Source organism: Lactiplantibacillus nangangensis, from assembly GCF_005405065.1.
In the GTDB taxonomy this organism is placed as follows: Bacteria; Bacillota; Bacilli; order Lactobacillales; family Lactobacillaceae; genus Lactiplantibacillus; species Lactiplantibacillus nangangensis.
This window is the reverse complement of record NZ_BJDI01000011.1, coordinates 1-57,671: the sequence shown is the minus strand read 5'-3', so window position 1 is coordinate 57,671 and position 57,671 is coordinate 1. Positions and strand designations below refer to the sequence as shown.

51 protein-coding genes and 1 tRNA gene (1 of these 52 running past the window's edge) are annotated in these 57,671 nt (G+C 44.8%); 23 read left to right on the top strand and 29 right to left on the bottom strand.

Annotation, left to right across the window (positions count from 1 at the left end):
- Both FFM70_RS10080 and FFM70_RS10075 read right to left on the bottom strand, forming a co-directional pair.
- Positions 1–796 carry the 5' portion of a PTS transporter subunit EIIC gene (locus FFM70_RS10080; protein WP_137616732.1) on the bottom strand. The gene continues 584 nt to the left of window position 1, outside the view, so only the first 796 of its 1,380 coding nucleotides appear in the window; its start codon is at positions 794–796; its stop codon lies off the left edge, out of view.
- Between the two features lie 10 nt (positions 797–806).
- The gene (locus FFM70_RS10075) at positions 807–2,147 is read right to left on the bottom strand and encodes a glycoside hydrolase family 32 protein (protein ID WP_137616731.1); all 1,341 of its coding nucleotides are present in this window, start codon (positions 2,145–2,147) and stop codon (positions 807–809) included.
- Positions 2,148–2,330: 183 nt separating this feature from the next.
- Between FFM70_RS10075 and FFM70_RS10070 the strand changes: the two genes are divergently transcribed.
- The 3 genes from FFM70_RS10070 to FFM70_RS10060 are packed head-to-tail and all read left to right on the top strand — an operon-like array spanning position 2,331 to position 5,809.
- On the top strand, positions 2,331–3,158 hold the full coding sequence (locus FFM70_RS10070) for an AraC family transcriptional regulator (RefSeq protein WP_223877474.1): 828 nt from the start codon (positions 2,331–2,333) through the stop codon (positions 3,156–3,158).
- A gap of 1 nt (position 3,159) precedes the next feature.
- Positions 3,160–5,352 (top strand): alpha-galactosidase, encoded by a 2,193-nt coding sequence (locus FFM70_RS10065; protein ID WP_223877473.1) that lies wholly within the window; start codon positions 3,160–3,162, stop codon positions 5,350–5,352.
- A gap of 1 nt (position 5,353) precedes the next feature.
- On the top strand, positions 5,354–5,809 hold the full coding sequence (locus tag FFM70_RS10060) for a PTS sugar transporter subunit IIA (protein WP_137616729.1): 456 nt from the start codon (positions 5,354–5,356) through the stop codon (positions 5,807–5,809).
- Between the two features lie 560 nt (positions 5,810–6,369).
- Here FFM70_RS10060 and FFM70_RS10055 read toward each other — a convergent pair.
- The 4 genes from FFM70_RS10055 to FFM70_RS10040 form a co-directional block, all read right to left on the bottom strand.
- Entirely contained in the window at positions 6,370–7,188 is an 819-nt protein-coding gene (locus tag FFM70_RS10055) for a DUF6681 family protein (RefSeq protein WP_137616728.1), read from the bottom strand.
- 2 nt (positions 7,189–7,190) lie between these two features.
- Positions 7,191–7,670: a hypothetical protein gene (locus tag FFM70_RS10050; protein ID WP_137616727.1), complete on the bottom strand. Its 480-nt coding sequence runs from the start codon at positions 7,668–7,670 to the stop codon at positions 7,191–7,193.
- A 166-nt stretch (positions 7,671–7,836) separates the two neighbouring features.
- Positions 7,837–8,280: a Fur family transcriptional regulator gene (locus FFM70_RS10045; protein ID WP_137616726.1), complete on the bottom strand. Its 444-nt coding sequence runs from the start codon at positions 8,278–8,280 to the stop codon at positions 7,837–7,839.
- Positions 8,281–8,351: 71 nt separating this feature from the next.
- A complete protein-coding gene (locus FFM70_RS10040) occupies positions 8,352–8,930 on the bottom strand; it encodes a guanylate kinase (RefSeq protein WP_137616725.1) in 579 nt (192 codons plus the stop codon).
- Between the two features lie 150 nt (positions 8,931–9,080).
- Between FFM70_RS10040 and FFM70_RS10035 the strand changes: the two genes are divergently transcribed.
- Positions 9,081–9,230, top strand: coding sequence for a hypothetical protein (locus FFM70_RS10035; protein WP_137616724.1), 150 nt, complete (start codon positions 9,081–9,083; stop codon positions 9,228–9,230).
- Between the two features lie 774 nt (positions 9,231–10,004).
- On the opposite strand, the gene FFM70_RS10030 is transcribed toward FFM70_RS10035, so the two are convergent.
- Both FFM70_RS10030 and FFM70_RS10025 read right to left on the bottom strand, forming a co-directional pair.
- A complete protein-coding gene (locus tag FFM70_RS10030; RefSeq protein ID WP_137616723.1) occupies positions 10,005–10,424 on the bottom strand; it encodes a bis(5'-nucleosyl)-tetraphosphatase in 420 nt (139 codons plus the stop codon).
- A 63-nt stretch (positions 10,425–10,487) separates the two neighbouring features.
- A complete protein-coding gene (locus FFM70_RS10025) occupies positions 10,488–11,303 on the bottom strand; it encodes a PfkB family carbohydrate kinase (protein WP_137616722.1) in 816 nt (271 codons plus the stop codon).
- Positions 11,304–11,542: 239 nt separating this feature from the next.
- Here FFM70_RS10025 and FFM70_RS10020 point away from each other — a divergent pair, with 239 nt between their 5' ends.
- On the top strand, positions 11,543–12,940 hold the full coding sequence (locus FFM70_RS10020; protein ID WP_137616721.1) for an amino acid permease: 1,398 nt from the start codon (positions 11,543–11,545) through the stop codon (positions 12,938–12,940).
- A gap of 86 nt (positions 12,941–13,026) precedes the next feature.
- On the opposite strand, the gene FFM70_RS10015 is transcribed toward FFM70_RS10020, so the two are convergent.
- Positions 13,027–13,896 (bottom strand): DegV family protein, encoded by an 870-nt coding sequence (locus FFM70_RS10015; RefSeq protein ID WP_137616720.1) that lies wholly within the window; start codon positions 13,894–13,896, stop codon positions 13,027–13,029.
- 324 nt (positions 13,897–14,220) lie between these two features.
- On the opposite strand from FFM70_RS10015, the gene FFM70_RS10010 reads away from it, so the two are divergent.
- Positions 14,221–14,502 (top strand): transposase, encoded by a 282-nt coding sequence (locus FFM70_RS10010; RefSeq protein ID WP_137616719.1) that lies wholly within the window; start codon positions 14,221–14,223, stop codon positions 14,500–14,502.
- A gap of 267 nt (positions 14,503–14,769) precedes the next feature.
- Here FFM70_RS10010 and FFM70_RS10005 read toward each other — a convergent pair whose 3' ends face one another.
- On the bottom strand, positions 14,770–15,171 hold the full coding sequence (locus tag FFM70_RS10005) for an OsmC family protein (RefSeq protein WP_137616718.1): 402 nt from the start codon (positions 15,169–15,171) through the stop codon (positions 14,770–14,772).
- 134 nt (positions 15,172–15,305) lie between these two features.
- On the opposite strand from FFM70_RS10005, the gene FFM70_RS10000 reads away from it, so the two are divergent.
- Positions 15,306–17,750 carry a Xaa-Pro dipeptidyl-peptidase gene (locus FFM70_RS10000; RefSeq protein WP_137616717.1) on the top strand — a complete coding sequence of 815 codons (2,445 nt, stop codon included), beginning with the start codon at positions 15,306–15,308 and terminating at the stop codon, positions 17,748–17,750.
- 538 nt (positions 17,751–18,288) lie between these two features.
- Here the strand turns inward: FFM70_RS10000 and FFM70_RS09995 are convergent.
- From FFM70_RS09995 to FFM70_RS09985, 3 genes are all read right to left on the bottom strand, one after another.
- Complete coding sequence (locus FFM70_RS09995; protein ID WP_137616716.1) at positions 18,289–20,271, bottom strand: acyltransferase family protein; 1,983 nt, start codon at positions 20,269–20,271, stop codon at positions 18,289–18,291.
- A gap of 180 nt (positions 20,272–20,451) precedes the next feature.
- Positions 20,452–20,997 (bottom strand): biotin transporter BioY, encoded by a 546-nt coding sequence (locus FFM70_RS09990; protein WP_137616715.1) that lies wholly within the window; start codon positions 20,995–20,997, stop codon positions 20,452–20,454.
- Positions 20,990–21,976: a biotin--[acetyl-CoA-carboxylase] ligase gene (locus FFM70_RS09985; protein ID WP_137616714.1), complete on the bottom strand. Its 987-nt coding sequence runs from the start codon at positions 21,974–21,976 to the stop codon at positions 20,990–20,992. The genes FFM70_RS09990 and FFM70_RS09985 overlap by 8 nt, the downstream gene beginning before the upstream one ends.
- Before the next feature lie 252 nt (positions 21,977–22,228).
- Between FFM70_RS09985 and FFM70_RS09980 the strand changes: the two genes are divergently transcribed.
- The 3 genes from FFM70_RS09980 (at position 22,229) to FFM70_RS09970 (ending at position 24,351) form a co-directional block, all read left to right on the top strand.
- Positions 22,229–22,450, top strand: a complete 222-nt coding sequence (locus tag FFM70_RS09980; RefSeq protein ID WP_137616713.1) for an antitoxin of toxin-antitoxin stability system — start codon at positions 22,229–22,231, stop codon at positions 22,448–22,450.
- A gap of 78 nt (positions 22,451–22,528) precedes the next feature.
- Positions 22,529–23,434 (top strand): proline-specific peptidase family protein, encoded by a 906-nt coding sequence (locus FFM70_RS09975; protein ID WP_137616712.1) that lies wholly within the window; start codon positions 22,529–22,531, stop codon positions 23,432–23,434.
- Between the two features lie 143 nt (positions 23,435–23,577).
- On the top strand, positions 23,578–24,351 hold the full coding sequence (locus tag FFM70_RS09970; RefSeq protein WP_137616711.1) for a CPBP family intramembrane glutamic endopeptidase: 774 nt from the start codon (positions 23,578–23,580) through the stop codon (positions 24,349–24,351).
- Between the two features lie 49 nt (positions 24,352–24,400).
- Here FFM70_RS09970 and FFM70_RS09965 read toward each other — a convergent pair whose 3' ends face one another.
- Entirely contained in the window at positions 24,401–24,736 is a 336-nt protein-coding gene (locus FFM70_RS09965; protein WP_137616710.1) for a winged helix-turn-helix transcriptional regulator, read from the bottom strand.
- Positions 24,737–24,855: 119 nt separating this feature from the next.
- Between FFM70_RS09965 and FFM70_RS09960 the strand changes: the two genes are divergently transcribed.
- Positions 24,856–25,581 (top strand): SDR family oxidoreductase, encoded by a 726-nt coding sequence (locus FFM70_RS09960; RefSeq protein ID WP_137616709.1) that lies wholly within the window; start codon positions 24,856–24,858, stop codon positions 25,579–25,581.
- Positions 25,582–25,669: 88 nt separating this feature from the next.
- Here the strand turns inward: FFM70_RS09960 and FFM70_RS09955 are convergent, their stop codons facing one another.
- Complete coding sequence (locus tag FFM70_RS09955) at positions 25,670–26,233, bottom strand: Crp/Fnr family transcriptional regulator (RefSeq protein ID WP_137616708.1); 564 nt, start codon at positions 26,231–26,233, stop codon at positions 25,670–25,672.
- A 99-nt stretch (positions 26,234–26,332) separates the two neighbouring features.
- Here FFM70_RS09955 and FFM70_RS09950 point away from each other — a divergent pair, with 99 nt between their 5' ends.
- The gene (locus FFM70_RS09950; RefSeq protein WP_137616707.1) at positions 26,333–26,923 is read left to right on the top strand and encodes an NAD(P)H-dependent oxidoreductase; all 591 of its coding nucleotides are present in this window, start codon (positions 26,333–26,335) and stop codon (positions 26,921–26,923) included.
- Positions 26,924–27,012: 89 nt separating this feature from the next.
- On the top strand, positions 27,013–27,282 hold the full coding sequence (locus FFM70_RS09945) for an AbrB family toxin-antitoxin system antitoxin (RefSeq protein ID WP_137616706.1): 270 nt from the start codon (positions 27,013–27,015) through the stop codon (positions 27,280–27,282).
- Between the two features lie 387 nt (positions 27,283–27,669).
- Here the strand turns inward: FFM70_RS09945 and FFM70_RS09940 are convergent, their stop codons facing one another.
- The gene (locus tag FFM70_RS09940; RefSeq protein WP_137616705.1) at positions 27,670–28,977 is read right to left on the bottom strand and encodes an NCS2 family permease; all 1,308 of its coding nucleotides are present in this window, start codon (positions 28,975–28,977) and stop codon (positions 27,670–27,672) included.
- Positions 28,978–29,203: 226 nt separating this feature from the next.
- Here FFM70_RS09940 and FFM70_RS09935 point away from each other — a divergent pair, with 226 nt between their 5' ends.
- The 3 genes from FFM70_RS09935 to FFM70_RS09925 all read left to right on the top strand — a co-directional run bounded on the left by FFM70_RS09935 (position 29,204) and on the right by FFM70_RS09925 (position 31,877).
- Positions 29,204–29,365, top strand: coding sequence for a hypothetical protein (locus FFM70_RS09935; RefSeq protein WP_137616704.1), 162 nt, complete (start codon positions 29,204–29,206; stop codon positions 29,363–29,365).
- Between the two features lie 98 nt (positions 29,366–29,463).
- Positions 29,464–30,207: a MurR/RpiR family transcriptional regulator gene (locus FFM70_RS09930; RefSeq protein ID WP_137616703.1), complete on the top strand. Its 744-nt coding sequence runs from the start codon at positions 29,464–29,466 to the stop codon at positions 30,205–30,207.
- A 182-nt stretch (positions 30,208–30,389) separates the two neighbouring features.
- On the top strand, positions 30,390–31,877 hold the full coding sequence (locus FFM70_RS09925) for a glycoside hydrolase family 1 protein (protein WP_137616702.1): 1,488 nt from the start codon (positions 30,390–30,392) through the stop codon (positions 31,875–31,877).
- A 745-nt stretch (positions 31,878–32,622) separates the two neighbouring features.
- Here FFM70_RS09925 and FFM70_RS09920 read toward each other — a convergent pair.
- The gene (locus FFM70_RS09920) at positions 32,623–33,099 is read right to left on the bottom strand and encodes a MarR family winged helix-turn-helix transcriptional regulator (protein WP_137616701.1); all 477 of its coding nucleotides are present in this window, start codon (positions 33,097–33,099) and stop codon (positions 32,623–32,625) included.
- A gap of 188 nt (positions 33,100–33,287) precedes the next feature.
- On the opposite strand from FFM70_RS09920, the gene FFM70_RS09915 reads away from it, so the two are divergent.
- The 4 genes from FFM70_RS09915 (at position 33,288) to ppx (ending at position 38,951) form a co-directional block, all read left to right on the top strand.
- Entirely contained in the window at positions 33,288–34,097 is an 810-nt protein-coding gene (locus FFM70_RS09915) for a LicD family protein (protein WP_137616700.1), read from the top strand.
- Between the two features lie 210 nt (positions 34,098–34,307).
- Positions 34,308–35,837: a Ppx/GppA phosphatase family protein gene (locus FFM70_RS09910; protein WP_137616699.1), complete on the top strand. Its 1,530-nt coding sequence runs from the start codon at positions 34,308–34,310 to the stop codon at positions 35,835–35,837.
- Positions 35,838–35,839: 2 nt separating this feature from the next.
- Complete coding sequence (locus FFM70_RS09905; protein WP_137616698.1) at positions 35,840–37,996, top strand: RNA degradosome polyphosphate kinase; 2,157 nt, start codon at positions 35,840–35,842, stop codon at positions 37,994–37,996.
- Between the two features lies 1 nt (position 37,997).
- A complete protein-coding gene (gene ppx / locus FFM70_RS09900; protein WP_137616801.1) occupies positions 37,998–38,951 on the top strand; it encodes an exopolyphosphatase in 954 nt (317 codons plus the stop codon).
- 793 nt (positions 38,952–39,744) lie between these two features.
- Here the strand turns inward: ppx and FFM70_RS09895 are convergent.
- The 6 genes from FFM70_RS09895 to FFM70_RS09870 form a co-directional block, all read right to left on the bottom strand.
- Positions 39,745–40,176: a universal stress protein gene (locus FFM70_RS09895; RefSeq protein WP_137616697.1), complete on the bottom strand. Its 432-nt coding sequence runs from the start codon at positions 40,174–40,176 to the stop codon at positions 39,745–39,747.
- Position 40,177: 1 nt separating this feature from the next.
- On the bottom strand, positions 40,178–41,764 hold the full coding sequence (locus tag FFM70_RS09890) for an Nramp family divalent metal transporter (RefSeq protein ID WP_137616696.1): 1,587 nt from the start codon (positions 41,762–41,764) through the stop codon (positions 40,178–40,180).
- A 383-nt stretch (positions 41,765–42,147) separates the two neighbouring features.
- Positions 42,148–42,351 (bottom strand): hypothetical protein, encoded by a 204-nt coding sequence (locus FFM70_RS09885; RefSeq protein ID WP_137616695.1) that lies wholly within the window; start codon positions 42,349–42,351, stop codon positions 42,148–42,150.
- Between the two features lie 140 nt (positions 42,352–42,491).
- Entirely contained in the window at positions 42,492–42,914 is a 423-nt protein-coding gene (locus tag FFM70_RS09880) for a Spx/MgsR family RNA polymerase-binding regulatory protein (RefSeq protein WP_137616694.1), read from the bottom strand.
- Positions 42,915–43,125: 211 nt separating this feature from the next.
- Positions 43,126–43,197 (bottom strand) — tRNA-Asn (locus FFM70_RS09875).
- A 99-nt stretch (positions 43,198–43,296) separates the two neighbouring features.
- A complete protein-coding gene (locus tag FFM70_RS09870) occupies positions 43,297–44,079 on the bottom strand; it encodes a hypothetical protein (protein ID WP_137616693.1) in 783 nt (260 codons plus the stop codon).
- 328 nt (positions 44,080–44,407) lie between these two features.
- Between FFM70_RS09870 and glpK the strand changes: the two genes are divergently transcribed.
- A complete protein-coding gene (gene glpK, locus FFM70_RS09865) occupies positions 44,408–45,919 on the top strand; it encodes a glycerol kinase GlpK (RefSeq protein ID WP_137616692.1) in 1,512 nt (503 codons plus the stop codon).
- Positions 45,920–46,402: 483 nt separating this feature from the next.
- Complete coding sequence (locus FFM70_RS09860) at positions 46,403–48,310, top strand: hypothetical protein (RefSeq protein ID WP_137616691.1); 1,908 nt, start codon at positions 46,403–46,405, stop codon at positions 48,308–48,310.
- A gap of 66 nt (positions 48,311–48,376) precedes the next feature.
- On the opposite strand, the gene FFM70_RS09855 is transcribed toward FFM70_RS09860, so the two are convergent.
- Positions 48,377–49,435: a WxLIP family cell surface protein gene (locus tag FFM70_RS09855; RefSeq protein ID WP_137616690.1), complete on the bottom strand. Its 1,059-nt coding sequence runs from the start codon at positions 49,433–49,435 to the stop codon at positions 48,377–48,379.
- 561 nt (positions 49,436–49,996) lie between these two features.
- Between FFM70_RS09855 and FFM70_RS09850 the strand changes: the two genes are divergently transcribed.
- Positions 49,997–51,898 (top strand): hypothetical protein, encoded by a 1,902-nt coding sequence (locus FFM70_RS09850; RefSeq protein WP_137616689.1) that lies wholly within the window; start codon positions 49,997–49,999, stop codon positions 51,896–51,898.
- Between the two features lie 94 nt (positions 51,899–51,992).
- Here FFM70_RS09850 and FFM70_RS09845 read toward each other — a convergent pair whose 3' ends face one another.
- The 5 genes from FFM70_RS09845 to FFM70_RS09825 all read right to left on the bottom strand — a co-directional run bounded on the left by FFM70_RS09845 (position 51,993) and on the right by FFM70_RS09825 (position 57,311).
- The gene (locus FFM70_RS09845) at positions 51,993–52,745 is read right to left on the bottom strand and encodes a nitroreductase family protein (RefSeq protein ID WP_137616688.1); all 753 of its coding nucleotides are present in this window, start codon (positions 52,743–52,745) and stop codon (positions 51,993–51,995) included.
- Between the two features lie 9 nt (positions 52,746–52,754).
- Positions 52,755–53,165 carry a hypothetical protein gene (locus tag FFM70_RS09840; RefSeq protein ID WP_137616687.1) on the bottom strand — a complete coding sequence of 137 codons (411 nt, stop codon included), beginning with the start codon at positions 53,163–53,165 and terminating at the stop codon, positions 52,755–52,757.
- A 96-nt stretch (positions 53,166–53,261) separates the two neighbouring features.
- On the bottom strand, positions 53,262–53,570 hold the full coding sequence (locus FFM70_RS09835; RefSeq protein ID WP_137616686.1) for a hypothetical protein: 309 nt from the start codon (positions 53,568–53,570) through the stop codon (positions 53,262–53,264).
- Positions 53,571–53,707: 137 nt separating this feature from the next.
- The gene (locus FFM70_RS09830; protein ID WP_137616685.1) at positions 53,708–53,986 is read right to left on the bottom strand and encodes a type II toxin-antitoxin system RelB/DinJ family antitoxin; all 279 of its coding nucleotides are present in this window, start codon (positions 53,984–53,986) and stop codon (positions 53,708–53,710) included.
- Between the two features lie 169 nt (positions 53,987–54,155).
- Complete coding sequence (locus tag FFM70_RS09825; RefSeq protein WP_137616684.1) at positions 54,156–57,311, bottom strand: SEC10/PgrA surface exclusion domain-containing protein; 3,156 nt, start codon at positions 57,309–57,311, stop codon at positions 54,156–54,158.
- Positions 57,312–57,671: the final 360 nt, after the last annotated feature.

Genomic DNA, 57,671 nt, shown 5'->3' with positions numbered 1-57,671 from the left:
CCAATAACAGTCCAGATAATAACGTCAAGAATGGCGTTAAAATCAAATCTAAGGAATCTGGAATATACTTTTTAAGAAAGATTTCAATTTTAGAACCGACAATCCCAGTGACAAAGGCTGGTAGAACCGAGCCTTGATACCCGACAACTTTGAGAAAGCCGAAGAAAATCAGCGGTTTAGCAGTTCCCTCACCCACAGCATACGCATTCGGCAGCACCGAGCTGACCAACATCAGCCCCAAAACGATGCCAAGAATCGGCGTCCCACCAAAAATCTTAAAGGTTGACCAAGCAACCAAAGCCGGCAAGAAGGCAAAAGCGGTATCAGTCAAGACTTGGGTAAAAACTAAAAGCTCTTTAGGAATTTGGCTTGGTGTCAACCCAATCATACCAAGCACTGCTTGTTGGGTTAATAACCCTCGTAATCCCATAAATAACCCCGTCGCCACTAACACTGGAATAATGGGCACGAAGACATCACCGAAAATCCGAATTGCACGCTTAAACGTCATTTTTTCTTTTTTAGGCGCAGCCTGATCTGCCGGACTAGCACTCAGTAATGGCACAAATTCAGAATAAACTTTATCCACTAAACCAGTACCCAAAATCACCTGATACTGACCGGAGTTAAAGAAGGTCCCTTTAACTTTGTCAACTGCTTCAACTGCTTTGCTATCAATTTGAGCTTTATCGTTGGTGATGATCCGTAAACGGGTCGCACAATGCGTCACTGACTGCACATTACCAGCACCACCCACAAATTTTAATATTTCGCCCGCAATTTTTTTATTATTCATTGTATTCTCCTTAGTAATGATAAAACGTTAACTTTCCAGCTGAAGGTAGCCCCTGATAATTGCCATCGTGCTTACAACCGTCATTAAAGGTTCGCATTGAGAAAACTGACTGACCATCATTGATGAATATTTCCATCGTTGAATGATCATTGAAAATCTGAAGCTTATCTAGTGAAGTCAACGGTATTTTTTTAATCTCCTGTTTTCCCGAAGCCCAATTGATTCGGCTAATAGCTAGTTGTCCCTTATCAAAATTGATCCTGTTTGCCCCGCCATTTAAGGCAAGTGAAAACGTTTCCGGGATGGCTTTAAATTTAACAATAACCTCATAAGCTGGACTATCATTTTCAAGATGACCTGACTTGGCTATATACGTCTGACGAGCTTCCCTCAATTGTTGATAGTCGACTAACGGTTGTTGATAGAGTTGTTGATGTTGCCATTTTAGTTCTCGAGGCATTGTCAAGCAGTGCACATAGCCTGCAGCAATCGTCGGGCAGGCCTGTTCCTCAGCCGCCGTCATCCGTGACATCCACGCTGTCATTATTCGGCGGCCATGATCATCTACAAATGTCTGCGGCGCATAGAAGTCAAAACCAAGATCTAGTTTAGCTAACTCCTGTTTAACAATGAATTTTTTCTGTTGATAGTCAATTTTACCAACCAAATAACCTGCAAAACTAGAAATTGCAGTATCCGTACCACTGGCTGCTGTCCGTTTTTGTGGACAAACTGTCAAGATATCGGCTTCTGGACTTAATGAGAACACGTCTGGACACTCACACATCTGATCAAGATCTGAGCCTGCATATAAAATACCTTGATAGCGCCAGCGTTTTAAATCGGTTGATTCAAATAGTGCAACAGCCCCACCATCAGTCTCTGTTTGGGCTCCTGTCACCATCCACCACTTACCAGCATGTTGCCAAACCTTAGGATCACGATGATTCTCCGTTAAGCCAGTCGGCGTGCAGACTGCCATGTCCTGCTTGATAAACGTCTGACCATCCGTGGACCATGCCATCTTTTGGTGACTCTGCCGCTTACCCTGAATCCGACTATTACCAGTATAAAAAAGATACAACTTATCATTAGCCGCCACGGCACTGCCTGAATAGACCCCATCTTTATCATCAGCTTGGTCTGGTAGCAATGCCGCGCCTTGATCCTGCCAATGGACTAAATCTTCAGACGTAAATAATCCCCAGGCCTTATAAGTATGATTGGTTGCAAATCGATTCCATTGATAGAAAAAATAATATTTGCCTTTAAATTGGGCTAAGCCATTGGGGTCATTCATCAATCCCTTGACCGGCTCAATATGGAAAGAATTCCTGTATTGGTTATCCAACTTTTCTAATACCTCCCGATAGCTCACAACGCTAATAATGCGCTTTCATAATCTTGATTGATGAAAGCTTACCATTCCGTGACTGATAAGGAGTATGGAAAAAGTTAACGAACATATGGAAATTTCTAAGATGACCATCTAAATTAAAGCGCTGCCATGTATAATGACAACATGAACAACAATATGCGAGAATATACAGATAAATTTACCGATTTTTCAAAGAAGAGTATCTCAGACTTCATCCTATATAATAGTGGGATTGAAGCGTGTCAGCCGCGGTATAGCTACGGTCCCAAACGACGCGACTATCACTTCATTCACTTTGTAACGGAGGGCAAAGGCCAACTAGAAATCGAAGGACAAACACTTGAAGTTCATGAGAATCAACTCTTTATTGTACCAGCCAATACCGTTTCTACCTATACCGCAGACGAAAAGGCACCATGGAAATATGCCTGGATTGGTTTCACAGGGATTGAGTCACTGAACCTGGTTCAAACTTTGCGGCAAGCCAGCCCTAACAACTATGTCATGGATTGTGCAGACAGCAACTTCTACGAAGAACGGATCGAACGTATTCTTGAGTTGAGTCAAAATACATTGGCAGCCTATTTTAAAATCAATGGCATTATGTATGACATCGTTGGCAACTTGTTAGGTGAACACGGCATTAACGTTGCGGCCAATTATGACGGCTCAGTGTCTGCTCAAGCCATGCGTTATATGGAACATCATTATCACGATGATATTCAAATCTCAGATATTGCCTACTCTTTAGGCATTCATCCGAACTATCTATCAGCGATGTTTAAACAGGAAATTGGGGTCTCACCTAAAACGTACTTAACGAGTTTAAAACTTAACAAGGCCAAAAAATTATTAACTGAAAGTGATGATCCAATCAATGTTATCGCTGGTTCGGTTGGGTTCACAGATGCCCTTTCATTTTCCAAATTCTTCAAAAAAGGCTTGGGCTGCGCACCAACAGCATATCGAAAGGAGCACCCTTAATATGGCACAACTTATTCACTTTGATCAGCTCAATCACACATTTACACTAAGTAATCCACAAGTTACTTATATTATGGAAATCGTCGCCAATCATGATTTAATTCATCGTTACTGGGGCCATCCGCTGACGAGTTATCACTTTAGTAACCGACCGCAACTCAAAAAAAGAACCTTTGCCGCAACACCTGATCCAAAGCAACCGGAGCTATCACCCGATTTTTTACCGTTTGAATGTCCGATTGCCTTTCAAGGTGATTACCGCAGTAGTACGGTTCAAATTCAACCGCTCAACGCTGAATCACCCACCAGATATCATTATCAAAGTTATCAGATTAAAACTGGTGCCGTGGATTTGCCAACACTTCCGCACGCACGTGAAAGCCAAGCGCATTCAGAAACCTTAATTATTACACTATATGATGATGTGGCTAAGGTTCAATTGAATCTATACTACACAATCTTTGCTGACTCAGCGGTGATTGTCCGCTCCGTGAGCGTCAAAAATGAAGGTAATCAAACCATTCAAATTCAGCGCTTACTAAGTGCTTCAATTGATACCCCTTATGATCACCAACAACTGACAACTTTTCATGGCACGCACCAAAAAGAATTTCAGCTTGACCGGACAGAAATCGAACATGGAACCTTTAGGATTGGTAGTTCCAGAGGTGCCAGCGGACCGCAGCATCCACCTTACTTGGCATTGTCGCAAAATGCTACCGAATTTACGGGTGACGTGCACGCTCTCAGCCTGATTTACAGCGGTAATCATGAAGCCAGTATTGAAAGAGATCAATACGATCAGCTCCGACTACAAATTGGCTTAAACAGTGATACTTTTACTTGGAACCTAGCTCCCGGTGAAGCTTTTCAGAGTCCTCAAGCTTTGCTCAATTACAGTTCAAACGGTTTCAACGGCAACTCCCAAAATTTCCATCACTTTTTGACCGCTCATCTGTTACCACCATTTTGGCGTCAGCGAAAACGACCACTGCTCATTAACAGTTGGGAAATGAGTGGCTTTCAAGTCAACGACTCCCTTATTCGGCAATTAATCGACGCTGCTAGTGAGTTAGGCTTCGAGATGGTCGTACTTGATGATGGTTGGTACCATGGCCGCAACAATAGTCAAACCTCACTAGGTGATTGGGCTCCTGATCAGCAGAAGTTTCCGAATGGGCTCAAACCACTAGTGACGTACGCCAAACAAAAAGGTCTCCAGTTTGGATTATGGTTTGAGCCAGAAATGATTTCACCAAAAACAGCTTTAATTAAAGCTCATCCAGATTGGGTCATGCGGAGTCAAAGTTACGCGCCAATCTTAGGACGCGGCCAATACTGCCTTGATCTGACAAACCCGGCCGTTCAAGCTTTCATCATTGACACACTGTCAAAAACGATTGACGACTTAGGCCTCGCTTATATTAAATGGGACATGAATCGTCATATGACCGACCCATTTTCCCAAAGCCAGCACTTTATGGCTTCGGAATATACCCACCGCTATTGGCTAGGGCTGTACCACGTCATTGACCAATTGACGACCAAGTACCCGCAAGTCCTCTTTGAAAACTGTTCCAGTGGCGGTGGCCGCCTCGATCCTGGCATGGCTTATTATTTTCCACAAACCTGGCTCAGCGACAATACGGACGGTTTCGATCGGCAACAGATTCAATACGGAGCCAGTTACCTTTTTCCACCCAGCACGATCACTGGTCACATTTCGGCGATTCCAAATCTTCAAACAGGCCGCAGCGTGCCCTTTACTACTCGGACAGCACTGGCTGCCTCGACCAATCTAGGCTATGAGATGCCGATTCTAGACTTAACTGCTGACCAAAAAAAGGCGATTCAAAACCAGCTAAAGGTTGCCAAACAAGAGCGGTCTTTACTGACGACTAGTCGCTTTTACCGATTACAATCACCGTTCACTTCAGACAACTGTGCCTGGATGTTTGTCACGCCAACGACCGTGCTGATTTATGCTTTTAATAATCGCTACCACGTTGATGCCCTGACCAATTTGATTAAATTACCCGGACTGGAACCCAATGCGTTATATCAAGACTGCACGACTCAACAAATCTATTCTGGCTCAGAACTGATTAACTGTGGTTTAGCATTACCAATTATCAAAGGTGATTTTACCGTTCAAAAAATTAAATTAACTAAACTAGAAATGGAGTCTGATTAAGATGTTTTTTAATAAGAAAAAAGAAGAAATATTTGCCCCAGTAACTGGAACCATGATGCCGATTGAAACAGTTAATGACCCGGTTTTTGCTTCTAAAGCAATGGGGACTGGTTTCGGGATTGAACCAAGTGCCACAGAAATCTATAGTCCAATCATTGGTAAAGTGGTCAGCGTTTTTCCAACAAAACACGCCGTCCTCTTGAAAACTAAAAAAGGACAATCAACCTTAGTCCATATTGGCATCGACACTGTCGAACTGAACGGTCAAGGGATTGAAGTCCATGTTACTGAAGGCCAGCCCGTGGACCAAACCACAAAATTAGCAACAGCTGATTTTTCAGCAATCGCCAAGCAAGGCAAACAAACAACCGTCATCGTCGCCTTTGAAGGTGTTTCACAACTAAAACTGGCTGATAATGATCAGGTCACCGCCAATCAAAATCTGGGTACCTTTTAAGCCTTAAAAATAATAGTAACTAAAGGTTGAAAACAACAAGGTACGCATAAATTCAGTAATGCAATTGTTGGCTATGTCTAAAATGTCTTTATATTGCGTATCGCTCTGTCAGTCAGAATTGGTGTGCTATGAGGGACGGCTAATCCTGCCGGCACAGCACACCAACTTTGGCTGACTTTGCTATCCAAACTAAACAACTAGCTAATCATTCAAAACAGTTTACTAGCTGGAGGTTGTTGTTGATAGCATCGGGCGTGTGGGTGGCGTGTGGCCGGTGATTTTCCGGTCTTACACCACGGACCGTCTGGGAGATTTGCGGGTTTGGCAGCCCTTCCAGTCAGGGGGGCAAGACGTTCCTGAGGCTTGCCCCGGTCCCTCGTCCGCATGTTATCAGCAATAACCGGAAGCGACAATTATCAACTATCCTTCATAGCCTGATTAGGAATCACTGCGGGATGGTTCAGTACTTTTTAACTTTCAACCTTCAGTAGTAATCTAAAAAAAGTCGTTGTGGTTAAACCTAACAGGTCAACTACAACGACTTTTCTTTAGTCAATTTCTTAATTTTCTCGATTTTCAAAGGCGACTTGTGCCGTCACTTGGTAATCACCAGGTTGCTCAATTGTTGCTGAACGCCCAGCAATCTTTGACATGCCACCGGTAATCACGGTCGAAGCCAGATATAGCTTGTAATCTTCATGCGCATCGTGCACATCCGTCAAACCGACACGGGTGATGTGGCCTACTGGCAACTGATCAATCTGATTGATACCCGCATAAATCGTCATGCGATGATTTTCCAACCGCAATTCTGAATAAGGCACCTGAATGCCTTGACCAATCGCGGCCACCGGTTCACCAGTCGTCTTCACTTGTTGCATAATCGCATTGTCACTCATCCCACCGTAATCCAAACGGACAATATTCGCCGCTTGCAACTGATCGACGATTTGATGAACGTTACGTTGTTCTTCGTGCGACGTTTTGACGGCCGCGGGTAACAGTTCCTGACCATCAAAGATCCCATTAGCTGGAATATACGGTTGTTGGGCGCCTTGTTGTGCTTGCTTTTCTGCGGCAATGGCTTCTTTCGGCTTACCACCTAATAATTTTTCGATTTTTGGTGATAAATCGTACTTAGCCTTTTTGTTCGTAAAGTAATAGATCACGTTCAACGTAATGAAGTAAATCAGTACTAGGAAGACGAGCATGTAGAGCAGGCCCCGCATCCAAGCACCGTTACGCATCAATTGAATGGCGACATAGCCGAGGTATAAGTCGCCGGCAATCCCAATCCCAATATAAATCTGATTTTTAATCTTTAAGTTAACATTGACGTAACCTAAGGCGTGGTTAATCATATCTAAAACACTAAACATTCCTATTCGCCCCCGTCATCCGATGACTCAGTCGTCGATTCAGTCGTCGCGGCCGCCGAACTAGACTCGGTCGAACTGGACGATGACGACGCTTTGCTCTCTTCGGTAGATGAACTCTCAGTTGAGCTTGAACTTGACTCAGTCGACTCACTTGACGAGTCATTGTCCGTCGTTGAAGAACTGCTATTGGTCGAGTTATCAGTCGTCGAACTACTACTGTCCGTTGATGACGACTGTGAGTCAGTGCTGCTTGATGACTCATCGCTGGAACTATCTTTATTTTTATCGCTAGCGTTCTTGTCGCTAGCCTTATCATTATCATCAGTGGTACTGCTTGAAGATTTCACAACTCTACTGCTAGTTGCCTTGGCACCATTGACCGTATGCGTCGTCTTATTCACGACCACGTTGGTTGCGCCGAGCGCTAAAACGATCGAAACAATCGCAAATGGTGTAATAAATGGTGGTGTTCGATAAGCCATCAAGGTCATTCCCTTCTAATCTTGCCGTTCTACAATCTCTAATGTTCAATTAAACCATGCTTACCCGGTGAATGCATCAAAAGTGGTCGAAATTAATAAAGTCTTTAGGACAAGTTTACCACGGCAACCAATTCTGCGGGCATGAAAAAAGCCGACGAACTGTCGACTAATTTGCTTGCGCCTGTTTGGCTGTGCAAGTCTCACACAAACCATAGATTTCCATTCGATGACCGGTAATTGTGCAGCCGGGGAGCTGGGCTTCATAGGCATCCAGCGGACACGCTTGTAGCTCGATCACCCGCCCACAATTCGAACAGACAAAGTGATGATGGTGCTGATGCTCAAAGTCACATTGATATTTGACCAACGTTTGATTGTCAGCGGATTTCACTTCCAACAACCCGAGGGTCTCAAATTCCTTGATATTGCGGTAAATCGTATTATGACTCATGCCTGCAAACAAGGTCCGCATATGGTCATCCACCGCCGAAATTGCCACGTAATGATCTTGGTACGTCACTAAATAGTCCAACAGCGCGTGCCGTTGCTTCGTAATTTTTAATTGGTTACGGCGTAAAATCGTGACCGCCTGCTCAAGAGTCGCTTCCATCCGGCTGACCTCCATTCAACTAAATCATAATCATTACTATTTAGTTTAGCATATCGCCGACCGAAAGTGAATTAATTGGCCGACTGGGAGTCCGTCTGATACTGCGCGATTAAAGCGTCCAATTCCTGTTGCGTTTGTGACCAATCGTCATTGACGATAACTTGCGCATGGCCGACTAAGCCAGCGGGCAATTGCTGGTCGCGTAAATATTCTTTGCTAGCGACCCGGCGTTCAATGCGTACTTGTTGGTCGCCCCGTTTCGTCAACCGGTCGATCAAAGCTTGCTGATTGCTAACTTCTAAATAGATGATTACGGCTTGGTCGCCGAGCTCACGGGCATAGGTTACCGCGCCAGCCGTATCAAGCACGATACTGATATATGGTGACCTCTCCCAACCAGCGGCAAGGCCTTCGCGCGACGAACCGTATTGGTTACCACTATAAGTCACATGTTCCAAGTAATGCTTGGTTGGAAAACTCGTGGGCGTTTCAAAATAATAATCCACACCATCTTGTTCGCCAGCGCGTGGCGAGCGAGTTGTGTGCGTAATCACTTGTGGCATGTTATAGTGTTCTTTCAAATACTGGCTGACGGTCGTTTTACCACTCCCAGTCGGACCGGTAATCACAAAAACTTTGTTATGGGTCATTGGGTCATTCTCCTAAATTTATGTTTTCTGTAAGGCTTTTCATTTGCATTATACCGCGGAACAGCGTATAGTAAATGAATTGTAAGGTTCACAGATGATGTAAGCATCTCGTAGCAAAACCAAACAATTTTCAGAAGGAGGTTTTGTCACATGAAATTTCAACCGACAAACAGCTGGTTCAGTATCGTTTTGGATACCCAGCGTCAATTATTCGTTGCAACTGACAAACTTCATCCAGAATTGCGCGCTGAAGGCGTTACAATCGAAGATGCAGTTGCTAACTTGAAAACTCAAGCCTAAAAATCGTTCATTATAATTCAAAAATTGATGTACTTTTTAAGTTCTAACGTAGTTTAATAGTTTAAAAATTACTGGTACCCGTTTATGCGACGGTGCCAGTAATTTTTTTGTCCTTAGACCCGTTTGGATTGGCGAAACTTGCCGCTCCGGTTGGCCTGGATCGACGCTGGAACGTGGTGGCCACGGTTGGAAGCCACAGTGCGGTCTCCCAAGCCGGGCTTTCACTAGGTCGAGACAACCCCCTCGACCTAGTGAAATTTCACCACTGAGCGTCATCCAGCCCAACCTCCGCTACATAACCACGTTATTCTTAGTTAATTCTGGATTCTAGTTCCCACTAACCAATCTTTAAAACTGGCACATTTAATCGTGAAAGGACATGCTAGTCAGTTTCAAAAGTAAATTTCTTAGATAGCCGCTTTTCATTCTGTATGAGCAATTTACATGGCCTATTTTGTTCCTTTAAATGAACCTGTTCGACACTTTCATTTAAGTCATGGCTTAAATCAACATCCGTAAACCGTCAGAATAGTCACCTAGCCAATAAATCAAACTGGAAATACTAGTCACGGTTAGTCTCCCACTCTGCTAACACAATTCAAACACAATATTAGCGCAGGGTGGGCTGGCTGAGGCTCAGCGGTGAAATTCTTCTTAGTTGGGTGGGTTTCCCGACTTAGAAGAAGCCCGGCTTTCGAGACCGCCTTTTGGCTCGAAACCGTGGCCACCGCGTTCCAGCCTCAGCCAGCCCACCCGAAGCGAGAACCGACAGAACTAGCTTAGCTTCTTTTCAATATAGTCGTTGGCCTGATCTAATAAGGTTTTCAAATTATCGTAGGACAGCCGTTCGCGGGCCGTTGCATAGTCAAACCAGCCATTAGCACTGATCTCAACTTTTTGCCGCGTCACTGCCACACCGGTTGGCACTTCGCTGACAAATAACGTCATCTGTTTGCGATTACCATTTGGTAAATCATATTCCGTGTAACCTTTAAACTTAGTATCTAACGTCACTTCCAACTGAGTCTCTTCACGAATTTCTCGTAAAGCCGCTTCGGCTAACGTTTCTTCGCCTTCAACGTGCCCCTTTGGAAAGCCCCAAAAGTCACTGGTCGCACTTTGTAATAAGAGATAAGCGGGATGCCCATCCTTTTGTTGATAAACTACGGCACCGCTTGTAACTTCAATACTCATCTCGAATAACTCCTTCTAAATTCGATTTCAAAACACTACTTAGTAGTATAACATCTTCCAACACTAGCCTAACGTTAAAATTGCGCGCAACAAGCCACCCAATGCCACGCCTTGGCGCTCATCCGCCCGCTTGTCGGCTAACGTCTCGGCAACCGCAATATGTAGCCACTGATTAGCTAATTCTAACGTTCTAGTCAATGAAAAGCCACGCCCCAATAAGCCAGCAATCACGGCCGCTAACGTATCACCCGTGCCATTATAATGACCGGCCAAACGTGGCTCACCGATAAATTGCACCCCATCGGCCGTTAGCCAAGCACAGCCAATCTGGTCATTCTGCGTCACATCGGTAATTACAGCATGTGCACCAGGTTTCAACAGCTTTTGTAGCGCCGTCAAAATTGTTGGCAAATCTGGTTGCGTCGTATATGGCAAGCCTGCCAACAAACTTGCTTCGGTCACATTGGGCAAAATGACATCCGCCAATTGGATCAGTTGCCGCATCGCTGTCACATACTGGTCATCGAAGCCCGAATACAACTGCCCGAGATCGCCCATGACCGGATCTACCACGAGCAAGTCTAACTTTTGTTGCGCTAAGTAATCATGTAATAACTGGCAAAGTTCCACCGTGCCAACGTAGCCAATCAGCCCCTGCTGGAAATCTAACTGGGCCGTTGTCCAGTGTTCAAAGACTTTGGGCAACCAGTCGGCTAAATTAACGACAGCCGGGCGCCCATAACCACTCGTATGGGTCGACAACAAACTGGTCGGTAACGCCGCCACTTGGTAATCCATCGCCGTCAATACTGGTACGGCAGCACTCAATGAAATCCCACCCACCGCTGACAGATCTTCCGCCACTAACATCGATGACATGTTTTAAACCCTCCTAAAAAATCATTTTTCACTAATCATCTTATCAGAATTCAAGTCGCTTGTAACGACCCAACCTTCCGTTAAGCGCGCTAACAAACCGGTTAAACTGGTCACTTTTTAAATTAGCACCCAATTCTAATTGACTTTTAATAATCAGTCACGGTATCATGTGAGCATAGTAAATTGTCGAATAGTTACAATGAGCTGTTAATAATAACTAAAAAGGGAGACAAATATTTATGGGGATTCGTCAGCGCATCTTTCAGAAAGAAAATCTGTCGCGCTATTTACAAAAAGACAGTCAATTCGAGCGGACCCTATCCGCCATTGACTTAATTGCATTAGGCATTGGGGCCGTTATCGGGACTGGAATTTTTATCTTACCAGGGACCGTGGCCGCCACCAAAGCTGGTCCAGGGATCATTTTATCCTTCGTCATTGCCGCAATCGTCTGTGCGCTCGCCGCAATGTGTTACGCCGAGTTCGCCTCCGTGCTACCTGTCGCCGGTTCCGCCTATTCATACGGCAACATCGTTTACGGGGAAATGGTCGGTTGGATCATCGGTTGGGCGTTAGTGCTCGAATACGTTTTAGCCGTTGCCGCGGTTGCGGTCGGTTGGGCCGCCTACTTTAATTCATTTATCGCTGGCTTCGGACTGAAATTGCCAAAAGCCATTACGGGTTCCTTTGACCCAGCGCACGGGACTTACGTGAATATCGTGGCAATTTTAATTGTTTGTTTAATTGCCTGGATCATCGACGAAGGCTTGAAAACCTCAGTCCGGTTAAACAATATTATTGTTGCCGTAAAATTAGCTATTATTGTTATTTTCTTATTAGTTGGGTCATTTTATGTGAAGCCAGCCAACTGGACGCCATTTGCCCCATTCGGTGTCAGCGGCATCTTCAAGGGTGCGGCCGTCGTCTTCTTCGCCTACTTAGGCTTTGACGCGGTTTCAAGTTCCGCCGCCGAAGTTAAGAATGCCAAAAAGAACATGCCTATCGGGATCATTGGGACGCTAATTGTTTGTACCGTCTTCTACATTATGGTTTCCGGCGTCTTAACTGGGATGGTTTCCTACAAACTCTTGAACGTCGATGATGCGGTTACTTTCGCATTACAACTTGTTCATCAAAACTTTGTCGCTGGGATTGTCTCAATTGGTGCCTTAGCAGGGATGTTTACAATGATGGTCACTATGATCTACAGTAGTTCACGCTTACTCTACTCGATTGGCCGTGATGGCTTGTTACCAAGTTTCTTAGGCAAAATCGACAAGCACCATGCGCCAAAACACGCGATGATCACTGTGACAGTTGTGATTTCAGTCCTCGCTGGCTTCATTCCGCTCGATCAATTAGCAAACTTAGTTAATATCGGGACCTTGATTGCCTTTGCTTTCGTTTCATTTGGAATTCTGTTACTACGTCAGAACCCAACTTTAAATAAAATCAAAGGTTTCCGAGTCCCATTTTATCCCGTACTGCCAATCGTTTCAGGACTATTGTGTCTCTTCATGATGACCCAGCTTTCGATTGAAACTTGGGCAGCCTCACTCGCTTGGTTTGTCTTCGGACTCGTGATTTACTTTAGCTACGGGATTCGCCATAGTAAAATGAATCAAAAGTTAGACTAAAATTGAACTAAATAAGTGGTGTCAATTGCCGTTTTTTCGACAATTGACACCACTTTTCTTTGGTCTTATTTTTAAATAATAATGACTTAACTTCTTGGCCCATCACCCATTGCAAAGGCTGCGACACAGCCAAAGCCGGTATGACTAGCAATCGTCATCCCAATCGGATAGATCTGCACATCCGCCGTACTGATCTTTTCGATAATCCGAGTCTTAACCACTTTCGCCGCTGCATAGTCCCCGCTGGTCGTTACGATTATCGGCTGAGCGGGATCATGTTGCATCGCTGCTAACGTTTTATCGGCAAGTTCAACTAAAGATTTCTTCCGCGTTCTAGTTTTAAAAACTTGGCGTAACTTGCCGGCTGGATCAACGTCCAAGATTGGCTTAACTTTTAGTAACGTGCCTAAAGCAGCCGATGTTCTGGAGATGCGGCCACCATGATAAAGATAATTTAAATTATCGACCGTAAACCATGATTGCAGACACAACTTGTTCTCATCAAACCAGTTGACGAATTCGTCTAAGGTTGCCCCGGCTTGTTGTAACTTGATTGCTTGCAACACCAATAAGCCTTCACCGCCACTAGCAGCCAAGCTGTCCACAATGCGGATATCAGCGTTGGGATGTGATTCCAACAACATCGCACGCGCCTGATGCGCACTCGACATTGACCCGCTCAGACCACCCGAAAAACCAACGTACACAATCGGCTGTTGCTGCTCAACATATGGTTTGAAGAACTCAACGTACTCGCCAACATTAACTTGGGTCGTTGTCGGCATCGTTCCCGCTTGAATTTTTTGATAAAAGTCATTGATATCATAACTTTTCCCAAAATCATTGATTAAATCTTGATCACCAAGCTTGGTATGAAAACTAATGGCAGTCACGTTGCCTGCCGTTAAAACCGCTAGCGGTAAATCACATTCCGAATCAGTCAGTATCTGATACATGCTCCAGTTCCCCCAATGGTTTAAATTAATGCGTTCCTAGTAATCCATACTTTGCCACCAAATAATCATAACATTGTTTCAATTTTCAAACCGGCTTATTAAGGCGTTTTTAAAACTCAGCCTAGTTGCACCAAACCTAAGACTGAGTGCTAATAAATGACTAATCACTACTGCAATTAAAATCATCAGTGTTATCCCATCTAACCAGCATGCTGATTTAAGCGTGTTCGTTTGAAATAGCAGATGGGGTCGTTTCTCATTAGTGACAGCGGTTACAATAACCGTTATACTGGAGGCAACAATTTAAAGGAGCGTGATCTTAGTATGCTACCACCAAAAGAAATGCACGAAGCTTGGAAGTTACATCACGAACGCGTCTACAACATGGCGCACGACTATCCTTGGTTGATTCCAGCTTTGACCTTATTACACACGGTTCCGTTAGCCATTGCCATTCATGGCTTTTACAAGACCCATCGCAAGTATTTAGAACTCAAAATTGAACGCGAAAAGACTAAGCGCCAAGCACTTGATCAAGTGGACAAAGTAGAAGACGTCGTTAAGGCCGCCCATCCACATTGCCCATTCCATCATGGCTGCAAATAGAATCCATTAAAAAAGGCTGACTGATTACACTAAATTGTAGTCAATCAGTCTTTTTTTCAACATCATATTAGCTATTTAGCTGTAGATTGTTATTGATAGCATCGGGCGTGTGGATGGCGTTTGACCGGTGTTTTTCCGGTCTTACGCCACGGACCGTCTGGGAGATTTGCGATTTTAAGCAAAGCTTCCGGGCGAGGGTCAAGACGTTTTTCAGGCTTGAACCGGTCCCTCGCCCGCATGTTATCAACAACAACCGGAGACGGAACTTTACAGGTGAATCTTAACATTCACGTTGTCTCCCAACAATTTGGCAACGGGACAGCGCGTCTCCGCAATCGCTAACCAGTGCGAGCCAGTTGCGAGATCAACCTCTGGAATCGTGACTTGCGCATCTAAAAAGAATTGATAGCCAAACCGGTCGCGTGACATCTTGACCGTCGTGACCACCTTACTTTGATGCGGCACATCATGTTCTTTTTCAATGGCTTCCAGCGTGGCATTCAAACAGGTACTCAACGCTAAACCAATCAATTGTTCTGGATTCGACCCCGGATCAGATTTCATCGGACTGGCCAACGGCACCCGCAGCCCATCTTCGATATAAGCTTCACCATGAATGCCATCTTCATTGATTGCTTTAGTCGTATACAAAATCGGAAATTTAGCCATGTCTTTTCAACTCCAAATTTAAATTTACTTTAATGTAGCACAGCCTGTTAGCGCTGTCAGGTTTAAATTTGGTCTAAGCCTAAATAGCGGTATAATGTTAATTAAAACTAATCATAATTATGAAGGATAACGCTATGAAAAATAATCAATTTGCAATCGTCCCTACTGATTCTGAAGCAGCGATTGCCGAACTCACCAAAACTCATTTTATTACCGCTGACATGGACACGTTAACAACCGTTCCAGCCGTTTACCGGGCCCTTTTAGCCAAAAGCTTCCCCGAGGTTCATTCCGAAGCCGGCTTAAAGCACAAATTTGCCAACTTAATGGCCACTAGCCAACAAACACTCGCTGAATGGCTAGACACGGCCCACATCGTGAACAACCAAGTCTTCTACAACGTCGGCTTACAATTGCTCGGCTTCTTGCCCGGCCAAGATTTCGACCTCGCTGATCCGCTGTTGGCGATGCGCGACATTCACTTACCCATGGTCGGTGAATCCGCCTTCGATCGCGAATCACTTTACTACGCCTGGTATTTATTATTAAATACCCGTGGCGTCCAAGGACAAACGTTGATTGAACTCTTGACTACGCGCGGCTTTTTTGCGCCATTCTATCAAGCTGATTCGGCGCAAAAGCCCCTCTTCTTCAATGGTAAAGCGCAAGCCGTCTTTGATACTGACAAACTCATCCGTGAAGTCGTTTACGTCGAAGCCCCACTAGACACCGACGATGACGGCCAACGCGACTTATTAAAAGTTGAAATTTTGCGGCCCGCTGAAACAAACCATGGCCTAAAAGTACCGGTCTTATATACCGCGAGTCCTTACAACCAAGGTATCGACGACCAAGCCGGCAAGGCGCAGATGCATAATGTCGACGTCCCATTGACTGCCAAGACACCGGACGACAACACTTACGCAGACGTTGAATTCAAAGCAACGACACCAAAATTGCCAGCCGCCCGTTCCGTTGACGAGACCACGACTGAGGCCGAAGAAAGCTTTGGTCGGGAACGCTCTTACACGCTAAATGATTACTTCTTAGCACGGGGCTTTGCGGTTGTTTACGCCGCCGGAATCGGTTCCGTCGACTCTGATGGCCTCGCACCCACTGGGGATGAAGATGAAACGACGTCAACTATCGCCATCATTGAATGGCTAACTGGCAAACGTCACGCCTTCACCACTCGTGACGGCGACGTTGCTATCAAAGCTTGGTGGACAAACGGCTCAGTTGCGATGACTGGTCGCTCTTACCTCGGCACGTTAGCGACGGCTGCCGCAACAACCGGGGTTGATGGGTTGAAGACCATTATTTCTGAAGCCGCTATTTCCAGTTGGTACGACTACTACCGCGACAACGGTCTCGTGGTCGCACCAGACACGTTCCAAGGGGAAGATACCGACGTGCTGGCCGCTGAAGTCTTTTCACGGAGTCTTAAAGCCGGTGACGCCCACCATATCCAAGGAAAATTCAATCAAAAATTAGCTGAATTGACTGCCGACCAAGATCGCGAAACGGGGAGCTATAACCGTTTCTGGGACGAACGCAATTACTTGAAGAACGTAGACAAAATCAAGGCGGACATCGTGATGGTTCACGGGCTCAACGACTGGAACGTTAAACCACGCAACGTGGCCAATCTTTGGGACAAGCTCCAAGACGTGCCGGTTGCCAAAAAGTTGATCTTGCATCAAGGTCAACACATTTACATCAACAACTTACAGTCGCTCGATTTCACTGACATGATGAATCTCTGGCTCAGCCACGAACTCTATGACTTAGACAACCATGCTGAAGCCCTCTTGCCGAACGTGCTCGTGCAAGATAACACGGCCGCTGAAACTTGGACGGCTCATGATAATTGGTGGGAGGATGCCGACAAGTCACTCGACTTCAAGGTTCAATATAAGGAACTTGTCCCGGCTGACCATCCCGTTGATCAACGGGCGGCCCACTTCACAGACAAATTGCCAGACAAGTTATTTGCGCATTATCAGCAACATCTCAATGATTGGCAAAACGATTTGCTTAGCGAAGATAAGACGAATCCGTTGTATAATCACCGGCTATTGTTTAAATCTTGGCAAGCACCTGCGGATCAATTACTTGTTGGACGACCACAAGTGAGTGGGACGGTCGCCGTTAACCAAAACTTTGGGATGCTGAGTTTCATGTTGATTGACTTTGGTCTAGCACAACGGCTAACCGTTAGTCCTCAACTAATTGCCTCTAAAGCCCTCGACCTTGGCTACCACTGGCGTGAAGATGATTTGAAAGACTTCAAGTTAGCCCCAGCGACGCCATTCAAGATGATCACAAAAGGTCATTTGAATTTACAAAACCGGCACGAGCCTTGGCATGCTGAAGCCATTCAGCCAAACCAGTTCAATGACTTCAGTGTTGAACTCCAGCCAATCTTCCATCGTTTACTCGCTGGTCATCAACTGGGCCTCGTGATTTACGCAACCGATATGAAGATGACGGTTCGTGGCAACCAAGACTTACAGTACTCACTGAATTTAAACGATATTAAGTTACGAATTCCATTGAAAACATTGAAAGCTAAATAATTGACTAAAGGTTGAAAGTGCCCAAACTGTTGTGAACCCACTGATACTGGCGTTGGTTATGCCTAAACTGTTCTCATACGTGGATTATCGCTCAGGCAGAATCCGATTTTTCGCCTCAACGCCATGCCAGCTAACCTTGCTGACACAGCATATTGATTCTGACTGATTCCGCTAAATCTAAATATCTAAATGACTGACTAATCATTCGAAACAGTTGACTAGCTGGAGGTTGTTGTTGATGGCATCGGCCGTGTGGGTGGCGTTTGACCGGTGCTTTTCCGGTCTTACACCACGGACCAGCCGGGAGATTTGCGGTTTAGGCAAAGCTTCCGGGCGAGGGTCAAGACGTCCCTGAGGCTTGACCCGGTCCCTCGGCCGCATGTTATCAACAACAACCGGAAGCGGCGGTTATCAACTATCTTTCATAGCCTGGTTACTAATCACAGTGGGATAGATTAGCGGTTTTCATCTTTCAACCTTTACTAATTGAACCATAAAAGCGCCAACCACGATATCTTTCGCGGTTGGCGCTTTAACTTTAGTTGTTATTCACTTTTGCAATTTGATTAGCAATCAGAGCAGTTAATTTCTTATTCCCAGTTGGGTTAGGATGAACATTATCACTTGCAAACCAAGTCCCCTGATTCAACGCTTCCGTATACCAATCCACCACATGCACATTGTTATACTTCTTAGCAGTCGCATTGATCTGCCGGTTAACTTGATTTTGCCAGCTTTGCGTTGGGACGTGCGCGGTGACCCAGAAAATCTGATGGTCACTCCCAATGGCATTGACCACTTGATCCGCTTGGGCACCGGTAATCGTCCCGTTCGTCCCAATGTTGACTAACACATTATGGGCTAACTGACCTTGGTTCTTCAACGCGCCGACAATACCCGGCACTTCTGTCACTTGACGACCAACTTTTCCTTGAACCGTGGTTCCTGGAATGACCTGTTGTAAGTCGCTAGAAACATCCAGCAAAACTGAATCCCCGATTGCCGATAGTGCCGTACCATTCATGGCCAAGACCACTTGTGGTTTCAAGCTATAGTCGTTGGCAACTTTCTTCTGGGCATCCGTCAACTTATCGTAAGCTTGTTTCGTCTTCAACTTTTCAGTTGCGACTTGCTTCGACTCAGCCGACGCCTTAGCCGCTTCTTTTTGACGTTTCAAAGCGGCCGCATTCTGCTTCTTAACGGATTTGGTATTCTTTGTAATCGTATTCTGAATCGCAGTCTTCTTATTGCTGGACGCTTTGCTTGGTTGTTGCACGAAGCCCACCGCTGTAATCACGAACAGGATGGTCGCAAAGCTCGCAATCGTCCCGGTGACTCGGTTAAAGTGTGGTGCCCGCATAAAGTTGCGAATATCCGAGAATAATTGACCGTAATCGTAGCGCCGCATTGGATTTTCGATGAAACGATAGCTTAGTTCCGTGACTAACATAATTAACGCCACTTCAATCAAGCTATTAATCAATGGATGATCACCAATGTTATGCACTTTCGTTTCGTAAAAAATCATGACCGGGAACTGGTACAAATAAATCCCGTAGCTTCGTTGCCCAATATAGGTAAAGACTGGATTCGTTAAGATGCGGTTCATGTGGCTGGCCGGATGGGCGACCGTTGCCACTAACACCCCTGACAAAATGGTGAAGATCAACATTCCACCACGATATGTGAACGCTGATTGACCGGACATCTGGAAGAACATGACGATCAAAGCAAGTAGTGACCCGCCACCCAAAACGTCCAGCGTGACCTGATTACCAAAGTTAACGTCCTCCGGCAACTCACGAGACGGCCAGATAAAGGCGAGCCCCGACCCAATCAAAATCGCGAACATCCGCGTATCAGTCCCATAATACACCCGGTTAGTATTAGCCGGATCATACAATAAGGCCATCGCTAAAGCTGAAAGCAATGCCGCAACCATCATAATTGCGAAAATTCGGCTTCGTTTTTTAAAGACTAACATTAAAAAGATGACCACTAACGGCCAAAAAAAGTAATACTGTCCTTCGATCGACAGCGACCACAAATGTGTAAAAGGTGACTCGCCATTAAAGCGATCAAAGTAACTCTGACCGTGACCAATTTCGAACCAATTGTAGACATACATTAAGTTCGTCATGACCGTTGCCCGAATATTCGTCAATAACGACCGCTGAAACAGCGTGATATACGCCGTCGTTGCCAGCAGCATCGCCACCAATGCCGGATAGAGTCGTCGCAAGCGTCGCCCATAAAAGTTCCACAAGCGGATTGAATCGTGGGTCTCCCACTCTTGCAACAAAATATCCGTAATTAAATAGCCGGAAACAACGAAGAAAATTGGTACTCCTAAGTATCCACCTTGTAGTGACGCTGGCATTAAGTGATAGATGATGACTCCCAGCACCGCTAAAGTCCGGATGCCATCAAAGCCGGTGATGTATCGACGCGGATGCATCTTATGCCGATTCATCCGAGCCATCGTGCGGCTGATGTTCACGCCCTGCAATTTTTCGTTCATTTCCCATTACCCCTTGATTTGTTTCTGTCAGTAACTACTAACTCTTCATCTAGTAGCGCTAATACCCTAACTATAATATGTTTGGGTACCACTTGACTAGTATTAGTTTGCCTTCTTTAGTTATTTTTATTAACCACTTTATTTATTCATCGGTATAAGTACTATTTTTAAGTTTCCGGTTTATCCCTTTAAACGCAGCTTTTGTGGCAAACGTTTTAGAATCGCCTTAGCCACTACAACCACAAGGACTACCTTAATAATTGCTGGTAACAAGAATGGGGTCACACCGCTACTAATCGCAGCTGTCCATGATAAGTGGGCTGATATTACTAGCCAGTATGCACCTGCAAATAATTGTATCGTGGCACCAACTATATTGCCAATAATCAAAGCTGGTGTTTGTTTGGTGAGATTACTAAAAGCACCGACAAGCCAGATATATAGGAAGAAACCCCATAAATAACCACCAGTTGGCCCAAATAAGGCGGCTAAACCGGCCGTGCTCCCCGCAAAGACCGGTAACCCAATTAACCCTAATAACAAATAGATGCCAATAGCCCAAGTTCCGACCAGTGGTGGCACAATACTCGCAATCAATCCCACGGCTAAAGTTTGCCCCGTCAGCGGAACCAACCCCAGTGGGATCGTTATCTTAGAACAAATTGCCAAGCCAACCGCAAGCTCTGCGGCAATGATCAGGCGACTTAACTGCGTGTGCTTAACCATGATACGCCCCCGTTAATAAATTAACTTTGGTAATTTCACCAGAGTTTAACCGTTGGATCTGACCCGACGGCAATTGTACAACCAATGCCCCTGTCGAATCAATGTCTTTCACGATACCAGTAACGGTTTTGGTGCCACTTTTCAATTCAACTTGTTGATTGATGACCATCGACAGCCGCCGATAATCGGCCATAAAGTCGCCCGTGGTATAAGTTTGATAGCTGGTAAAGAATTCAGTTAATAAGGTGCTGATGACTTCATTGCGCGTCACATCCATCTTAGCAGTGACGGCTCCAGCTTTCGTCGCCAAGGCTTTCGGAAAATCAGTCGTCATTAAATTGATACCAATTCCCACAATGACCGTCGAAAGCTGCCCCGCTTCGAGATCAGCGACCGCTTCCGACAGGATACCGACGACTTTATGATGGTTAACTAACACATCGTTGACCCACTTTAATTCAACTTGCACTTCGAACAATTCCGTCAACGTTTTTGCCACCGCAACGGCCGTCCCCGTCGTGAGCAAGCCTGGATCAAACGACTGCTGCGGATGCATCGGTAAACCAATGCTGAGATAAATTCCCGTCGCTTCTGGCGAATAAAATGCGCGACCAGAACGCCCATAACCCGCTGTTTGTGTGTCCGAAATAACGACCGTGGGCTGACTTAACGGCGTTTGACTGACCAACCGTTTTAAGTAGGCATTGGTCGAATCAACCGTTGGCAAGACCACCAATTGAGGCGCAATCTTTGATGGTAGCGCTGCTTGAATGACCGTCGCACTCAATTGGTTATTCGGCACGTAGCGGTAACCGCGACCGTGGCGGCTTTCAATGGTATAACCAGCCCCCTGTAAACTTTGAATCGTTTTCCAAATGGCGGTTCGGCTAATGCCAAATAGTTGCGCCAGCTCATCACCAGAGCAATAGGCTGGTGCCGTTTGCATCAATTGTGTTAAGACTTCCGTCTGCGTTGCCATCCGCAACCCACCTCTCCTATCGATTTGTTAACCCATTATTTCATATCGGTTAACAAACCGCAATCGGTTCCATTGTTTTGTAATATTACATTTTTCATTTAAGGAGATTAGTGGTGACATTTTGGTAAATGTCGTTAATTTTGGCTCGGGCTACCACTGCCTAATGATCATCTAAGACAACTATTTAAGTCACATTCTTCGTTCAAATTGCAACTGCACCGTATACTTAAGTCAACCTAGGAGGTCAGAAATATGACTGTCAAGCCTTACAAAATCGGCTCAACCACCGTCTTGCCAATCCCAGCATCATTTAAATTAAGTGCACAGGACTATGATGCCTATCAAGGACGTGATGGCGTCATCACTTTCACGCCGCAACACTTGAACCCTTTTTTAAATGCCCATTTTGTTGCTACTCATGACTTTTCACAGTTGGAAGACATCCACCTGACTCCCGCCGACAGTCCCTTTTGACCCTCACTCGTTAACAGTGGTAAGATAATGACAATCATATGCCATAACGGTATAAATAATTGGAAATTAGGTGATCATTTGAAACAAGGTACAACGATCCTCACACTCGATAATGGCTACCATTTATGGACCAACACCCAAGGCGAAGGCGATATTCATTTGCTCTGCTTGCATGGTGGACCTGGTGGCAATCATGAATACTGGGAAAACTTTGGTGAAAAGCTAGCTGACCTCGGCGTCCAAGTGACAATGTATGATCAACTTGGCTCATTCTATTCTGACCAACCTGACTATTCCGACCCTGAAATTGCTAAGAAATACCTCACTTATGACTATTTCTTGGATGAAGTCGAAGAAGTTCGTCAAAAGCTTGGTTTGGAAAACTTCTATTTAATCGGCCAATCATGGGGCGGCGCGCTCGTCATGATGTACGCTTTGAAATACGGCAAACACCTCAAGGGTGCCATCATTTCAAGTATGGTCGACAACATTGAAGAATACGTGGTTAACGTCAACAAATGTCGTGAAGAATGCTTACCTGCCGATGCTGTTGCTTATATGAAGCAAAAAGAAGCTGAAGGCAACTGGAATGATCCACAATACCAAAAATATGTGGATGTGTTGAACGCCAACTATGTTGACCGCAAACAACCTAAAGCAATTTCACATTTGATCGATACGACCGCTACTCCCGTTTACAACGCTTTCCAAGGTGACAATGAATTCGTGATCACTGGTAAGTTGAAGGAATGGGACGTTCGTGACCAAATCCATAACATTAAAGTTCCAACGTTATTGACTTTTGGCGAACACGAAACCATGCCACTGGCTTCAGCTCGGCGGATGGCGCGTGATATTCCTAACTCACGCTTAGTGACGACGCCAAACGGTGGTCATCATCATATGATCGATAATGCTCCCGTTTACTTCGACCACTTGGAACAATTTATCAAAGACGTCGAAAACGACACCTTTAACAAATAAGCACTTAAATCCTGTCAGCTTGCTGGCGGGATTTTTTTGGCCTAAAAAGTTTGTACATAATTCACAAACGAGCTGTAAACAGTGTCAAAGCAGTGCTAGACTTAACTTAAGATTAACTCAAATTAGTCTAGGGGGATGTTATCATGTCACAATCGCGCCATTATCCATGGTTCGCTATTTTGTTAATTGTTTTAGTTCCGGGGTTATTTCTACTAGTTCCTTCACTCACAAGTCGTTTCGTGCCTGGGCTTTATTCTGGAATCGTGCAAGATGCAGTTATTCTAGTCGCCACTTGGGGGCTGAACCACTATTTGTTCAAGATACCAATCAAGTGGTGGCACTCAACGCATGGCTGGCAACAATTTTTAGCTTGCCTACCCGCTTTAGTGCTATTGCTGATTCCAAAACTGCCTGCTTGGATTGCACTAGGCAAGTTGTCTTTCAGTCCGATGATTTTCTTTTATGCTGGCTATATTTTACTCATTGGGCTGACAGAAGAATATATCTATCGTGGTGTCTTACTGCCACTATTAGCCAAGGCGCTACCAGGAAAAACACTATTGGTTATCATCATCGACAGTCTTGCCTTCGGAAGCGTGCACCTGATTAACCTCACCGGTCTAAATTGGAGCTATGTTTTGCCACAACTATTTCTGGCTGCTGTAACTGGCGTCTTACTCTGCGGCGTCTATCTCAAAACCAAAAACTTAATTTTACCCATTTTGTTACATGCAGCTAGTGACCTAAACATGATTAACACCTTTATGAGTCATACTCATAATCGGGCCGGTTTAAACACGCCGTGGACAATTTCATTGTTAATAGTCCTCGTCGCTGCGATCCTCTTTCTGCTCGTCGTCGGCTTCGTCTACTGGCAGACCCGGCATATTAATATCGAAAAACAATTATTCAATTAAAAATATGGCGTCATCAACCCTAAATTGGATTGATGACGCCATATTAGTTTTACTCAGTTTCATCGCAGAGCACGTTTGTTAGCTGATCACGATCCACATGGGCTAAGCCCCAATCACAAATTGTATCCAGCACCGGAATCATTGATTGCCCCCTGGCCGTCAATTGATATTCGATATGTAACGGTTGTTCATGAAAATCGTGCCGTTGCACCAAGCCATCCGCCATTAACTGTTGCAGTTGTTCAGCCAGTATTTTATGCGTCACGTTCAGCGTACGTTGGAGCTGGTTAAATCGGCCATCACCATCGTCCAGTTCATACAAGATCAAGATTTTCCATTTACCACGAATCATTTGCATCGTGGCATCAAATTCATTTGCATACATATTTTCCTCCCATTGCCGGTTACCAAAAAGTGCGTACTAGGCAAATTGCCAATTCAGACTATACTAATATTTCGTAGTCGTCAAATCAGAAAATTAATTAAAAGGAAGTTTTATCTAAAATGAAATCATTAATCGTTATTACCGGTGCAAGTTCCGGCTTTGGAGCCGAAATGGCCAAAATTTTCAACGCCGACCAACATCCACTATTGTTGCTTGGCCGCAATACCGACAAAATCGCCGCACTTAATCTGGCCGGTGACGTCATGATTAAGCATGCTGATGTCACTGATCAAGCTGAATTACGGGACGCCATCGCAGCTGCCGAAGCGGTCTATGGCCCAACCGACCTGTTGATCAACAATGCTGGCGTCATGTTATTAGGTAACGTTTGGCAACAATCCCCAACTGAATGGCAAACAATGCTCGACACTAACGTCATGGGCGTATTAAATGGCATTCAACTCGTCTTACCTCAAATGACTGAACGTGAACATGGCACGATTATCAACGTGTCTTCGATTGCCGGTTTCAAAGCCTTTCAAAATCATGCCGCCTACGTTGCTAGCAAATTTGGCGTCCACGGTTTGACTGAAACGATTCGCCAAGAAGTCGCCGCTAAAAACGTCCGTATCATGCTGGTTGCCCCCGGTGCCGCCGAAACTAATTTATTGACGCACGTCACCGATGAGCACGCATTGACTGAATACGAATCTTGGAAGCAAACCATGGGCGGTATCACGCTCGATCCAAAACATGTCGCTGAAACCGTGAAGTTCATGTATGACATGCCACAAGAAGTTAACATTCGTGAAGTCGACATCGCAGCGACCCGTCAAGATAGCTAACCACAAGACAATTATCACAAAAATAACGATTCAGAAATCCGTTTAGAATTTCTGAGTCGCTATTTTTGTGACGACACAATTTATAAATTTATTTTAACCGTGCCCGAATACGACTTAACGAAACGGGAGTAATCCCTAAATAAGAGGCCACCAAATGTAATGGCACTCGATCCAAAATTTCAGGCTCATTTTCAACCAAATTTTGATACCGTTCCACGGGCGATTGTTCCAGCTGATTGAAAAGAATCTTGCGATACGTGATAAAACGTTCGCAGACAAAACGCGTCACTTCAGGTTCGATCTCCGGATAAGTCTGGCGCAACCAATCAAAGTCAGTTTTGCTGAGTACCAACAAATCGCTCGCTTCAAAACAAGTTAAGGCAAAGCCACTCGGTTGATTAAGATAGAAGCTTTCAAACGAAGCCACAATCTGATTTTCAAAAAAGAATTGTAGCGTAATTTCACGGTCAGCGCTGCTATGACTCAATCGCGCGGCGCCACTTAAAATGAAATACAAGTTGGTCGCCACGTCACCTTCCGTCAACAACGTTGTTCCAGCGGGTACCTTTTTTGCCGTGAACCGACTTTGAACCTCATCCCAATGCGCATTGATCACCGGAAATTGTTGCGCTAAATAGTCCGTTAACCCCATCGTCAACCACCTTCCGCGAACCACTTAACATATGTTAAGGCCGCGTTCCTTATTTGCCACTATACTACCATTATTAACTCATGAAAGAAGTTTTGACTAATGAAAACTGTTATTATTTTTGACCACCCTTATACCGCGACTGCCGGTGAAAATGTCCCGCACCATCGCTCCTTTTTGGCCGCTTTATTGAAAACGACCATGGCAAAATTAACCCAGGCTGGAGAGACGATTGATTTAATCGACCTGCATGCCGATCACTTCAATCCTGTTATGACCGCCGACGACCTCACAAACTGGCGACGCGGTTTACCAACTGATTCACAAGTAGCCAATTATCAGCAGCGACTACGAGACGCCGACCGAATTATCTTCATGTTCCCCGTTTGGTGGGAAGTGGTGCCCGCAATGACCAAAGGCTTTTTAGATAAAGTTTATGCCAAGGGCCAACTCTACGATGCCAAATCCATGCGCACGACCTTGGTCAAGCAACCTAAGATCGAGCTAATCACAACCATGAGCACCCCCAACTGGGCCTATCGCCTGATTTTCGGCGCCCCACTCGCAAAGGCGCTTTTCCGCGGCACGTTTCTCAAGACCCGCCTTTGGCATTTCCACTGGCACAACTTTGCCCAAGTAGAAAAGAAATCCTTAGCAGAACGAGAAACCATTTTGCGTAACTTTAAGCTATGACCAAAAAATAATCTAAAACGAGTTCAATTAAACACTCAAATTTTGATTACCAGGTATACTAAGGCCAACTTTCAAAGGAGGATTAGTCCATGATTGTAAAAACACGTCGTCACGGCCATTCAACAGTTCTATCGATTCCTAAATCCATCAAAGTACCTGCAAACACTGAGTTTAATGTGTCCCAAGATAACGACGGCACTATCATCTTTAGACCAATCCACAAGGCTGAATCTGATTTATGGTCAGACTCAAGTTTGGACAACCTTGACTACCTTAAATTACGTCATGAAGAACAAACAGATTTAGGCTACAATCCACGCAGCCTATTCCCAATCGGCAAAGAAAAGCCTAACGCCTAAAGCAGACAACACACCAATTCTGACAGTCGGAGCTAAATCCGAATAACTGACTAATCAGTCGAAACAGTGGACTAGCTGGAGGTTGTTGTTGATGGCATCGGCCGTGTGGGTGGCGTTTGACCGGTGATTTTCCGGTCTTACACCACGGACCGTCCGGGAGATTTGCGGGTTGTGCAAGGCTTCCAGGCGAGGGGCAAGACGTTCCTCAGGCTTGACCCGGTCCCTCGGCCGCATGTTATCAATAACAACCGGAAGCGGCTATTATCAACTATCTTGATTAGGAATCACAGTGAGCTGGATTAGCGGTTTTCAAGCTCCCACAACAATCTAAAGCGGCTCAACATTAGTCATAAAACCTAATGTTGAGCCGCTATTTTTATCGTTAAGTTAAATATTCAAGATCCAGAGGAAGATAATAAAGATGAAGAATAACACATACATTAATGGATGAACTTCTTTGGCATGCTTCGTCGCAACCATCGTCACCACATAAGAGATGAAGCCCAAGGCGATCCCATCAGAAATACTGTAAGTCAATGGCATCCCAATGACCGTCAAAAAGGCTGGCACGGCAATTTCAAAGCGTTCCCAGTGAATTTCTTTCAAGGATTCGGCCATCAAGACCCCGACGATAATTAACGCTGGCGCCGTGACTTGATCCGTCACCACGTTCAATAATGGTGAGAAGAATAAACCTAAGATGAACAATAAGCCCGTAACAACGGCACTAAATCCTGAGCGACCCCCAACGGCGATCCCGGCAGAAGATTCCACGTAAGCTGAAGTTGGTGACGTTCCTAAGACAGAACCCACTAACATCGAAGTGGAGTCGGCCATCAAGGCTTTCCCAACCCGTGGCATTTTGTTATTTTTCATAAAACCAGCTTGTTCAGCCAAACCAACTAACGTGCCGGCCGTATCAAAGAAGGTAACTAATAGGAAGGTTAAAACAACAATAATCAATTGGACACTGTTGATATCGCCAACGTGCGCAATCGCAACCCCGAATGTTGGCTTCAATGATGGCGCAGCTGAAACCCAATGTGTTGGCATTTTAATCAAGCCAGTCGCTAACCCTAAAATCGACGTTAAGACCATCCCGATAAAAATCCCACCGGGCACTTTACGACTCATTAAAATTAACGTGACTAACAAACCAAAGATGGTCAACCAAGTCGTCCCAACACTCAATGAGCCCAAACCAACGACCGTTGATTTATTGGCAACAATCAAGCCCCCACCATGCAACCCGATAAAGGCGATGAAAAACCCGATTCCGGCAGAAATAGCTAATTTCATGTCACGTGGAATCGCATCAATAATCATTTCACGTAATTTGAAAAGTGTGATGATCATGAAAATCACGGAAGCAACGAACACTCCGGCTAACGCAGTCTCCCACTTCACACCCATCCCGATAACAACTGAATAAGTAAAGAAGGCGTTGACCCCTAAACCTGGCGCAATCGCAATTGGGTACTTGGCAACAAGCCCCATCAATAAACACCCTAACGCTGAAGCTAAGGCCGTGGCCGTAAAGACCGCCCCTTGGCTCATCCCCGAAGCCCCTAAGACACTCGGGTTAACAAAAAGAATGTAAGCCATGGAAACGAACGTGGTCAAACCGGCTAACGTTTCCGTCCGCACATTGGTCTTTAATTCTGAAAAATTAAAATATGCCGCGATTTTGTTCATGATTTCCTCCAGATAATTGAAATAACAGAAAATGCACAATTGTAAATGTTCGTGTTTTATTTATTTATGATAGTTATTATAATATCATCTGTCGTGATTGAAAGCAATACCCGAACACTATTCATTTAAATATAAATTTATTTCTATTTTTAAAGTGAAACCATTAGCGCTAAACTGTAAGTGGTTACAATTGTTCAAGTTTCAAGCAGTCTTTGGGGGTGGCAAAATGGCAAGTTCCAAATTTAGTGCAATTTTCTTTCTAATTCTGTACGCGGTCTTACTTTACTTAGTGTTCGCTGACCATAACATGGCGGCCATGTATCTGATGGCCATTGGCATGTTCTTGGAAGCGTGCGAAGGTGTCTACTGCAACTTTTTCAAACATTAACCGACAAACGAGCGTGAGAATCAATGATTCTCACGCTCGTTTGTGTTCGAACACTGTCGTATAATTAATGTAATCGCTTTACTAAAGGAGTTTTTTACATGGCATTTTTCGGCTATAATGACGCCAAGACCCTCGTGGGCGTTGACGTTGCAATCTATGAATATATTTTGGCACATGAGACCGGTGTGCCTTTCATGCACGTTCGGGATCTCGCAGCGGGCGCGCACGTCTCCAATTCATCCGTGATGCGGTTCATTCGTAAAATGGGTTACAGTAGTTTTCCTGAATTTAAAGTCGCTTTTCACAAGCAATCTTTGGAAGCCTCACCGGACCTCGAGACTGGTGTCCAACTGTTGACCGCAGAAACGTTTCCGAGCACCTTACAACGGACACTTGATCTCGTCGCGCAAACTATTTTGACCGCCAACAATGTGGTCTTCACTGGCACGGGCTCTTCCGCAAACGTGGCCGAATATGCGAGCCGCCTAACGTCAACCTTAGGGATCAATAGTTTCCCCGTAACCGATCCCTACTACCCACTGATTCCACAGCTGAAACAAACGACCAAAAACGTCCTCATTACCTTGTCCGTTTCAGGTCAGGCTGCCGAAGTCCTTGGCATGTTACGCCAATTTCAAAATGATCCGGCCACCACTTTGATCAGTATTACCGGGCATCGTGACAGTCCCATTGCCATGATCAGTACTTATGCACTCACGTACCATACCACGGAACATCGGATTCATGGCCACTATGATCTGACGAGTCAACTGCCAGCGATGACCATCGTTGAGGCGCTGGCCCGCACGATTCGCCGGCAAGCCCAACTGCCACATCACTAATCATGGTACAATCCGTACCATTAACGGTACAATGTTTCAACCTGATGGTACAACTTATCAGGAAGTGCTAAAGCCCTAGGCAGCAAGTTTGGCAGCGCTTATAATTAAGCTATTAATTAACTTAACAACCTCACTTTGACAGGAACAACAATCATTCAAGTGACTGAAAGGCGGATATCAGCATGGCATTTAGCAAAGATTTTCTCTGGGGCGGCGCAACCGCTGCGAACCAATTCGAAGGGGCCTATTTAACCGATGGCAAAGGACTGAGCACGGCAGACGTCATTACGGCCGGTGCTTACGACCATCCTCGGCAAGTGACTTGGCAAAAACCAACCACTGGCGAAACTGGATCAACGGACTTCGGCTTCTTCACCGACAAACGGCAGGTTCCTGAAGGCACCGTACCAGCGGTTATCGACGGCGAATACTATCCAAGTCACACGGCGACTGATTTTTACCATCATTACCAAGGCGACATCAAATTGATGGCCGAAATGGGTTTCAAGACGTTCCGGTTAAGCATCAACTGGTCACGGATTTTTCCAAACGGTGACGACGCCGAACCGAACGAAGCTGGTTTAGCTTTCTACGATCACGTTTTCGACGCTTGCCAAAAGTATCACATCGAACCATTAGTCACACTGTCACATTATGAAACACCTCTCAACCTTGCCATCAAATACAACGGCTGGGCTGACCGGAAAGTGATTGACTTTTTCGTTAAATACGCAACCTTAGTGATGAAACGATACCAAGGTAAAGTTAAGTATTGGCTCACCTTTAACGAGATCAACTTTATGGACAACGCGCCTTTCTTAGCTGGCGGTGTCATCGATGGCTCCCCACAAAACCGGGCGCAAGCTGCGCATAATCAATTTGTCGCAAGCGCCCTCACCGTTAAGGCGGCGCGTGAAATCAATCCGCAGATTCAAGTTGGGCAAATGCTCGCTTACGGCCCACTTTACGCCTATACGGCTGACCCAGCTGACCAATTGAAGGTTCAGTTACAGCAGCAAAATACGTTCTTCTATAGTGACGTTCAAACTGGTGGTCACTATCCAAACTACCGGCTCAAGCAATACGCGCGTGACGGGATCAAGTTGGATGACCGTCCCGAAGATTACGAGCTGTTAGCTAACTATCCAGCCGACTTCTTGAGCTTTTCTTGTTACGGTTCTAATACCGTCACGACGCATCAAGATAAAGGTGACGCGGCTGGCAACTTTATGACCGGCGTGAAAAATCCTTACTTGGAAACGAACGCTTGGGGTTGGGCCACTGACCCTGACGTTTTACGCATCGCCCTCAATACCTTGTTCGACCGTTACCATAAACCCTTATGGATCGTTGAAAATGGGATTGGCTGGGCCGATGAACTCACCGCGGACAACCAAGTACATGATGATTACCGCATTAAATACTTGCAAGCAAACTTAAGCTCAATGCGTGATGCTGTCACAATCGATGGTGTCGACTTGCTCGGCTACACCATGTGGGGTTGTATCGACTTAGTTTCTGCCGGAACCGGCGAAATGAAGAAACGCTACGGCTTCGTTTACGTTGACCGCGACGATTTAGGGAATGGCAGCTTGAAACGGATTCCTAAAGATTCCTTCTATTGGTACAAAAAAGTCATCGCCAACAACGGCGCTGACCTCAGTAATTAAAAACGCTTAACTTGGTGTTGATTGACTGCAGTTTGTCAAACCATGACCCACTAGAAAGCAAACCCCACCACGTGATACCTAGCCAGTAGCGCAAGGTGGTCCAGTAATGAACACCAATCCTAAATAGTTAAACCGCCCATTTCAATTCAGCCATTGAAATGGGCGGGTTTTTTGGTTTTCGATTTCCGCTCCGGTCAGGCCGGTTGACGCTGAAACGTGGTGGGCACGGTTACGAGCCAAAAAGCGGTCTCGTAAGCCGGCCTTTTACTAAGTCGCGCCAAACCCACGCGGCTAAGTAAAATTTCACCACTGAGCATCAACCAGCCTGACCTGCGCTAACTAACTGTGACAAATTTTGAAGTACGCCCTACTATTTAGGAATCAGCCAATAATTGAACTTGGTATGAGCACAATGGGATTGGAAAAAGCTGTCATGAAATCGAGCTACATTTTCGGCAAGTCATTAAATAAGATTTCCACCCTATATGGCAATATCTAAAAACATTGAATAACCAATAGCCATCACATTAATATTCCATCAATGGTATAGGCACAATAGTACTTATTAACATTGTCATATTGATTTTATCCAGTATTACCACTGGCTTAATAAATTCGACAATATGAACGGCGGGCGGTCCGCAATTGGCTCAGTGGTGAAATTTATCTTAGACGGTGACTTTCCGTCTTAGATAAAGCCAGGCTTACGAGACCGCCCAGAGTGAGAAGTACCCACCACCTCAAACTACCGATAATGTAGGTCATCATCGCCGGTTTGCCCAATTGCCATCACTTGATTACTAATCGTTTCCATCATCTTTAAGGCTTCGTTGATTTGTGACTCGCCTAATTTATCGACCCACTTGTCGAAGTGCGTCGTAATGGCGTCACTCACTAAAACTTCTACCCGTTGGCCCGCTTCCGTCAAATGTAAATATAATCGACGGCGATCTTGGGGATCAGGCACTTGAAAAACATAGTGTTGCGCCAATAGCGCTTTAATTTGGCGTGAGATTGCACTGCGCGTCACTTGGCGTTGAATCGCGATATCATTTAATGTCACCGCATCCGTCGTCGCAATGCGGCGTAAAATCAAAAATTGCTCAAACGACAGCTTATTTTGACTCAATGGCCAGGCAACCAAATCCGCCATAATTTTGGTTGTATTTTGATAGGCTTCAAAATAGTTGTTTAATAATTTGCTTAAATCAGCATTTGTCATTGCACTCACCATCATTTCAAATTTGCATTCATAGCATTTTTTAGAATATAACACGCCTTTAACCACTTTGCACAGAATGACTTGCAGTTTCCCCGGATTTGCCTATGTAAAGCATCCTGCCTAACAATTCAGGCTTACAAAGTGTATGATAGAGAGTGAGGAAACGCTTACGAAAAGGAGCTGAGAAAATGTCTCTTTCACCCCTGCATCAGGTCGAATTAAATCTCATGCAAACCGTGATTCACATTTGTGACACGGAAAAAATCGACTACTTTCTGATTGGTGGGTCGCTACTCGGCGCCATCCGTCACCATGGCTTTATTCCGTGGGATGATGATATTGACCTCGGCATGCGTCGTAGTGAGTATCAACGCTTCATCACCGTCGCCAACCGTTATTTGGACCCTAATCAATATTTTCTCCAAACTGGCGCGAGTGACCCAGATTATGGGTTGAGTTACATGAAACTGCTCGATGTGAATACTTATATCGAGGAAAAAAATAACGTCAATAACGCGTTTAAGGGCGTCTTTGTCGACATCTTTCCATTCGACAAGATTCCTGACGACGAAGCGCTACGCCGATCTCAACTCATGCATTATCGGTTGGAAGATGCCGCTATCTTATTGCGGTTAAACTATAATTTCGTTAAAACACCATTACGCAACATTTTAAAAAAGAAGACGGCGCAACAACTGGCAGAAGTGAATGCGCAGAAACAAGATCGTGAAGGCTACATGCGTCTCTATGAACAGTCAGACTCACGGACCTACAAAAATCTGGCTTCGCAATACGACTATGACAAAGAAATCTTGTCATACGCCGAACTCACCGAGCTGGAAATGGCCCCATTTGAGACGATGCAAGTCAAGATTCCTAAGGCTTACGACCACATCTTGACGCGCATGTATGGCGACTACCAACAATTACCACCAGTTGAGCAACGAGTTGAAAAGCATCTGAACAAACTAATTATTAATAATCAAGAAATTTTGTAAGCCCCACTAGTGCGGTTCAGGAACGACTCGTTTGCTGCTGAACTGCGCTTTTTTTAGCGTTAACCGAATCTTTACACGAATAAAAAAATTTTTACATTATTTTGGTGGAAATCTACAGCCTTTTGCGTATGTTAAACTGAAGAGTACCCAGTTTAACCAGTTAAATACATATGCAAGCGTCGCACCAAAATACTTCAACGGGGGATTAACATGGCAGCAAAATTATTCGGTATTATGATGATCAATGTCCAAAGCATTGAGCTTTCCATCGTCAATTTACGCACCTTACGCCAGATCGAAAGGGTTCGTTCTGACGTCTCTTTAGGTGAGGATATTTACGACCAACATACAATTGACTACGATTCCGTCGAACAAGCCACGCAAGCGCTAACTGGCTTTATTCAGATCATGCACGATTATGGCGTCCACGACTATCATCTGTGGGGGTCATGGTCACTATCGACCGCGAATAATGCGGACTACATTCAAGACCAACTGTTCGTGCGCACTGGTCTCAAAATCGACTGGCTCTCTAGCAGTCAGGAAACTTATTTACGTTCAGCCGCCGTGGCGGTCCATTTTCCAAAATTCAAACAAATTATCGCCGACCCGACTTACCTCTTAGGCATTAACTCTGGTAGCGTCGGCATCTCTCATTACGATCAAGGCGCCTTCGCCTTTTCACGCAGCTTGCGGCTCGGACCGGTCCGTATCGCTGAAGTTTTGGAAGACTTACAATCAAGTGTGCCAAACTACGTCGAAGTCTTAGATGACTACATTTCCAGCCAAATTGCTGACTTTGGCCGCTTCTTACCAGCGACGCGGCAACAACCGAGCAATGTTGTGATGCTCGGGGTCGCGCCGTTCTCCAACCTATTCCGCCAGCAACAATCCAAAGTTGGCGTCGAAGAACTGAGCAAGGCCGACTTTAAAGCACTCTACGATGACATTATCAACGCGTCTGACCAGTACTTAATGGACAAATACGAAGTCGATGAAAGTGACGTTCGACTAATCATCCCAGAACTCCTATTGATCAACGAATTATTACAGTTGACCAATGCGGAAACTATCTGGCTAGGCAATGTCACTGCCCTTGATGGCTTGATTATTCAAGAAGCCGTTAAGTTAGGTTATAAAAAATATAACTTTAATGATCAAATCGTCACCGCGGCTAAAAACCTCGCGGATCGTTACAATGTTGAACCGAAACACCGCGACTTAGTCACCAAGTTTTCGATGCACTTATTCGATCAACTCAAACCGCTACACCATTTAGGCAAGCGGGATCGCCTGTTACTCCAAGTCGCCTCAATCGTGCATGATGTCGGCAGTTATATTGACCCACATCAACACTACATGCATTCGGATTACATTTTGCGAGCGACCGAACTGACCGGCTTAACGAATGATGAAAAGCAAACGATTGCGACAATTGCCCGGTACCACAGTGCCCAGACACCATCGAAAGATATCAAGCACTTCGAACACATGAGTCTGGAACAACGCTTAGTCGTCTCCAAACTATCTGCCATTTTACGGTTAGCGGATGCCTTGGATGACGGCCGGCAACAAAAAATCAGTAAAATTTCCGTTTCAATTAAAAATCCACAAGTCATCATCACTTGCTATGCGCATGATGATCTATTTCTAGAAAACTGGGTGTTCTCCCAGAAGGCTGAATTCTTCAAAGAAGTCTTCGGGCTCACCCCAGTCATTAAGCGTCGGGGGGTACGTTAAACATGAATTACCAAAAGGAAAGTTATTATACCAATCGTGAATTGAGTTGGATGGACTTCAACTACCGCGTGTTAGACGAAGCCCGCGACAAAGATAATCCATTACTGGAACGGGTGCGCTTTTTAGGCATCACGCAGAGTAACTTGGATGAATTTTTCACTGTGCGAGTCGCCTCACTGCGCAAATTAATGTCCGTAAACTACACGAAACCTGATCCAGCCGGCTTAACCCCAGCGGATCAAGTTGCGGCGATTAGTGATCAGGCCCATGAAATGGTCAAACGGCAATATAATACGTTGAACCGCTCACTCTTACCATTGCTGGAACAACATGACATTAAGTTGCTCACCATGGCTGACTTGACGGACGAACAGCGAACATTTGTCAAAAACTACTTTGATGACGAGCTATATCCGGCGCTGACCCCAATGGCGGATGATTCTTCACGCCCATTCCCATTTATTGCCAACAACACGTTGAACATTGCATTGCGCATTTATAAGAATGGTAATAAAAAAGAGCGCAAATTTGCGACCGTTCAAGTTCCTGACGTCTTTCCACGGGTCGTCGTTCTGCCAGGCGCAGCCAACCAATTTATTCTAATAGAAGATATCATTAAAGCTTTCGTCGGCTCCCTCTTCATCAACTATACCGTCAAGGAAACCAGCGCCTATCGCGTCATTCGGGACCTCGACTTAGATGTCGCCGAAGAAGATACTTCCGACTTATTGAAGGAAGTTCAGAAACAACTTAAAATGCGCGAACGCGGGAAAGTCATGCGCTTAGAAGTCGAAAAGAGTATGAGTAAACACCAACGTGCACGCTTAGCGAAAGCCCTTGGCACCACTGAAAACGCGCTGTACGTCGTCAACGGCCCGCTCGATTTGACTTTCTTATCGAAGTTGGTTAAATCAATCACCGGTCATGACGACTTGAATTATCAAAAATATCAGGCTTACTATCCCGCCGTTTATCGTGAAAAATCGATTTTTGATTTGATCAAAGATCATGATATTTTGATGCAGTATCCTTACGATGATTTCCAACCAGTGGTCGACTTTATTCATGAAGCTGCCGAAGATAAGAACGTTTTAGCCATTAAAATGACGCTCTATCGGGTTTCGGCAGATTCACCGATTATCAAGTACCTCGGTCAAGCCGCCCAAAACGGCAAACAAGTCACCGTCTTAGTTGAAGTTAAGGCCCGTTTTGATGAAGAGAATAACGTCCACTGGGCGAAGAAGCTCGAAGAAATGGGTTGTCACGTCATTTATGGGCTAATCGGCTTGAAGACCCACTGTAAATTAGCCTTAGTCGTTCGGCGTGAAAGCGAAGGCATCAAACGCTACATGCACATGGGTACCGGGAACTATAATGACGTCACCGCCCACTTCTATACCGACCTCGGCTTATTCACTGCCGATACCGATATGGGGATTGACGCCTCAAACATCTTCAACATGCTGTCCGGCTATTCCGAACCACCTTATTTCCACAAATTGCACATTTCACCAGACGGTATTCGCGACTTCATCAATGAAAAGCTCGATGCCGAAATTGAAATTGCTAAAGCTGGTCGGCCAGCCATCGTCAAAATGAAGATGAACTCCCTTTCAGACCCACAAATTATTAGCAAACTCTACGAAGCTTCCCATGCTGGCGTTAAAATCCAATTGATCATTCGTGGCATTTGTTGCTTGCGGACCGGTATCAAAGGGATTTCCGATAATATTGAAGTTCACTCAATTATCGGTCGGTTGTTGGAACACAGTCGGATCTACTACTTTAGCAATGACGGCGAACCGCAGATTTACTTATCAAGTGCCGATATGATGACACGGAACCTGAATCGACGGGTGGAATTACTTTTCCCACTCTTACAACCGGAAATCAGCAATCGTGCAATGACTATTTTCTCGACTATGTGGCACGATACCGTGAAGACGCGCATTTTACAGGCAGACAACACGTATCAGAAATGTGATCGTCGTGGCTTACCAACCTTAGACTCACAAGCTAGCTTCATGGCTGGCGCCGAGAAACGAGTTGCCGCTGACCATCCAACGCCGACACCAACGAGTACGGCCCATCAATTTATTCCAATGATGAGTCCGAAGAATGAACCAAGCCCGTTCAACGATGATGGAGATGAACACTAAGATGGAAAATTTTGCCGTAATTGATTTAGGTTCTAATTCTTGTCGCATGACGGTGACCCAAATTCAGGATGATGGGAGTTATAAAGTCACCCACCGTTTAAAAGAGATGGTGCGCCTCTCAGAAAATGAGAATGAAGCTGAAACACCGACTTTACAACCAGCTGCGATTGAACGGACGATTGCAGCGTTGCAGTCTTTCAAAGTCGTCTACGATAAGTTACCTAATTTGACATTAAAAGCCGTGGCAACCGCTGCGACCCGTAAAGCTGCCAATCAGAAAAAATTTCTCAAGCAAGTTAAAACCGAGGTTGGCTTAGACATTCAAGTCATTCCTGGAACAACCGAAGCTTACTATGACTATCTGGGCGTTGTGAACACCTTACCAACCACTAACTGTGTCATGATGGATACCGGTGGTGGGAGTTGCGAACTGGTCCTCATTATTAATGGTCAAGCCAAAAACTTGATCAGTTTACCAATTGGCGCCGTGAGCTTATCTGAAAAATTCAAGTTGAACGATCAGATTCCAGCCAGCGCCCTCTTTGACACCATGACGTTTGTGGATAAACTGTTCAATAGTGTTTGGTGGCTACGCAACGGCCAAAACTTGCCACTAGTTTGTTTAGGCGGTAGCAACCGAACACTAGCCAAAATCAATCGCCGTAAGAGTAACTTTTTAAACTTTGAAGATATCCATGGCTACCGATTACGTGACACGGCTATCTATCAAACATTCAACGAAGTCCTCAAACAAGACGCCGCTGGCCGCGCGAAGATTCCAGGGCTCGCCAAAGATCGCGCCGATATTATCGTCGGTGGGATGATTCCAGCGATTATGTTGATGCGTTTTCTCGATTCAGACCGCATTATCTTCTCCCAAAACGGTCTTCGCGAAGGTGTGTTATTTGAACATTTGACCGCTTTAGCGGAACAAAATAGCAAAGTCACGGAATAAGGTGGATTACCGCTTCCGGTTGTGGTTGATAACATGCGGCCGCGGGACCGGGTCAAGCCTGAAGAACGTCTTGCCCCTCGTGCGGAAGCTTTGCACAAATCGCAAATCTCCCGCACGGTCCGTGGTGTAAGACCGGAAAAGCGCCGGTCAAACGCCACCATCGCGGCCGATGCACTCAACCACAACCTACAGCTAATCAACTGTTCTTGAGTGCTTAGTTAGTTGTTTAAATCGACAGAGTGATAAGGCGTTTGAGGCCGTTTGGGGCATAATCAACGCTAGTATTACTAGATTTATGACATTTAAACCTTTAGGTCAAAAAAAACGACCAGTCATCATACAACTCTTGATGACTAGTCGTTTTTTTATTGGTTCACATCTGAAAGGACTACAGCTATCATCCACATTGTAAACTCAGCAATAACAGTTCCAAATTTAAACACGCTGTGAGCAGAGACGAGACCACTCTGATATATATCGACTACACTACTAATTTATGAATAAAAGACACTAATCATATGAAGCTACTATCTAGCCGGAGGTTGCCGCTGATGACATCGGTCGTGAAGGTGGCGTTTGGACGGTGGGCTGCCGGCCTTACGCCACGGACCAGCCGGGACAATTGCGGGCTTTGCAACTGTTCCGGGTGAGGGTCAAGACGTTTCTCAGGCTTGACCCGGTCCCGCGACCGCATGCCATCAGTGGCAACCGGAGACGGAAAATTTCAGCAAAACAAAACGGCCAATCGAAGCAACTTGCGCTCGATTGACCGTTTTAACTTAATTTCAACTGTTTAGCGAATTACCAAAACTGAAATTGGTGAATACTTCGCCATATAGGCTGCTTGGCTCCCAAAATGCCGTGCTAAGCCTTTTTTGGCGATTGACCCAATAATCAATAAATCTGGTTGTAAATGTGGAATGACATCTTTCACAATCGTTTCACCAGGTTCACCCTCAGCAATCAACGTTCGGACCTTTTTAGCGCCAGCGGCTTCAGCTTGCTTTTGATACTTCGCCAAATGCTGTTGTAGCTCATCGCGTTCCCCATGGACGAAATCTTTGTTTAACGCTTGATAGACATTCATGTCATCATTTTCCAAAATGGAAACAATCACGAGTTCCGCATCCGTTTGAACGGCTTGTTGAATGGCATATTCGAATGCCAATAGCGCGTCCGCCGAATCATCGACCCCCACTAAAATTCGCTTAAAAGTTGTTTTCATCTTATTCACCATCCTTGGCAGTTGCAGCTTGTTGTTCAGCATAACGACGATTCCCGCGCCGTAAATCGTAGACGGTCCAAACGAGCAAAGCTAGAATGGCCGCAACGAGCACATAAGCAATAATCGTTGACAACGTTTGTTCACCAGCGGTTGGGTTATCCCCAAAGAAGCCCAACACCGCATCTGGTAAGCCAATCATGTTTAAGACGGTCAAACCAATCACAGACAGCCAACCTAACACTTTGATCACGAAGGAGTTCTTAAAACGATTCCCCATTTCAACTTTACTATCGGTCATCATCAATAATGGCAACATTGAAAATGGTAACGCAAAGGCTAAGAAGACTTGCGAATTATTCATCAAGTTGTTCAACGCCGTATGCTCATCGATCGCACTCTTGCCACTAGTCAGCATGACACAAATTAATACTGGAATAACTGAGATCAGCCGCGTCACTAACCGCCGCAACCATAGTGGCATCCGCATGTGCACGAAGCCTTCCATGATAACTTGACCAGTCAACGTCCCAGTAATGGTTGAATTTTGACCAGAAGCTAACAAGGCGATAGCAAACAAGGCTGAAAGTAACCCTGACTTAGCGACGCCAATCAAAATCCCATTACTCAACATTGAGGTATTCGATAAGGCTTCATATAATCCGAAGAATGATGGATCTTTAACCGCACCACTCTTGAAGACGGCGACACCCATAATTAAGAGCAACGCATTGACGACAAATGCGAAGGTCAACTGAATGTTTGAATCCCAAGCAGCAAACTTAACTGTCCGCGCCACATCATTTTCATCGGTATGATCAATTTTACGCGTCTGCGAAATCGCAGAATGTAAGTACAAATTATGTGGCATCACAGTGGCCCCAATAATCCCGAGTGACCCAGAAAGTGGCGTCATCCCAGCCACGCTACGTGACGTTGAAAAAGTCGCAGCTGTTGGGACTAAACCTTTAATAACGCCACCCCAATCAGGACTAGAAAGCGCTACTTGATAAACGAAGACAAACAAGATAACCAGAATTAAACAAACCACGATTGCTTCGATTTTCCGAAAGCCAATTTTGGTCAATAATAGCAAAACTAAAACATCAAAAACGGTAATAAATACCGCTACCACTAGCGGAATTCCAAATAATAAATACAAGGCGATGGCCGCCCCAATAACTTCCGCAATATCGGTCGCCATAATGGCAAATTCCGTTAAGATCCACAATACAATTCCGAGTGACTTACTGGTTCTGGCACGAATGGCTTGAGCCAAATCCATCTGACTCACGATACCAAGTTTAGCTGCCATGTATTGAAGTAACATCGCAATCAAACTTGAAATCAAGATGACAGACATTAACATGTACTGATAGTTTTGCCCACCAGTGATTGACGTCGACCAGTTACCTGGATCCATATAACCAACCGCAACTAACGCACCTGGCCCAGAGTAGGCAAACAGTGTCCGCCAAAAACTAAGATTCTTGGGTACCTCAATCGAGCCATTAATTTCTTCTAGCGAAGGACCATTCGCATATTGGATCAGCTTATGTTTCTGGCCGTTCCCCACATTTTCTTTATTCAAGTGAATTTCCCCCTTTGTTTCTCTTGAATCATTTGAACAGTTGTTATTGTACTATAAACAAACTGAAATGGAAATGTTTTTTAGGTATGCCTAGAAAATGATTAGCTGAATCAATACTTTCTCCAAAATAATTTTAATCGACGACTGATGGACATGAAACACCAATTTTTCAGCCAAGACAGCGCTTACGTTTCGTAGCGATATTGTCATCAAAAAGCCCCTTAAAATTAGTGAAAATTTTTTAAAACTTTTCTGACACCCTAACTTTTAAATCTTATTGACAACACTTTTGTTAAGCCTAGCAGAATGCCTCAAATCATCAAAAAAGGCTGCTATAAAAGCCAGTCCATCAGCTTTCATAGCAACCTTATTCAACTAACAGCTTATTTGCCGTGCTGTTCGTCTTGATCCTTTTTCCAACTGCCGGGGCTCCAAAGTTGGCCTTCCATTGAGCCACGTAAACTGTCGATTTCGGCCTGCTGGTCATCGATAACCTTGATGATTCCAGCAATCGTGGCGTCATTTTCAGTGGTTCGTAACTTTTTTAGCTCAGCAATTGCCCATGCTGATTGATCTGCTTCACTCATGATAAAAAACTCCTTTAATAAATTATACCGTGTTTAGCCATTTAAATTGTACACAAGATAACAGATTTGAACAACTCATTAGCTCACCTGGCAACAATAAAAAAAAGATTCCAGCGTTAACTGGAATCCCATGATGCCCATTAACCAACAGCTTGTTGGTCGTCATCACATAGTCTTTGTTGAATTTCACGTAGTTCAGACTTACGTACTGAACGCGGCAAGAATGCCCGAATGTCTTCTTCGTTATACCCGATTTGCAGACGACGGCCATCATAGATGATCGGTCGTTTGAGTAATTGTGGCTTTTCAACGAGCAAATCTAACAACTGGTTAAAGCCGAGATCTGACAAGTCGATGTGCAATGCTTTGAAAGCCTTAGAACGCGTTGAAACAATGTCCTCAAAGCCATTTTCGGTTAGCCGGAGGATTTGTTTCAATTCATCGCGATCTAGAGGGTTTGCAATAATGTCGCGTTCATTGAAATCAATGTTGTTAGCAACCAACCATGCGCGCGCACTACGGCTTGACTTGCTAGATGTTGAATAATATAAATTTACTGTCACGATGAATTCCTCCTAAGTTTACAGTAAGCAATTTTCTTACTTACTTTTATATAGTAAGTATACGTTGTTAGTCAAGAATAGTCAAGGTTTGTCAGAACTTTTTTATTGACGTTTTTGTGATTTATGTTAGACCAAATTCAAAACTAAGCGACCGGCGACAAAAGCGGTATCTCAGTGACGAGATACCGCTCAAACCGCTTCAACTTACTAACTGCCCAGGCTGGGATCGAACCAGCGACCTCTTGATTAACAGTCAATTATTCTACCGCTGAACTACTGGGCAATTTTGCTACTCAATAGTTATAACACATTTACCAAATCAAAATCAATGAATTCTCTAATTTATTTTTAATTTGTTCACAGAGATTACTAATCTGTAATTCTAGAGCGGATAGAGACCGAAACAAGACATCACCGTAAAATCTTCTTTATTAATTACTTTTTGAATGGTACTTCGAATGTCGTACTCACTTAAGCTCGATCGCAAGTCAAAGTAGTAATCGCCCTTGTCATTGTGGACAGACAGTAGCCATTTGCCAAGCTCGCCAAATTGATCCGTATCTGGGACGTCTTTTTGATGACGGAACATCACATGAAAGGTTGGCTTCCACGTGCCCTCGTCGTTACCGGTGAGTTGAACTAATTGATGAACTTGCCGATGCAACCGAATCGCGGCTACCAAGCTGATTGTCGTAAACACTGCCATCAGTGCCGTGCCCAATGCCAGTCCACTTAAGAAGGTCGCCGTTGGAATCATGATGCGTGTCTGATTGGCTAATAAAATCGCCGCACACAGCATCAACCAAAACCCAACAATGCTGCCATTAATCCAATTTAACGCCATATCGCGTGCTTGCCGAGTGACCTTTAAACGATAATTATCATCCGCCTTAACAATCCGATTGACTGCCGCGACCTTTGAATAGGCCACCGCAAACTTGTTATGTTTGAAACGATAGCTCGCCAATGGCCGAAAGGTATCCGCCATCGCCGTCAACGTTTCAGCTGGCAGATACTCCGCCAAAACCTGCCCCGGTTGATCAACCGGTTTAAATTGATAGTGCCAACCGTCAATCTGCGTCAACTGCTGTCCTTGCTGCGCTAACCGATTGAGCCAGGCGGTTTCAGCAGCAGAACCCTTTAGAAAAAATCTCGTTTTTTGCATACGCTGGGCCTCCACAATGTTTAGATTTAACTCATTGGAAGTCCATTATAACTGGATTGGTCTATTTTTCAATTGGACACAAGTCTTTGTTCATTGTCAGAACTAACCGATACAAAGTGGCAAGTCAATTTTATTGACAATGGTATCCCCTTTCAATTTTTCGAAATTGGTATAGTTAAATTTTATTAAAGGTTAACCCTTAGATAAAACGTTAACTAGCCGATTCAACCCAGCTGTTTATTCACAAAAATCACCCTACATGCTACTATTAAAACTAATGACAACGATTTCAATTAAAATAATGATTTAAAGATAGAAGGAAAACTGTATGACTGCCGAATATATCATGGCGATCGACGAAGGCACCACCAGTACTCGCGCAATTATTTTTGACCACGCTGGTCACCAAGTTGCCGACTCGCAACGTGAATTTCCGCAATACTTCCCCCAGCCAGGCTGGGTCGAACACAATGCCAACGAGATTTGGAATGCCGTTTCTTCCACAATTGCCAATGTTTTTATTAACTCGGGGATTCATCCGAGCCAGATAAAAGGCATCGGGATTACCAATCAACGTGAAACCACCGTTGTTTGGGATAAGAGGACCGGTCTCCCGATTTACAATGCCATTGTCTGGCAATCACGGCAAACGGCGCCCTTAGCAGAAAAACTCATTGATGACGGCGCGGGCGATTTAATTCATCAACATACCGGACTAGTCACGGATGCGTATTTCTCAGCGACGAAGATTCGCTGGATTTTGGACCACGTGCCTGGTGCCCAACAACGGGCCGAAAAGGGGGACCTGTTATTCGGCACCATCGATACTTGGCTCGTCTGGAAATTGACCGGCGGCGTCGCTCATGTCACTGACTATTCGAATGCCAGTCGGACGATGCTGTTCAATATTCATCAACTTCAGTGGGACGACGAAATTTTGAAACTGTTAAACATTCCACGAGCAATGTTGCCAGCGGTCCGTTCTAATTCCGAAATCTATGGCACCACGAAAGACTATATTTTTTATGGCAGTGCCATTCCAATCAGCGGGATGGCGGGTGATCAGCAAGCGGCCCTCTTCGGCCAAATGGCCTTTGAACCCGGCATGGTCAAAAACACCTATGGCACTGGGGCGTTCATCGTGATGAATATTGGTGAAAAGCCGCAACTCTCTGACAACAATCTGTTAACGACGATTGCTTATGGGCTGGATGCCAAGGTCACTTATGCGCTCGAAGGGTCCATTTTCGTCGCGGGTTCTGCCATTCAGTGGCTCCGTGATGGCATGCAACTGGTTGAGTCCGCGCCAGATTCAGAAGCGTTGGCCATGGAATCACATAATCATAATGAGATTTATGTCGTCCCCGCCTTCACGGGATTAGGTGCACCCTACTGGGATTCCAATACTCGTGGCGCAGTCTTCGGGCTAACACGTGGCTCAACCCGCGCCGACTTTGTGAAAGCCACATTGCAGTCCCTGGCCTATCAATCACGTGATGTCATCGATACGATGCAAAACGACGCTGGGATTGACATTCCAACGTTGAAAGTCGATGGTGGTGCCGCCCATAATGATTGGCTGATGCAATTTCAAGCTGACATCTCTAACGTTGAAATTCAACGCGCCGCCGACTTGGAAACGACCGCGCTAGGTGCCGCCTTTCTAGCTGGCTTAGCAGTTGGTTACTGGTCTGACTTAGATGAAATCAAAGCCGCGCATCAAACTGGTGACCAATTCTCACCCAAGATGGTGGCTGCTGAACGTGACAATCTTTATGCCGGTTGGCAAACCGCCGTTAAAGCAGCACAATTGTTTAAACATACGCCTTATAGTGATTAACCTAAAAAACTTCCCGAGCGGCTGCTCGAGAAGTTTTTTGGTTCATTAGCTAAATACACAGTATGCCTATCAGTCATCGGTGTCATTTTTTGAAGACCCTTACTGGCTCAAGTCCTTATCAATCAAGACAAAATTGACGTTACACTCTAGTTAGCTGCTTAACATAGATAAAGACATTTTCAGGATTGAAACGACTTATCTAACCTGTTTTGGACTTATACTAAGTACTGTCCACTCGTTAATTATGTAAACAATGATAGTGGTAATTAATTGCAGATATAGTTATAATAATAATGGTTAATCTGTTTGATTGTTCATCGCTATGATTAACGGCCAATTTACAAAATAATTATCAGTATTAGTTTTTTTATTCAACCAACCGTTTCCAGTTATGGATTCGTAACTTACTCGTCATTTTTCACACTCACACATAGACCTTACTATGGGGATCAACAACATTTTCTTTGGGGAGGATTCGTTCACATGTCAAAATACAAATTAGGCCAATGGCTACTAAGTTTAATACTCATCCTTGCAACCGTCGGAACTTTCACTCTCAGCGGTCAACGACTAACAATGCCAATTGAAGCGACTGCGGCCACGGTCGATGGCAAAGGTAAGCCCAGTGCGGCACCAATTGGCATGTTTGGATTTTATATTAATTCCGGCTTTAGTTTACAACCCACTGATCAGAGCTCATTTGTCGGCCATTCTAAGACCATGACAACGGCCGCTGTCCACTCAATGCTGAACAGTATCAACCTACTCGGAAGAGAAAATTTTCAATGGTATCAGTTAACCGATACTGGTGCCAAGTGGACTAAGGTCAGCGGCGGTACAAAAGCCAATCTAACGGTCACGCCAACGCAAGCTGGGACGGTCTACTATCAGCAAACTTTCCAATATTATGCCTTAACCGGACTCCTATCTTCAACTTACTACTCAAATGTTGTCGCTTTCAAAACGCTTGATCATCCGATTGATGCCACTAGCCTTCAGGTAACCGCCGATAGCGCTTATTTATACAATAATCAATCCGTCGCTGCCAGTACAACGTTACATGCTACGCCGACACCCGCCGATGCAACGGGTAACATCACTTGGAATATCGACAACCCAACCTTAGCGACGATCGATACGACAACTGGGGTCGTCACAGCGAACAGGTCTGGTAACAGTGGCACCGTTAAAGTCACCGCGACAATGACCAATGAAGATGGTACCCCAATTTCAGGATCGACCACTATTGAAATTGGTGGTGGCCTTGAGGATCAACACGTGACAGTTGGCCAAGCTGCGACCTTTAGCATTAAAGGGACTTCAGAAGCGACCCCAACAAAGGTCGTTTGGCACAAAATTGACACAAAGGGCAAGGATACCGTCATCGCGAACCAAAGTGGCATGACCTATACCACCCCCGCGACTACCAACGCCGACAACCAAACCAAAGTCTACGCCGCCATGAGCTTTCCAGACAGCGACGGAACCGAATCGAGCAAAAAGGAAAGTGTCATTACAACCAACCAAGCCACGCTGACTGTGCTACCAAACTTAAATCCCCAAGTCACAATTACGAGTAGCATGACCAACTTGGCGACTGATACCGGAAACACTGAACACCACTTAACCAATGTTATTGCAGGTGACAGTGTGCAGATCAGTGGGACTTTCGGTGATAGTAATCCCGACTCCAGCCTAACCAGCGGCGATTTCGCCATCACCCTGCCCGGCGATGCCACGGATACTTCCCTGTTGATTGATGGTCAAATGCCAATACAGAATCCACCAATGGCTGATGGCAACGGTAATGTCGTCATTAAGGTCACCAATATTAACTTTATTGACCACCAGACTCACACATTCCAACTAGGCTTCTCATCACATACGGTAACGAATAAGACCCTTACAACAGCTGTCAAACTCACTGGTCATAACGCCAATGGGACCGAAATCGGCAGTTACAGCGGCCCAGACTTGATCATTGATTTTATTGACGGCGCGTTACACGCCACCGCCGCCAACGTTGATTTTGGTAACTTAACCTACGCCAACGTTGGTCAGAAAATCACTGGGACGGTCAATGCCGACAATTTACTAACGGTTACGGACAATCGGCGTGACAAAGTTCGCTCGGTCATCACCCTACGCCAAAATGGGGCGTTTAATAACGGTAACCATGACCTTGCAGCAACGCTCTTCATGACTGAAGGCGACACTTCCCTAGCGCTTACCAATTCGGAGCAAACTGTCGTCGTGGCCAATAAGGGCGATACCGTGCCCTCTGTTAGTTCCAAAAATAATCAATACTTGAAATTACAATTGGGCAACGCCGCCATTATTCCAGGTAACTATACCACGACCCTCGATTGGGCTGTGACGGCGGCACCATAATCGATTGAAAAAGCATCGCTGGTCTCACTATCGAGATTAGCGGTGCTTTCATTTAGTTAGTTTTAATTAGTGATGACGATGATGACGATTACGGCTCAGTACCCAAATAATCAATCCCACTAGGATGACAATCACTGCAACAAGGCCGCCGATCAAGCCCCAATTGGTCTGCTTAACTGGTTTGTCCGGTAAGGCGGTCGTAGTCGTTGATTGTTGAGAACTTTTAGCCTGCGTTGATTTGACTGTAAAGGCTTTGGTGAAGCGCCATTGCCCCGTCCCGTCTGCAGCCTTAGCTTGTAAATGTAGCTGATACTTGCCAGGAGTCAAACGTTGGCTACCATCACCTAAGTTGAAGTAGAAACGACTATTAGGCGCAACCTTAAACTGACTTTTAGTTGTTTTCAATTGTTGCTTACTACTACCAACTTTCGTCACATAGCCCTCGATTTTTAAATTCGACATGACTACCGCTTGCGGATTTTGTAAGTGCGCCGAAATGTAAGTCTGATAACCGACTTTGTGCGACCCAGCACCTAATAGCTTCAGTTCAGGTTTAATCGTTGGTTTCGCCTGTTCACGCAATTGCAACCCAATCACGTATGAGAAACGATTCCGCACACTTACCCCAGCCTGCCCTTTTTTAGGCGTGGCCAGCCGCTGCTGGACGTTGATGCCACCTAACGCCACCCCGTCAAACCGTTTCTCAGGCACAGTTAATTTCAGCGTCACTTTTTTAGAGCGTTGCGCAGGTACCGTCACAGTTTTCGGACCGGTAACGGCATTAGCAATATTAAATTGTAGTGATGGATCAATTTCAGGATCAGCATTGCTATAAACGATGGTCCCGTTGTCCCCAGTCGTGGCTAAGTTCGTGGCAATATCATACTGATGAGCCACCTTGTCTGCATTCACTAAAATGATTGACAACGTCTGGGTTTGTTTGGGCGCGACCTTTAAATCAAAATACCCCAAGTCACGATCGACTTGATTTTTCGGTAACTCTGGCCGAACGGAGAAATTACTCGTCTCCGCCTGAGCCAGCAGCGACACACCAAACAGACTTAACCCCAGTATCAACCCTAAGCACCAATTTAAGCTTTTTAGCCAATTCTTTTTTCTTAGCATCCGCGAATCGTCCCCCAATACTCATTTGAGCACTGCCACGTCAGTTGTTGGGAAATTGTGTTTCTTCAACCCTATCGACAGTTACCCACTTTATTCACAATGTATCAGATTTAAGCTGAATTAACAATAGTTGCCAGGTCATATGTTGAAACTCTAGCCAAATTTGACCACTTCTCAATAAAGTTCCCCAAATATGAAAAACCGTTTAGCCTTACAATCCGTCAAATACGCTGTCAAGAATCGAGTGTGATTTAATAATTAATATTCCCTACCACTGCATTATTATGTCGACAATAACTGACTTTAGCATTTGCTAATGTTATGATTAAGGTGATGAACAATAACAGTGGTATTTGATTCGGTGTGTGAGTATAATAGTTTTTAGATAGTGTTTGTTTTGTCAACTTACATATGTGTTAATTGAAGCTTAAGACTTTTTTCGTATCTAATTATGAAAGCGAGACCAGCTTGAAATAACGGCCATGATTATATAAATTTCATTATTAATCTAGAAAATATAATTAGTCAAAATCATCAATGCTTTCGGGGGAGGAATTTGGTATGTTAGTGAAAAAGATTAGTCGGTGGGTATTAAGCACGCTGACTGTGATGTTAACCATTGGTGGTATGGTATGGGGTTTGGAGACCATGGCAACTTCGGTGCAGGCGGATGAAACAACTACACCCACCCCTCATGGCACACCCAGTGCTCCGCCAATCGGCTCATTTGGAATCTACATGAACACTGGTTACAGTCTGCAACCGACTAGTCAATATACTTTTGTGAACAATCCTAAAAAATTGACTACGGCCACTGTCCATTCAGTGTTAGACAACATCAACCTTTTTGGTAAAGATTATTTTACGTGGTATCAGTCAACTGATAATGGTGCTACTTGGCAAGCTGTCACAACGAACGGAACTAGTCAGGACCTAACTGTTACACCTACAGAAACTGGTACAACTTATTACCAACAGTCTTTCAAATACTACTCGACCCCTATTGCAGGCCTCACAGCGCCAACCTACTATTCGAATGTTGTATTCGTCAAAACACTTCCTAGTGCTGTCAGTGCGACCGGTTTAAACGTAACCACTAAAGACAATTATTTATACAACAACCAATCAACTGCTGCTACAACTTATGCGACGGCAACTCCGACCCCAGCCAACGCAACTGGAAATTTAACTTGGTCAATTGATAACAACAATTTGGCTACTATTAACCCAACAACTGGCGAAATTACAGCTAATAAAGATAATAAATCTGGTACGGTTAAAGTAACTGGTACCATGACTAATGATAAAACAGATTCAATATCGGCTTCCACTACTGTTGATATTGGCGGTGGCCTTGATGATCAAACGGTTGACCAGGGGAAGACAGCTACTTTCTCAATTCGAGGAGATTTTGGTACAACCCCTGATTCGATTGTTTGGCATAAGGTTGACACTAACAACAAGGATACCGTGGTTAGCGATGGCACTAGTACAACTTACACCACCCCAGCAACAACCGCAGCGGATGATAAAGCCAAGTACTACGCAGTTATTAAGGCTACAGTTGATAGTAATTCGAATACAATAACCACCAACCAAGCCACTCTTAATGTGCACATCGACCGAACCCCCAAAGTCATCATCACGAGCAAAATGGAAAATCTAACGAACAATGATGGCAATACCGACCATGAACTGACCAACGTCATGGCTGGTGATCAAGTCAAGATTAGTGGCACAATGAATGATGAAAACGGTGATTCGAACTTGGCTAAAGGAACCTTTTCACTAACGATGCCCGGCGATATCTCTAATACGACGCTATACATTGACGGTAAACAGTATAACTATGGTATGCCGGTACCTGACGGCAATGGTAACGCAGCCATTACTGCTAAAGACATCGATTTCACATCTCAAAAGCAGCATACGTTTGAACTTGATTTCACCTCGAACACCGCGACTAATACACCGTTTACTACCAATGCACAATTGCTCGGGACTGACAGTAGTGGGAATAGGTTAGACACGTATAACGGTGAAAAATTGACCATTAACTTTGTTGACGGACTATTGCATGCTGACGCTTCTAACGTTGACTTTGGAACATTAACCTACGCTGATGTAGGTGACCAAATCACTGGGAGTACCGATGGTGACTATTTACTAAAAGTTACTGACAACCGGCGAGATAAAAACGCTCAAATCATCACGCTCCGACAAAATTCCCCATTCAATAATGGAGGTCACGACCTGGCAGCGACTTTATCTTTTGATAACAACGGTAAGATAACACCATTAAATACTGCTGATCAAGAAATTGCCAGTACTAGGGATGATATGACAGTGCCTTCCATTGGACCAGATAATGGTCAAAGTCTAAAATTACAACTCGCAAATGCTCCCATTCAAGTAGGTAACTATGTGACAACACTTGACTGGACCATTACTTCCGCACCCTAGTTCACTAATTGAGCTATTTCAAAAAAAAAAATTCGTTAAGCTTTTTACACTAGCCTAACGAATTCTTTTTAATTACAGTCAATTCACTGACTGCTTAGTCCTCAATTTCCGGCAAGAACCCTGCCCGCCGTGCAATCTTTAAGAAGTCGCGTCGTTTGGCCGCAGTCCCTAATGCTTCGCGAGTCATATCCGCCAAGTGTTCATCACGGGCATTGCTGCCTCGTTGCTGATAGTAGGCATGCAGTTGTGCATCAAATTTATCCAGTTCAGCTTGATAAGTCTCCGGTTCGGCATAATGGTCTTTAAATAGCAACGCATCTAGCCCCAATCGTGGCTTGGTCTCTGGTTGACTAGCTGGATAGCCGATTTGAACGCCAAAGACCGGCAACGTCAACGCTGGTAACTGTAATAAATCAATAACGGCTTGGGTATCATTATTGATTGATCCCAGTACCACGCTACCCAAGCCGAGGCTTTCCGTGACCATCACCATGGCTTCAGTCATCAAGGTGGCATCTTCCACACTGCCCATGAACCGATCCAATTCGGTCAAGGCTCGCTTCGCGTCAGGGGTCGCCGCCAATTTGGCATTGCGGTGTTGATCCGCTAAAACAACTAACAATCGGCCTTTAGTTCCGACCGTGGCGCGCGTTGTTATTTTGCCTAAAGCCGCACGAGTTGTCGGATCAGTCACTTCAATCAAGCTATAGGCCTGCAAATACTGACTGGTTGGCGCATGTTGTGCAGTCGAGATAATCTTAGCTAAGGTGTCATCTGACACCGGTTGGTCGGTAAAATTGCGGTGCGTTCGGTGCGCTTCTAAAATATCGGTTACTGAGTTAGTCATTATTTCCTCCTATCCTGCGACAAGTTCGGTCGACCACTGCGTTAACTGTGGCAAGACGGCCACGTTCAAATTGAACACGATCCGCTCGCAAGTCTGGTCGATCTGAATACTTTGAAATAGCGGGTAACGTGTCCGCCCAGTCGATTGTTGCTGCACCACACTTAGCGTTGTCAGCTCATCTAAGGCCGTTTCTAGCAAGGTAATCGACTGCTTGGGGAAATACTCGCGTTGCAATTCCGGTGCGTCTAACGGCGTTCCCACCATCGATTCAATCTCACTTCTAGTCAGCAACAAACTTTCGGGATGCTCGGTAATTAGTCGCAGAAGTATTTTTAAAGTCAGTACCGCTTCAAACTCATTGCGAAAACGAAAACGAGTTTGAAAACGGCTCTGAATAAATTGTAACAATTCTTTTCTCAATGGAACCTTCCTCTCAAAAAACGTCTTGGTCTACGATAACACGTTCACAAACACGACACACGAAAAAAGGCACCAGCTTGACCTGATGCCATCGACTTACCCGATATGATTCTCTTTTAAAATTTGATCCACTTCTGCCTGCATTTCAGGCGTCTTTGTCCACTCTTCCCAATGATCCATGGATTCATCTGGGATTTCAAAATTTTCATTAATGTAAGCTTGGTACTTCTCCACGTGTGTTGAATGTGGAATATTCAGTTGCAAAATTCGCACCTGCTTAATGAATTTTCGTTCGGCGGCTAATTCTGCCCGGCCATTCATGACCATGTTGCCAATTTCCATGTAAGTTGTGCCATCGTTACGCGTAATTTCTTGAATCAAATCCAAGACTTCATGATTTTTCAAAACGAATCCCTCACTTCATTTTTTAGTATAGCGAGGGTTGGCGGTGGTGTCAAAAGTTGGTGCTGATTTGGCCACATCCAGCTGTGCGTCATTGACACTAACTCAATTTTTAATCACTGGATTTCAACTCACGTGATTTATTGTTCCCGATTGTCTAAAAGGTGCCGGTTATGGCCATTCTGATTATTGGTGACTTTCGTGAAGCGCCGGTTAAGTTCTGCCTGATTCGTTGCACTATAAAATGAGTCTTCAACTTCAAATGGCAAGCCGTCTTCTGCAATACTCTTCTTGATGAAGATCCTAATTGCGGCTGAAAGGCTGAGGTCCAATTCTTCAAACAGTTCCGTCGCCCGTTGCTTATCTTCTGTACTGATTTTGACAGAAATTGATGCTTTCTTCTTGCCGGTACCTGACATCGTGATCACCTCATAAATATGATAGTACGGAACAGCTGCGTTATCTCTTCGTTGAACTTTCATTTTTATCGTATTTAACCATCTAACTACTTAAATTAAACATTCCTGTTGGCTACAAAAAGCCCACCAATAACTGGTGAGCTTTAGTTAAATCAATCAAAATATAGCGTTAATGTTCTCGCCGAATGCCAGCGTATGTTAACAGACTAGTTAATCCTAATAAAACCAATCCCATTAAACTAGTTCCCATTGTAGTTTTTTCATCGGTTTGCGGTAACGTTGCCACTTGCTTGGCTTCTGTTGGTACAACAGTCAATGTATCAGCATGCTTCTGAACAGCCGGCATAACGATTGTTGCTTGACGAGCTGGCTGATTACCGGTCAATTGTAAAACAGTTTGATCAGGCTGCTGCTGTTTAGTCGTCGTAATTATCGTGGCATTTCCTGTTGCATAATGCCCATTAACCACTTTTTCAAGCTGAGCCTGATCCGAATTCGTTGTTTCAGTATTATCAGCGGCGGGCGCTTTAATCGTCGTTGCATTATTACTGTCAGGCTTTGACTGCTCCATCGTCGTTGAACCTGTATCACCAGTGCTTGGCTTATCCGTCGTTGAGCCTGTATCGCCAATGCTTGGTTTATCCGTTGTTGAACTTGTGTCACCAGTGCTTGGTTTGTCCGTTGTTGAACCTGTATTGCCAGTGCTTGGTTTGTCCGTTGTTGCATCAATAATTGTCTGTAAAGCCTTAGCTCGTTCGGTCACAACTTGAGCCCGAGCCTGCTTTAGTTTAGCTTCTGCTGTGCTAAGAGCCTCTTTTTGAACAGCTAAGTTCTTTGTCGCTTGGTCAACCTTATCAGTTGCTTCTGATAATACAAGATTAGTCTTTTCTAAATAATCTACTGCAGAATTGAAAGCGTCCGCGGCATTGCCCGCAGCTTTGCTCTTAGCATCAAAATCGGCTTGCGCAGTTTTGAGTTGTGCTTGTGCCATGTCTAAACTTGTTTGAGCCGCCGTAACCCCTTGTTGCGCTGCAACTAAGGCAACCTTTTTAGCACTCAAATTTTGCTGAGCATTCTGAGCCTGATCAAGTTGTGCTAACAACTGATCAAGTGTCTGTTGGTCACGTTTAGTCTGGGCCTGCGCCGCAACAACGTTAGCTTGTAAATCAGCAACTTGCTTATTTGTTTTGCTTACAGCCAAATCTTGGGTCTTAGCATCGCTGACTGTTCCCGCTAGAGTGACTTTTGCTTGCGCTAGTTTATTTTGACTGGCTGCTAAAGCTTTTTGAGCTGCAGTCGCAGTTGCTTGTAAAGCAGTCAACTTGGATTTAAGGCCTGCTAGTGTTTGTTCTAGGGTGGCTTGTTTCAGTTGACTAGCAGCCAACTGACTTTGTTGTGTTGCTAACGTTTGCTTCAAGTTCTGGGCATCGGCGTTAACTTCTTTTAACTGAATCTGAGCAGTTGACTGCCCGTCTTTGGCTTGTTTAACTTGATTTTGTGCCGCCTTGACGACTTGATTAGCAGATTCCACAGCCGCCGTTTGCTTCGTCAAAGTCGCCGTTAAAGTTTTAATTTCAGTCTTGAGAGTAGCTGAATCAACTACTGGACTGGATAGGGCCTTTGTGATGTTAAAACTGGTATTATTTGTCAGTGACTTGACTTGATCAGTTACGCTAAGAATGTGTAATTGACCCATGCTGTCATAGTCAACACCAAATGCCTCTTCGCTATATGGGTAGCCCGAGTCTACACCAGTAAGTGCGATTGAATGGCCAAATCCAGAAGCTTGATCATCAAACAGCATTGAAACAAACGAGTTATAGACTCCCGCTTTGAGCGTATCCATGGTTTGATCACCATAAATAAAACCAGCCGATGCGTTTTCATAAAGATTCTGACCAGGATAATCATATAAACCATAACTAACTGCGACCTGATTAATACGGTTAACGTTATGTCCTTTATAGATTGACCATTGATCTTGATCATAATAATTTGAGACTTGATTGGCAAAGTCTAATATATCAGCCGTTACGATGGTCTGCGGATTGCCGATTTGCGTTCGTACCTGGTTAATCAAGTTGACCGCAAATTCTGATAATTCTTGCCGCTGTGCTAGCGTTAACTGACCTGAATCAGCAACTTTAATCGCCGCATCAGCCGCATTTGAGTGATAAGTATTAGCTGGCAGACTGAGCCCCGGCTTCATCACTGCTTCAAGATTGGTAGCAGGTACTTTACCATCAACATAACTTTGGATTAAATCGTTAGTCATCCCTTTAGGAATCGTAATTGTATTCGCGACTGCATTTAATGTTGCCTTATCGCTATCCAACTTAGCCTGGGTTGTCGTTACCGCCGCTTGCCGCTGGTCGAGCTGTGTCTGAGCCACCGTAACAGCAGTGTTAGCCGTATTTAGCTTGTTAGTCGCTGCCGTTAAAGCTGTCTGGGCATCCGCCTGTTCTTTGGTCGTACCAGTCAGCGTTGCATTAGTCGTCTCAATTTCGGTTTTGGTTTGATCAATTTTTTGTTGATTAGTGGTAACTTGCTGGCTAGCTTGATCAACGGCCGCCTGCTGGGTCGCTACCAAATCAGAATTCATATTTGCTTGCTGTTGCTGGACACTTGCTTGTGCCACATCAACCGCTGTTCGCGCCGTTTTAACTTGTTGTTGTGCCTGGACTTGCTTTGCAGACGCAGCCTGTTGTTGCGTTTGACCAACATCTAAATTAGCTTGATTAGTCTGTTCGTTTTCCTTATCAGTCTTAATCTGTTGTTTTGTTACCGTTATTTTATTTTGAGTTTGTGAAATGCTGTCCGATGTCGCATTATCAGCTGTCGTTTGGGCTGCCTTAACTGCAGATTGAGCAGTTTCAGCACTTGAGGTAGCGCTTTCAACTGTATCCTGAGCAACAGCAACTTTAGCTTGGTTAGCTGTCACAGCCTGCTGAGCCTTTGTCGCACTTGTGTTAGTCGTCGTAGCTGCCTGCTGAGCCTGATTATAGTTATCTTGAGCAGGTGTCACTGCTTGGGCAGCGTCATTCTTCTCAGCTTGAGCATCACTCAAATCCTGTGTCGCTTGATCGACTGCCGTTTTGGCTGTAGTGACTGCTTTTGTCGCAGTAGTTTCTGCAGTCTTGGCAGCGACCACATTAGGGGCGGCCTCAACTTGATTCGCCTGATCTGTTGTTGCAGCCATTGTCTGTGTTTGCGGCACTTGCTGGACTGATTCACCCGTATCGGCATGAACTAACTGTGTTCCCCCGACTGAAAGCACACCCGCTATCGTTGCGGCCCCTGTGGCAATCTTGATTAATTTTTTCATTACAACTAAACACTCCTTTTGCTATAATTTTTGGCACAATTAATAGCTATTGAGAGTTGTTTCTATCTTTTAGATCCGTCCTAAAAAAGCCAATAGTTATTAACACATTTATAATACAACTATTAATAACTAGTTAGCAAAGTTTATTAAAAAATAATCAAAATTGGGCTGACAAACACTTTAATTACATGCATTGTCATCATACAATCGTGTTAATCACTAGTTTTTTAATTACAAAGCAATCGATTTGAAGTGGCTTCAACTAATACATTAAAAAGATTGCACAAAAAACTATCTGAGGGTGTCGCTTCGCTCGGCCCTCGTAATCATGATATGAAACGACCGCCTTTCCAGTTATAC

Bases quoted from the DNA above. Each gene is read 5' to 3' on its own strand.
- FFM70_RS10070 (WP_223877474.1), top strand. From the start codon at position 2,331: ATGCGAGAATATACAGATAAATTTACCGATTTTTCAAAGAAGAGTATC.
- FFM70_RS10065 (WP_223877473.1), top strand. From the start codon at position 3,160: ATGGCACAACTTATTCACTTTGATCAGCTCAATCACACATTTACACTA.
- FFM70_RS10060 (WP_137616729.1), top strand. From the start codon at position 5,354: ATGTTTTTTAATAAGAAAAAAGAAGAAATATTTGCCCCAGTAACTGGA.
- FFM70_RS10055 (WP_137616728.1), bottom strand. From the start codon at position 7,188: ATGTTTAGTGTTTTAGATATGATTAACCACGCCTTAGGTTACGTCAAT.
- FFM70_RS10050 (WP_137616727.1), bottom strand. From the start codon at position 7,670: ATGGCTTATCGAACACCACCATTTATTACACCATTTGCGATTGTTTCG.
- FFM70_RS10045 (WP_137616726.1), bottom strand. From the start codon at position 8,280: ATGGAAGCGACTCTTGAGCAGGCGGTCACGATTTTACGCCGTAACCAA.
- FFM70_RS10040 (WP_137616725.1), bottom strand. From the start codon at position 8,930: ATGACCCATAACAAAGTTTTTGTGATTACCGGTCCGACTGGGAGTGGT.
- FFM70_RS10035 (WP_137616724.1), top strand. From the start codon at position 9,081: ATGAAATTTCAACCGACAAACAGCTGGTTCAGTATCGTTTTGGATACC.
- FFM70_RS10030 (WP_137616723.1), bottom strand. From the start codon at position 10,424: ATGAGTATTGAAGTTACAAGCGGTGCCGTAGTTTATCAACAAAAGGAT.
- FFM70_RS10025 (WP_137616722.1), bottom strand. From the start codon at position 11,303: ATGTCATCGATGTTAGTGGCGGAAGATCTGTCAGCGGTGGGTGGGATT.
- FFM70_RS10020 (WP_137616721.1), top strand. From the start codon at position 11,543: ATGGGGATTCGTCAGCGCATCTTTCAGAAAGAAAATCTGTCGCGCTAT.
- FFM70_RS10015 (WP_137616720.1), bottom strand. From the start codon at position 13,896: ATGTATCAGATACTGACTGATTCGGAATGTGATTTACCGCTAGCGGTT.
- FFM70_RS10010 (WP_137616719.1), top strand. From the start codon at position 14,221: ATGCTACCACCAAAAGAAATGCACGAAGCTTGGAAGTTACATCACGAA.
- FFM70_RS10005 (WP_137616718.1), bottom strand. From the start codon at position 15,171: ATGGCTAAATTTCCGATTTTGTATACGACTAAAGCAATCAATGAAGAT.
- FFM70_RS10000 (WP_137616717.1), top strand. From the start codon at position 15,306: ATGAAAAATAATCAATTTGCAATCGTCCCTACTGATTCTGAAGCAGCG.
- FFM70_RS09995 (WP_137616716.1), bottom strand. From the start codon at position 20,271: ATGAACGAAAAATTGCAGGGCGTGAACATCAGCCGCACGATGGCTCGG.
- FFM70_RS09990 (WP_137616715.1), bottom strand. From the start codon at position 20,997: ATGGTTAAGCACACGCAGTTAAGTCGCCTGATCATTGCCGCAGAGCTT.
- FFM70_RS09985 (WP_137616714.1), bottom strand. From the start codon at position 21,976: ATGGCAACGCAGACGGAAGTCTTAACACAATTGATGCAAACGGCACCA.
- FFM70_RS09980 (WP_137616713.1), top strand. From the start codon at position 22,229: ATGACTGTCAAGCCTTACAAAATCGGCTCAACCACCGTCTTGCCAATC.
- FFM70_RS09970 (WP_137616711.1), top strand. From the start codon at position 23,578: ATGTCACAATCGCGCCATTATCCATGGTTCGCTATTTTGTTAATTGTT.
- FFM70_RS09965 (WP_137616710.1), bottom strand. From the start codon at position 24,736: ATGTATGCAAATGAATTTGATGCCACGATGCAAATGATTCGTGGTAAA.
- FFM70_RS09960 (WP_137616709.1), top strand. From the start codon at position 24,856: ATGAAATCATTAATCGTTATTACCGGTGCAAGTTCCGGCTTTGGAGCC.
- FFM70_RS09955 (WP_137616708.1), bottom strand. From the start codon at position 26,233: ATGGGGTTAACGGACTATTTAGCGCAACAATTTCCGGTGATCAATGCG.
- FFM70_RS09950 (WP_137616707.1), top strand. From the start codon at position 26,333: ATGAAAACTGTTATTATTTTTGACCACCCTTATACCGCGACTGCCGGT.
- FFM70_RS09945 (WP_137616706.1), top strand. From the start codon at position 27,013: ATGATTGTAAAAACACGTCGTCACGGCCATTCAACAGTTCTATCGATT.
- FFM70_RS09940 (WP_137616705.1), bottom strand. From the start codon at position 28,977: ATGAACAAAATCGCGGCATATTTTAATTTTTCAGAATTAAAGACCAAT.
- FFM70_RS09935 (WP_137616704.1), top strand. From the start codon at position 29,204: ATGGCAAGTTCCAAATTTAGTGCAATTTTCTTTCTAATTCTGTACGCG.
- FFM70_RS09930 (WP_137616703.1), top strand. From the start codon at position 29,464: ATGGCATTTTTCGGCTATAATGACGCCAAGACCCTCGTGGGCGTTGAC.
- FFM70_RS09925 (WP_137616702.1), top strand. From the start codon at position 30,390: ATGGCATTTAGCAAAGATTTTCTCTGGGGCGGCGCAACCGCTGCGAAC.
- FFM70_RS09920 (WP_137616701.1), bottom strand. From the start codon at position 33,099: ATGACAAATGCTGATTTAAGCAAATTATTAAACAACTATTTTGAAGCC.
- FFM70_RS09915 (WP_137616700.1), top strand. From the start codon at position 33,288: ATGTCTCTTTCACCCCTGCATCAGGTCGAATTAAATCTCATGCAAACC.
- FFM70_RS09910 (WP_137616699.1), top strand. From the start codon at position 34,308: ATGGCAGCAAAATTATTCGGTATTATGATGATCAATGTCCAAAGCATT.
- FFM70_RS09905 (WP_137616698.1), top strand. From the start codon at position 35,840: ATGAATTACCAAAAGGAAAGTTATTATACCAATCGTGAATTGAGTTGG.
- ppx (WP_137616801.1), top strand. From the start codon at position 37,998: ATGGAAAATTTTGCCGTAATTGATTTAGGTTCTAATTCTTGTCGCATG.
- FFM70_RS09895 (WP_137616697.1), bottom strand. From the start codon at position 40,176: ATGAAAACAACTTTTAAGCGAATTTTAGTGGGGGTCGATGATTCGGCG.
- FFM70_RS09885 (WP_137616695.1), bottom strand. From the start codon at position 42,351: ATGAGTGAAGCAGATCAATCAGCATGGGCAATTGCTGAGCTAAAAAAG.
- FFM70_RS09870 (WP_137616693.1), bottom strand. From the start codon at position 44,079: ATGCAAAAAACGAGATTTTTTCTAAAGGGTTCTGCTGCTGAAACCGCC.
- glpK (WP_137616692.1), top strand. From the start codon at position 44,408: ATGACTGCCGAATATATCATGGCGATCGACGAAGGCACCACCAGTACT.
- FFM70_RS09860 (WP_137616691.1), top strand. From the start codon at position 46,403: ATGTCAAAATACAAATTAGGCCAATGGCTACTAAGTTTAATACTCATC.
- FFM70_RS09855 (WP_137616690.1), bottom strand. From the start codon at position 49,435: ATGCTAAGAAAAAAGAATTGGCTAAAAAGCTTAAATTGGTGCTTAGGG.
- FFM70_RS09850 (WP_137616689.1), top strand. From the start codon at position 49,997: ATGTTAGTGAAAAAGATTAGTCGGTGGGTATTAAGCACGCTGACTGTG.
- FFM70_RS09845 (WP_137616688.1), bottom strand. From the start codon at position 52,745: ATGACTAACTCAGTAACCGATATTTTAGAAGCGCACCGAACGCACCGC.
- FFM70_RS09830 (WP_137616685.1), bottom strand. From the start codon at position 53,986: ATGTCAGGTACCGGCAAGAAGAAAGCATCAATTTCTGTCAAAATCAGT.
- FFM70_RS09825 (WP_137616684.1), bottom strand. From the start codon at position 57,311: ATGAAAAAATTAATCAAGATTGCCACAGGGGCCGCAACGATAGCGGGT.